This window comes from Nocardiopsis protaetiae (genome assembly GCF_045446735.1).
GTDB lineage: Bacteria > Actinomycetota > Actinomycetes > Streptosporangiales > Streptosporangiaceae > Nocardiopsis > Nocardiopsis protaetiae.
This window is the reverse complement of record NZ_JBJJBV010000029.1, coordinates 1-52698: the sequence shown is the minus strand read 5'-3', so window position 1 is coordinate 52698 and position 52698 is coordinate 1. Positions and strand designations below refer to the sequence as shown.

At 74.3% G+C, this 52698-nt stretch carries 48 protein-coding genes and 2 riboswitches; of the genes, 32 read left to right on the top strand and 16 right to left on the bottom strand.

The genetic code is table 11. From position 1 onward, the window contains the following. Positions 1-110 precede the first annotated feature (110 nt). The 3 genes from ACJOT3_RS07375 to ACJOT3_RS07365 are packed head-to-tail and all read right to left on the bottom strand — an operon-like array spanning position 111 to position 2996. Positions 111-1100 (bottom strand): hypothetical protein, encoded by a 990-nt coding sequence (locus ACJOT3_RS07375; RefSeq protein WP_406970161.1) that lies wholly within the window; start codon positions 1098-1100, stop codon positions 111-113. 28 nt (positions 1101-1128) lie between these two features. After that, complete coding sequence (locus tag ACJOT3_RS07370; protein ID WP_406970159.1) at positions 1129-2208, bottom strand: protein kinase family protein; 1080 nt, start codon at positions 2206-2208, stop codon at positions 1129-1131. Further along, positions 2205-2996 (bottom strand): NUDIX hydrolase, encoded by a 792-nt coding sequence (locus tag ACJOT3_RS07365; RefSeq protein WP_406970157.1) that lies wholly within the window; start codon positions 2994-2996, stop codon positions 2205-2207. Before ACJOT3_RS07365 ends, ACJOT3_RS07370 begins: the two co-directional genes overlap by 4 nt. A 133-nt stretch (positions 2997-3129) precedes the next feature. On the opposite strand from ACJOT3_RS07365, the gene ACJOT3_RS07360 reads away from it, so the two are divergent. From ACJOT3_RS07360 to ACJOT3_RS07330, 7 genes are all read left to right on the top strand, one after another. Next, positions 3130-4296 carry an acetyl-CoA hydrolase/transferase C-terminal domain-containing protein gene (locus tag ACJOT3_RS07360; protein WP_406970155.1) on the top strand — a complete coding sequence of 389 codons (1167 nt, stop codon included), beginning with the start codon at positions 3130-3132 and terminating at the stop codon, positions 4294-4296. Positions 4297-4444: 148 nt separating this feature from the next. After that, on the top strand, positions 4445-4999 hold the full coding sequence (gene ruvC / locus ACJOT3_RS07355; protein WP_406970153.1) for a crossover junction endodeoxyribonuclease RuvC: 555 nt from the start codon (positions 4445-4447) through the stop codon (positions 4997-4999). Between the two features lie 42 nt (positions 5000-5041). After that, complete coding sequence (ruvA, locus tag ACJOT3_RS07350; RefSeq protein WP_406970151.1) at positions 5042-5665, top strand: Holliday junction branch migration protein RuvA; 624 nt, start codon at positions 5042-5044, stop codon at positions 5663-5665. 9 nt (positions 5666-5674) lie between these two features. Continuing rightward, on the top strand, positions 5675-6805 hold the full coding sequence (ruvB, locus tag ACJOT3_RS07345; RefSeq protein WP_406970149.1) for a Holliday junction branch migration DNA helicase RuvB: 1131 nt from the start codon (positions 5675-5677) through the stop codon (positions 6803-6805). A 299-nt stretch (positions 6806-7104) separates the two neighbouring features. Further along, positions 7105-7476: a preprotein translocase subunit YajC gene (gene yajC, locus ACJOT3_RS07340; protein ID WP_406970147.1), complete on the top strand. Its 372-nt coding sequence runs from the start codon at positions 7105-7107 to the stop codon at positions 7474-7476. A 223-nt stretch (positions 7477-7699) separates the two neighbouring features. After that, complete coding sequence (locus ACJOT3_RS07335) at positions 7700-8251, top strand: adenine phosphoribosyltransferase (RefSeq protein ID WP_406970145.1); 552 nt, start codon at positions 7700-7702, stop codon at positions 8249-8251. Between the two features lie 487 nt (positions 8252-8738). Beyond that, the gene (locus ACJOT3_RS07330) at positions 8739-10916 is read left to right on the top strand and encodes a RelA/SpoT family protein (RefSeq protein ID WP_406970169.1); all 2178 of its coding nucleotides are present in this window, start codon (positions 8739-8741) and stop codon (positions 10914-10916) included. Positions 10917-13256: 2340 nt separating this feature from the next. Here ACJOT3_RS07330 and ACJOT3_RS07325 read toward each other — a convergent pair. The 7 genes from ACJOT3_RS07325 to ACJOT3_RS07295 form a co-directional block, all read right to left on the bottom strand. Continuing rightward, complete coding sequence (locus ACJOT3_RS07325) at positions 13257-14621, bottom strand: multicopper oxidase family protein (protein ID WP_406970143.1); 1365 nt, start codon at positions 14619-14621, stop codon at positions 13257-13259. Next, positions 14611-15456: a cupredoxin domain-containing protein gene (locus ACJOT3_RS07320; protein ID WP_406970141.1), complete on the bottom strand. Its 846-nt coding sequence runs from the start codon at positions 15454-15456 to the stop codon at positions 14611-14613. The genes ACJOT3_RS07325 and ACJOT3_RS07320 overlap by 11 nt, the downstream gene beginning before the upstream one ends. Before the next feature lie 92 nt (positions 15457-15548). Continuing rightward, positions 15549-16163, bottom strand: coding sequence for a TetR/AcrR family transcriptional regulator (locus ACJOT3_RS07315; RefSeq protein WP_406970139.1), 615 nt, complete (start codon positions 16161-16163; stop codon positions 15549-15551). 228 nt (positions 16164-16391) lie between these two features. Beyond that, positions 16392-16859: a nitroreductase family deazaflavin-dependent oxidoreductase gene (locus ACJOT3_RS07310; RefSeq protein WP_406970137.1), complete on the bottom strand. Its 468-nt coding sequence runs from the start codon at positions 16857-16859 to the stop codon at positions 16392-16394. Positions 16860-17057: 198 nt separating this feature from the next. After that, on the bottom strand, positions 17058-18260 hold the full coding sequence (locus tag ACJOT3_RS07305) for an acyl-CoA dehydrogenase family protein (RefSeq protein ID WP_406970135.1): 1203 nt from the start codon (positions 18258-18260) through the stop codon (positions 17058-17060). Continuing rightward, positions 18257-19513, bottom strand: coding sequence for a CaiB/BaiF CoA transferase family protein (locus ACJOT3_RS07300; protein ID WP_406970133.1), 1257 nt, complete (start codon positions 19511-19513; stop codon positions 18257-18259). Before ACJOT3_RS07300 ends, ACJOT3_RS07305 begins: the two co-directional genes overlap by 4 nt. Positions 19514-19517: 4 nt before the next feature. Further along, positions 19518-19874, bottom strand: coding sequence for a DUF3870 domain-containing protein (locus tag ACJOT3_RS07295; RefSeq protein WP_406970167.1), 357 nt, complete (start codon positions 19872-19874; stop codon positions 19518-19520). 250 nt (positions 19875-20124) lie between these two features. Further along, positions 20125-20240, top strand: a riboswitch (SAM riboswitch). A 57-nt stretch (positions 20241-20297) separates the two neighbouring features. Here ACJOT3_RS07295 and ACJOT3_RS07290 point away from each other — a divergent pair. Then, entirely contained in the window at positions 20298-21632 is a 1335-nt protein-coding gene (locus ACJOT3_RS07290) for an aminotransferase class V-fold PLP-dependent enzyme (protein WP_406970131.1), read from the top strand. Between the two features lie 315 nt (positions 21633-21947). Continuing rightward, positions 21948-22643, top strand: a complete 696-nt coding sequence (locus tag ACJOT3_RS07285) for an SAM-dependent methyltransferase (RefSeq protein ID WP_406970129.1) — start codon at positions 21948-21950, stop codon at positions 22641-22643. A gap of 38 nt (positions 22644-22681) precedes the next feature. Here ACJOT3_RS07285 and ACJOT3_RS07280 read toward each other — a convergent pair whose 3' ends face one another. Beyond that, positions 22682-24754 carry a primosomal protein N' gene (locus tag ACJOT3_RS07280; protein WP_406970127.1) on the bottom strand — a complete coding sequence of 691 codons (2073 nt, stop codon included), beginning with the start codon at positions 24752-24754 and terminating at the stop codon, positions 22682-22684. 114 nt (positions 24755-24868) lie between these two features. Here ACJOT3_RS07280 and fmt point away from each other — a divergent pair, with 114 nt between their 5' ends. From fmt to ACJOT3_RS07230, 10 genes are all read left to right on the top strand, one after another. Continuing rightward, positions 24869-25804 carry a methionyl-tRNA formyltransferase gene (gene fmt / locus ACJOT3_RS07275; RefSeq protein WP_406970125.1) on the top strand — a complete coding sequence of 312 codons (936 nt, stop codon included), beginning with the start codon at positions 24869-24871 and terminating at the stop codon, positions 25802-25804. Between the two features lie 74 nt (positions 25805-25878). Continuing rightward, positions 25879-27351, top strand: a complete 1473-nt coding sequence (locus tag ACJOT3_RS07270; RefSeq protein WP_406970123.1) for an RsmB/NOP family class I SAM-dependent RNA methyltransferase — start codon at positions 25879-25881, stop codon at positions 27349-27351. A gap of 166 nt (positions 27352-27517) precedes the next feature. Continuing rightward, positions 27518-28186: a ribulose-phosphate 3-epimerase gene (rpe, locus tag ACJOT3_RS07265; protein WP_406970121.1), complete on the top strand. Its 669-nt coding sequence runs from the start codon at positions 27518-27520 to the stop codon at positions 28184-28186. A 169-nt stretch (positions 28187-28355) separates the two neighbouring features. Continuing rightward, entirely contained in the window at positions 28356-29414 is a 1059-nt protein-coding gene (locus tag ACJOT3_RS07260) for a phosphatase PAP2 family protein (protein ID WP_406970119.1), read from the top strand. Between the two features lie 73 nt (positions 29415-29487). Further along, positions 29488-29618: riboswitch (FMN riboswitch) on the top strand. 113 nt (positions 29619-29731) lie between these two features. Next, entirely contained in the window at positions 29732-30364 is a 633-nt protein-coding gene (locus ACJOT3_RS07255) for a riboflavin synthase (protein ID WP_406970117.1), read from the top strand. A 67-nt stretch (positions 30365-30431) separates the two neighbouring features. Further along, complete coding sequence (locus tag ACJOT3_RS07250) at positions 30432-31721, top strand: bifunctional 3,4-dihydroxy-2-butanone-4-phosphate synthase/GTP cyclohydrolase II (protein WP_406970115.1); 1290 nt, start codon at positions 30432-30434, stop codon at positions 31719-31721. A 32-nt stretch (positions 31722-31753) separates the two neighbouring features. Beyond that, a complete protein-coding gene (ribH, locus tag ACJOT3_RS07245; protein ID WP_406970113.1) occupies positions 31754-32227 on the top strand; it encodes a 6,7-dimethyl-8-ribityllumazine synthase in 474 nt (157 codons plus the stop codon). Between the two features lie 36 nt (positions 32228-32263). Next, entirely contained in the window at positions 32264-32725 is a 462-nt protein-coding gene (locus tag ACJOT3_RS07240; RefSeq protein ID WP_406970165.1) for a PH domain-containing protein, read from the top strand. Positions 32726-32879: 154 nt separating this feature from the next. Further along, positions 32880-34040 (top strand): XdhC family protein, encoded by a 1161-nt coding sequence (locus ACJOT3_RS07235; RefSeq protein ID WP_406970111.1) that lies wholly within the window; start codon positions 32880-32882, stop codon positions 34038-34040. A 155-nt stretch (positions 34041-34195) separates the two neighbouring features. Beyond that, positions 34196-34765 (top strand): nucleotidyltransferase family protein, encoded by a 570-nt coding sequence (locus ACJOT3_RS07230; protein WP_406970163.1) that lies wholly within the window; start codon positions 34196-34198, stop codon positions 34763-34765. Between the two features lie 4 nt (positions 34766-34769). Here ACJOT3_RS07230 and ACJOT3_RS07225 read toward each other — a convergent pair whose 3' ends face one another. Further along, positions 34770-35687, bottom strand: coding sequence for an aldose 1-epimerase family protein (locus tag ACJOT3_RS07225; RefSeq protein ID WP_406970109.1), 918 nt, complete (start codon positions 35685-35687; stop codon positions 34770-34772). A gap of 150 nt (positions 35688-35837) precedes the next feature. After that, the gene (locus ACJOT3_RS07220; protein WP_406970107.1) at positions 35838-36524 is read right to left on the bottom strand and encodes a DUF998 domain-containing protein; all 687 of its coding nucleotides are present in this window, start codon (positions 36522-36524) and stop codon (positions 35838-35840) included. Positions 36525-36672: 148 nt separating this feature from the next. On the opposite strand from ACJOT3_RS07220, the gene ACJOT3_RS07215 reads away from it, so the two are divergent. Beyond that, the gene (locus ACJOT3_RS07215; RefSeq protein WP_406970105.1) at positions 36673-36996 is read left to right on the top strand and encodes a YciI family protein; all 324 of its coding nucleotides are present in this window, start codon (positions 36673-36675) and stop codon (positions 36994-36996) included. A gap of 67 nt (positions 36997-37063) precedes the next feature. Beyond that, positions 37064-39061 (top strand): DUF6596 domain-containing protein, encoded by a 1998-nt coding sequence (locus ACJOT3_RS07210; protein ID WP_406970103.1) that lies wholly within the window; start codon positions 37064-37066, stop codon positions 39059-39061. Here the strand turns inward: ACJOT3_RS07210 and ACJOT3_RS07205 are convergent. The 3 genes from ACJOT3_RS07205 to ACJOT3_RS07195 form a co-directional block, all read right to left on the bottom strand. Next, positions 39033-41795: a protein kinase domain-containing protein gene (locus tag ACJOT3_RS07205; RefSeq protein WP_406970101.1), complete on the bottom strand. Its 2763-nt coding sequence runs from the start codon at positions 41793-41795 to the stop codon at positions 39033-39035. The genes ACJOT3_RS07210 and ACJOT3_RS07205 overlap by 29 nt on opposite strands. Positions 41796-42005: 210 nt before the next feature. After that, the gene (locus ACJOT3_RS07200; protein ID WP_406970099.1) at positions 42006-42308 is read right to left on the bottom strand and encodes a DUF2470 domain-containing protein; all 303 of its coding nucleotides are present in this window, start codon (positions 42306-42308) and stop codon (positions 42006-42008) included. Between the two features lie 334 nt (positions 42309-42642). Then, the gene (locus ACJOT3_RS07195) at positions 42643-43185 is read right to left on the bottom strand and encodes a YceI family protein (RefSeq protein WP_406970097.1); all 543 of its coding nucleotides are present in this window, start codon (positions 43183-43185) and stop codon (positions 42643-42645) included. Between the two features lie 149 nt (positions 43186-43334). On the opposite strand from ACJOT3_RS07195, the gene ACJOT3_RS07190 reads away from it, so the two are divergent. The 11 genes from ACJOT3_RS07190 (at position 43335) to ACJOT3_RS07140 (ending at position 52640) form a co-directional block, all read left to right on the top strand. Further along, positions 43335-43844, top strand: coding sequence for a MarR family winged helix-turn-helix transcriptional regulator (locus ACJOT3_RS07190; protein WP_406970095.1), 510 nt, complete (start codon positions 43335-43337; stop codon positions 43842-43844). A 48-nt stretch (positions 43845-43892) separates the two neighbouring features. Beyond that, positions 43893-44600 (top strand): SseB family protein, encoded by a 708-nt coding sequence (locus ACJOT3_RS07185; protein WP_406970093.1) that lies wholly within the window; start codon positions 43893-43895, stop codon positions 44598-44600. Between the two features lie 261 nt (positions 44601-44861). Next, on the top strand, positions 44862-45797 hold the full coding sequence (locus ACJOT3_RS07180; RefSeq protein ID WP_406970091.1) for a prepilin peptidase: 936 nt from the start codon (positions 44862-44864) through the stop codon (positions 45795-45797). Positions 45798-45842: 45 nt separating this feature from the next. Next, a complete protein-coding gene (gene aroC, locus ACJOT3_RS07175; RefSeq protein ID WP_406970089.1) occupies positions 45843-47024 on the top strand; it encodes a chorismate synthase in 1182 nt (393 codons plus the stop codon). 58 nt (positions 47025-47082) lie between these two features. Next, positions 47083-47616, top strand: coding sequence for a shikimate kinase (locus tag ACJOT3_RS07170; RefSeq protein WP_406970087.1), 534 nt, complete (start codon positions 47083-47085; stop codon positions 47614-47616). Next, on the top strand, positions 47613-48713 hold the full coding sequence (aroB, locus tag ACJOT3_RS07165; RefSeq protein ID WP_406970085.1) for a 3-dehydroquinate synthase: 1101 nt from the start codon (positions 47613-47615) through the stop codon (positions 48711-48713). The genes ACJOT3_RS07170 and aroB overlap by 4 nt, the downstream gene beginning before the upstream one ends. A 141-nt stretch (positions 48714-48854) precedes the next feature. Then, a complete protein-coding gene (gene efp, locus ACJOT3_RS07160) occupies positions 48855-49415 on the top strand; it encodes an elongation factor P (RefSeq protein WP_406970083.1) in 561 nt (186 codons plus the stop codon). Beyond that, entirely contained in the window at positions 49415-49828 is a 414-nt protein-coding gene (gene nusB, locus ACJOT3_RS07155; RefSeq protein ID WP_406970081.1) for a transcription antitermination factor NusB, read from the top strand. The genes efp and nusB overlap by 1 nt, the downstream gene beginning before the upstream one ends. Before the next feature lie 52 nt (positions 49829-49880). Further along, positions 49881-50669, top strand: a complete 789-nt coding sequence (locus ACJOT3_RS07150) for a methyltransferase domain-containing protein (RefSeq protein WP_406970079.1) — start codon at positions 49881-49883, stop codon at positions 50667-50669. A 32-nt stretch (positions 50670-50701) separates the two neighbouring features. Continuing rightward, positions 50702-51988, top strand: a complete 1287-nt coding sequence (dinB, locus tag ACJOT3_RS07145; RefSeq protein ID WP_406970077.1) for a DNA polymerase IV — start codon at positions 50702-50704, stop codon at positions 51986-51988. Between the two features lie 244 nt (positions 51989-52232). After that, positions 52233-52640: an SCO2097 family morphological protein gene (locus tag ACJOT3_RS07140; protein ID WP_406970075.1), complete on the top strand. Its 408-nt coding sequence runs from the start codon at positions 52233-52235 to the stop codon at positions 52638-52640. Positions 52641-52698 lie beyond the last annotated feature (58 nt).

The window sequence follows — 52698 nt, the reverse complement described above, 5'->3', positions numbered from 1 at the left end:
GGCGCCGTAGCGCCGCCGTGCGCACAGCAGGTCGACCGTCACGCCCTTGCCCGCGTCGCCGAACCCCAGGTCGACGACGACGGCCGAGGTGTCGGCCCACTCCTGGGTGTTCACAGCCGGTCCGTCCCCGGGGCCGAGGCGTCGCCGCCGGGCAGGCCGGCCGAGCGCACGATCGAGCCGCGCGGCCCGGCCAGCGGCGCCAGCGCCCGGCCCACCACGTCACCGGCGTCGGACCCGGCGTCGGCGAGGTCGGACAGGCCCTCCTCCAGGTCGACGGCCTCCTCGGACAGGCCGATCGTCACCGCGATGGTCTCCGAGACGGCGCCCAGGTCCTCCAGGTGGATGACGTTCTGGCCCATGTGGGTGTCCCAGAAGGACCGCACGGCGTCGTTGGTGAAGTGGCTGCTGCCGCTCGGCATGATGAAGTACACCTCGAACTTGCGCCGCAGCTCGGCGAGGATCTGCGGGAACGGGATGTCCTCGGCCAGGTCGTCCCCGATGACGTCGCGCACCTCGCGGGCCTTGACCTTGCCGTAGGCCTTCTCGTCGCCGATCAGGAACAGGTAGCCCTTGCGGCCGCGCTTGTCCAGGCAGTCCATGGCGGTGTGCCGGGCCATGAAGTACATGGCCAGCTCGTAGGACTCGGTGACCTGGCCGCCGCCCCCGCCCTCCAGCAGGATGTTGTTGAGGTCCTCCTCCAGCTCGTTGCCGGACTCGAACTGGCCGACCTGGAGCGGGGCCCGGTCGCAGGTGGCGTCGCCGATCCCGCCGAACAGGATCTGCGGGTGCTCCACGTAGCCCTTGCGCAGCAGCAGGCCGAACAGCGCGGGCAGCTTGGTCTGGAGCACGCGGGGGACGCGGCCCATCGAACCGGTGACGTCGAACAGCACCGAGATGGCCAGCGACTCGGGGTGCTCGTCGGAGTCGCGGCTCTCGCGGGCGGTGACGCCCTTGGGGTCGAGCGTCTCGTGGACCTTCCACTTGCCGCGGGGGACGGACGACAGGACGTCGTCGGTGTAGCCGAAGTCGCTGCGTCCGGCGGAGGCGTTGTAGGCCTTGCGGGCGTGGTAGGCGTCGGTGGACCAGTGGCTGCTTCCCATGGTGTTCTCCTTGTGTCGGTGGGGGTGGTCAGGCGGGCATGGTGAAGGGGCGGAACCGGCGCGGCCCGTAGAGCCGCTCCAGGACCTCGTCGAGCTCGATCAGCAGGGCGAACGCGTCGGAGGGCCGCTGGTTCGCGGCCGGCAGGGCGCAGCCGCGGGCGAACGAGCGCAGCTCCCGGGGCAGGCGCCCGGCGGTGACGTACTCGACGCACCGGGTCGCCATGTAGATGTCGGTCCGCACCGAGGCGGGCCGCCGCTGCGCCACCTCGGGCGGGTACAGCTCCTTGCGGTGGGGGACCATCGCGGGGATGTGCGGGGCGGTGCGCGAGGCGTGCGCGGTGACCGAGTAGCACCAGTCGACCAGGATCAGGCCGTGCTCCTCGGGGTGGATCAGCACGTGTTCGGGCACCACCGCCCCGTGCACCACCCCGGCCCGGGAGGCCGCGTCGAGCGCCACCAGCAGGCGGCGCCACATCCACGCGGCGTCGCGCGGGTCGATGCCGTCGGGGTGGGCGCGGCGCACGTCGGCCAGGCTGTGGAAGCCGTCCAGCCGGGCCAGCACGTTGGCCCTGCGCTCGACCCCGGTGGCGGCGTCGCGGTGGCGGATCGACTCCAGCAGCCGGGGGAAGAACGCCCGCGCCTCGCGCGGCCCCTTCTCCCGGATCCGCTCCAGGGCGGTGGCCTCGGCCTCCATGAGGTCGTTGTCGCGCGGGGCCCGCGGCACCTTGAGCACCGCGCCGCGCCAGTGGCCGTCCCGGTAGCGGACGGGGTACAGGTCGGCGACGTCGCCCGAGGCCAGCGGGGAGGACCCCACGTGGTAGCTCCGGGTGGCGGTGACGACCACATGGTCGTCGAACCCGATCCGGCCCTGGACGGCCTCCCGGTAGCGCGTCCACAGCTCGGTGAGCCGGGTGAACAGCGCGGCGTCGCCGGCGGGGGTGTCGGGGTGCAGCAGCCGGGCCAGGCGCCGGTGGGCCGAGGCGGCCGCCGCGGGCACGGCGGTCGTGCCGTCGGCGGGGAGGGGGCCGAACAGGTCGGCGGGGTCATGGGCGGTGAGGACGGCGCGGGCCGCCTCCTCGACGGTCATCGTGACCTCCACGGGAGTCATGGGGCGCTCCTGAGCAGCGGCGGGTGCAGGGCGGCGGTGCCGCCCGCCCGGTACAGGCGGGGGCGGCGGCCGCCGCCGGAGCCGCCGCGGCCGGCCACCTCGCCGGTGTCCTCGACGAACCCGGGGGCGGCCAGGATCTTGCGGTGGAAGTTGGCCGCGTGCAGGGTGCGGTCCCACACGGCCTCGTACACCTCGCGCAGGTCGGTGATGGTGAACACCGGCGGCAGGAAGGCCGTGGCCAGGGAGGTGTACTCCAGCTTGGCGCGGGCCCGCTCGACGGCATCGGCGACGATGCGCGCGTGGTCGAAGGCGAGCTCGTGCCGGGCGTCGCCGCCGTGGCCCAGGTCGCGCCAGGGCACCCAGGCGGCCTCCGCGGTGTCGCGGCCCTGCTCGGGGTCGGGCAGGTCGGGGGCGAGCAGCATGTACGCCACCGAGAACACCCGCATGCGGGGGTCGCGGCCGCGGGCGCCGTAGGTGCCCAGCTGCTCCAGGTGCAGGCTGGTGGGCAGGGCGGTCTTCTCGGCCAGGACCCGCAGCGCCGCGTCGGGCAGGTCGGGGTCGGCGGGTCCGGCGGGGCCGTCCTCGGCCCGGACGAAGCCGCCGGGCAGCGCCCACCGGCCCCGCTGCGGGCTGGCGCCCCGGCGGACCAGCAGCACCAGGGGCTCCCCGGCGCGGACGGTCATCGCCACGACGTCGACGGTCACCGCGGCGGGGGCGTAGGCGTGCGGGTCGTAGGCGGCCAGGAACTCCCGCTCGTCCGCGTCCCGCCGCATCCCGTCGTCCACCATGGTCGGTCCAGTTCTTCTCAGAGTGAGTTTTTCTCGGTTCGAGTAGAACTTAACACGGTCCCGCGCCGGAGTCCACCCCTTTTCCGGCTTGATCCCGCCGTCCGATACGGTCGGTCCGGTGAAAGGGGAGGCCGTGGAGAGCCTGAAGGACCTGGTGAGGCCGGGTGCGACCGTGGCGCTGGGCGACGGGTTCGGCGCGCCGACGAGCGTCACCGCCGACCTGTGCGCGGCCGCCGCCCGCGCCGGCGACGTCCGCCTCATCCTGGGCTGGGTCCCCGAGGCCGACCCCGGACTCGACCCCGCCGCGTTCGCCGACGCCCGCACCGTCATGCCCGGCTGGGGCCTGCGCGAGCACGTCGACCGCGGCCTCATCGCCCACCCGCCGGTGCGCATGTCCGCCGTCCCCGCCCTGCTGCACGGGCTGTGGCGCCCCGACCTGCTCGTCGCCTCCGTCGTCCCGGTGCCCGGCGGGTACACCTTCGCCAGCGAGGTCGGCTGGCTGCGCACCGCCGTCGCGGCCGGCGCCCTGGTCGCCGGGGTGGTCTCCCCGAACCTGCCCCGCGCCGACGCCGGTCCGCCGCTGCCCGCCGACCGCGTGGTCGTCATCGGGGAGAGCGACCGCACCGCCGGGACCCTGCGCCCCTCGCCCACCGGCCCCGACCAGGTCGCCATCGCCCGCCACCTGGCGCCCCTCATCCCCGAGGGCGCCCGCCTCCAGCTCGGCTTCGGCCCCGTGCCCGCCGCCCTGGCCGCCGAGCTGCGGGTCCCGGTGCGCATCGACTCCGGCCCGCTGCCCGAGGCCGTCGTCGACCTGGACGAACGCGGCCTGCTGCTGGGCGACCCCGTCGGCATGTACCTCGTCGGCGGCCCCCGCCTGCACGCCTGGGCCGACGGCCGCCCCCTGCTCCACCCCGTCGAACACGTCCTGGACCCCGGCCGCCTGTCCGCCGACCCCTTCGTCGCCGTCAACACCGCCGTGGAGATCGACCACGACGGCCAGGTCAACGTCGAGGGCACCGCCCAGGGCGTGCTCGGCGGCATCGGCGGCCACTCCGACTACGCCGCGGCCGCCACCCGCTCCATCGGCGGGCTCAGCGTCATCGCGATCCCCACCCACCACCGCGACCGCCCCACCCTGGTCGAACGCCTCTCCCGGCCGGTCACCACCCCCTCCCAGGACGTGGAGGTCGTGGTCACCGAGCGCGGCGTCGCCGACCTGCGCGGCCTGTCCCGCGCCGAGCGCCGCGCCGCCCTGGCCGACCTGTGGGACATCGCGCCCCCGGACACCGCGCGCGGCTGAACGGCCCCGCGCCGTTCCCGGGCCCCGATACGCTCGACACGCCCGACCGGCACGGCCCCGGCGACACGCCGACGGCCGTGTGCGGGACTCCTGTCGTCCCGCGGCACTAGCATGGTGCGAACGAACGTTCGAGAAAGGTGTGGGACGCGTGCGCGTGCTGGGAATCGACCCGGGGCTCACCCGGTGCGGCGTGGGCGCCGTCGAGGGCGCCATCGGCCGCCCCCTGCGCCTCATCGGCGCCGACGCCATCCGCACCAGCCCCGACGAGGACCTGCCCCAGCGCCTGCTGGGCGTCGAACGCGGCATCGAGCGGTGGCTCGACGAGATCCGCCCCGACGCCGTCGCCGTCGAGCGGGTCTTCGCCCAGCACAACCTCAGCACCGTCATGGGCACTGCCCAGGCCAGCGGCATCGCCCTGGTCTGCGCCGCCCGCCGCGGCCTGCCCGTCGCCCTGCACACCCCCAGCGAGGCCAAGGCCGCCATCACCGGCAGCGGCCGCGCCGACAAGGCGCAGGTCGGCACCATGGTCGCGCGTATCCTCGGACTCGACGGCCCGCCCCGTCCCGCCGACGCGGCCGACGCGGTCGCGCTGGCCATCTGCCACATCTGGCGCGGCGGCGCCCAGGCCCGGGTGGCCCAGGCGCAGCAGGACTTCGCCCGCAAGGTCGAACTGGCCCGCCGCGCCCGCGGCACCCGCCCCTAGGGAAGGAGAAGGGCACCCGGCGCACCCGGGGCCCGCCTGGACATGATCGCGTTCCTCACCGGCCGGGTGGCCGCACGCGGCGCGGGCAGCGCCGTCATCGACGTCGGCGGGGTCGGCATGTTCGTGCAGTGCACCCCCAGCGCCCTGTCCCACCTGCACGTGGGGGAGACCGGCACCGTCGCCACCAGCCTCGTCGTGCGCGAGGACTCCCTCACGCTGTTCGGGTTCGCCGACGACGACGAGAAGCACCTGTTCGAGCAGCTCCAGACCGCCTCCGGGGTCGGGCCCCGGCTGGCCCTGGCCATGCTGTCGGTGCTCAGCCCCGACGCCCTGCGCCAGGCCGTGGCCGCCGAGGACACCGACGCCCTGACCCGGGTCCCCGGCATCGGCAAGAAGGGCGCCCAGCGCATCGTCCTGGAACTGCGCGGCAAGCTCGACCCGCCGGTCTTCACCGACGGCACCCTGCCGCCCGCCCAGGGCGCCGGCGCGGGAGGGGCCGGGCCCAACGGCGCCTGGCGCACCCAGGTGGTGTCCGGCCTGGTCAACCTGGGCTGGTCCGCCAAGGACGCCGAGGCCGCGGCCGCCGCCGTCGCGCCCCAGGCCGAGGAGACCACCGACGTCGCCGTCCTGCTGCGCAGCGCCCTGCGCACCCTCAGCCGCGCCTAGGAGTATCCCGTGTACGACGATCACGACCGGCCGACAGGTCCCGCGGACCCGTACGCCCGCGAGGCGGTGTCCTCCGAGGCCGGGGCCGACGAGCGCCAGCTCGAAGGCGCCCTGCGGCCGCGCGCCCTCGACGAGTTCGTCGGCCAGGAACGGGTGCGCGAACAGCTCTCCCTGGTCCTGGACAGCGCCCGCAAGCGCAACCGCGCCCCCGACCACGTCCTGATGTCCGGCGGTCCCGGCCTGGGCAAGACCACCCTGGCCATGATCATCGCCGCCGAACTGGGCGCGCCCCTGCGCATCACCTCCGGTCCCGCCATCGAACGCTCCGGCGACCTGGCCGCGGTGCTGTCCACCCTCCAGGAGGGCGAGGTGCTGTTCCTGGACGAGATCCACCGGATGGCCCGCCCCGCTGAGGAGATGCTCTACGTCGCCATGGAGGACTTCCGGGTCGACGTGGTCGTCGGCAAGGGCCCCGGCGCCACCGCCATCCCGCTGGACATCGCCCCGTTCACCCTGGTCGGCGCCACCACCCGGGCCGGGATGCTGCCCGCCCCGCTGCGCGACCGGTTCGGGTTCACCGCCCACATGGACTTCTACTCGGCCGACGAGCTGGAGCGCATCCTGCACCGCTCGGCCGGGCTGCTCGGCGTCCCGCTGGCCGAGGACGCCGCCCGCGAGATCGCCGGGCGCTCGCGCGGCACACCCCGCATCGCCAACCGGCTGCTGCGCCGGGTCCGCGACTACGCCGAGGTGCGCGGCGACGGGGTCATGTCCCTGGACACCGCCCGCGCCACCCTGGAGCTGTACGAGGTGGACGCCCTGGGCCTGGACCGGCTCGACCGCGCCATCCTCGACGTGCTGCTCCACCGCTTCCGCGGCGGACCGGTGGGCCTGTCCACCCTGGCCGTGTCGGTGGGGGAGGAGGCCGAGACCGTCGAGGTGGTCGCCGAGCCGTTCCTGGTCCGCTCCGGGTTCCTGGCCCGCACCCCGCGCGGCCGGGTCGCCACCCCGCTGGCCTGGGCCCACCTGGGGCTCACACCCCCGCCGGACGCTGCCTTCGGCGCCGCGGCCGCGGCCTCCCAGAGCGGCACCACGGGTCCCACCGGCACCAACGGCAACGGGGCCTCCGGCACCCCCTGAACCGCCCCGGCGCAGGCCACGGCCCGCGCCGGAGCCGAGGCACAACCGTTAACACTCCGATCTCCACCGGTGGGAGAACGGTGACCGGCGCCACGTAAGCTGTGACGAACCGACCGAGACCGGGGTGACAACCCGCCCCGGGAGTGTCGTCCGACACCGAAGGAACGCATCGGCCTCCCCAGGCGTTGTAGCCAACGGGTGCCGTGCGGGCCGACCACGTCCGGACCGGCACGAACAAGGTGGTCGTCGCGTTGACCGCGCCGTCGGCCACACGACGAAGACTTCAGGAAGGACGCCCCGTGCAGGGCCTTTACCAACTCGCCGACGGAGCCGCGCCCGCAGGCGGAGGAATCCTCTCCTCGCTCCCCATGATCGCCCTCATCCTCCTGGTGTTCTGGCTGCTCATCTGGCGGCCCAACCAGAAGCGGCGCCAGCAGGAGACGCAGATGCAGAGCGCCCTCGTCCCCGGGGTCGAGGTCATGACCAAGGCGGGCATCTACGGCACCGTCGTCGAGATCCAGGAGAACGACGTGATCCTGGAGATCTCGCCGGGCACCCGGATCCGCATGCTCAAGCCGGGCATCGGCGAGTTCCTCACCCCGCAGACCGACGACACGCCGGTCGAGGACCGCCCCGACTTCGGCGACGACGACCCCAAGCCCAACAACTGACGGCGACCGCCGCCCGAACCCCGAGATGAGAACGCCCCGGGGTGAGCGGCCCGGCGCGCCACGCACGGACCCGCAGGTACCGGCCCCCACCGGGGCCGGTACCGTCGTGTCCGGCCCGTCCCGGCCGACCCCGGCCGTCGGACGGGACGCCCCGTCCGCCCCGGCACCCCCGGGCGCCCACGGCACCGCCACCACGGAACACCAGTAAGGTCCACACCGCACCATGGCCCACGACAACGCACCCGCGGACACCGCCACCCCGGAACTCCTCCTGGGCCGCATCCGCGACATCCCGGACTTCCCCCGGCAGGGCATCCTGTTCAAGGACATCACCCCACTGCTCAACGACCCCGCGGCGCTGGCCGCCACCGTCGCCGGGCTCGCCGCCCCCTTCCGGGACGCCGGCGTGGACCACGTGGTCGGCCTGGAGGCCCGCGGCTTCATCTTCGGCGCCCCGGTGGCGATGGAACTGGGGGCAGGGTTCGTCCCCGCGCGCAAAGCCGGGAAACTGCCCTCGTCCGTGATCGAGCAGCCCTATGATCTGGAGTACGGGACCGCGACCGTGGAGATCCACGCCGACGCGATCACCGAGGGCTCCCGCGTGCTCATCGTCGACGACGTGCTGGCCACCGGGGGAACCGGCCGGGCCGCGGTGGACCTGGTCCGCAAGGCGGGTGGTACGGTCGTGGGATTCTCCGTCCTGATGGAGCTCACGGCTCTCCACGGGCGCGAGAAGCTGTCCGACGTGGAGCCGCACGCCCTCCTCTCGGTCTGAGCGACCCGCCCACACCCTGCGCCACCGCGGCGTTCGGCGTACCGGGAATCCCCGCGGCGCCACGGCCGCCGACCACGCGTCGGCGCCGGTGGGAGGCCCACGGGGGACACTAGACTGAACACCTGAGGAGCGGCACCGCGGCCGCGATCGGCGACCGGCCCAGAAGAAACACACGTGCACCGGAGACCGCCGGGCGACGCCGACCGCCCGCACGATCCGGGCGGAACCGCGGGAGGTAGGCATGCCAGGCGACATTGTCTCGACCGGGACGGTACCCGGGAACGGGACGCGACCGGACGCCGCCCGCCCCCAGGCCGAGGGCGCCGCCCCCGCGGCCGGCGAGCGCTCCCCCGCGGACCGCGACCGCCCCACGACCGACGACCGCCCGGAGGGCGCCGCCACGGCGGCGCCCTCCGCCGCATCCACGCCCTCCACCGTGCGAGTCCGCAGAAGACTCGCCCGACTCGGCGCCCAGCGGGGAGTGACGATGAACCCGGTGCTGGAACCACTGATCAAGACCGTGCGCGCCACCCACCCCAAGGTGGACGTGCGGCTCATCGAGCGTGCCTACGAAGTGGCCGCCCACCACCACCGGGACCAGAAACGCAAGAGCGGCGACCCCTACATCACCCACCCGCTCGCCGTCGCCACCATCCTCGCCGAGCTCGGCATGCAGGAGGCCACCCTGGCCGCCGCCCTGCTGCACGACACCGTCGAGGACACCGAGTACACGCTCGCGGAGCTGCGCGCCGACTTCGGCGACGAGATCGCCGAGCTCGTCGACGGGGTCACCAAGCTCGACAAGGTCAAGTACGGCGAGGCCACCCAGGCCGAGACCGTCCGCAAGATGGTCGTCGCCATGGCCCGCGACATCCGCGTCCTGGTCATCAAGCTCTGCGACCGGCTGCACAACATGCGCACCCTGCGCTACCTGCCCTCGGTCGCCAAACGGGAGAAGAAGGCCCGCGAGACCCTGGAGATCTTCGCCCCGCTCGCCCACCGCCTGGGCATGAACACCATCAAGTGGGAGCTGGAGGACCTGGCCTTCGCCACCCTCTACCCCAAGCGGTTCGACGAGATCGCCCGCCTGGTGTCCGAGCGCGCCCCCCGCCGCGACGTGTACCTCCAGGAGGTCATCGAGGCGGTCTCCGGCGACCTGCGCGAGTCCAAGATCAAGGCCACCGTCAAGGGCCGGCCCAAGCACTACTACTCGATCTACCAGAAGATGATCGCCCGCAACGTCGGCTTCGACGAGATCTACGACCTCATCGCCGTGCGGGTCCTGGTGGACAGCGTCCGCGACTGCTACGCGGCCCTGGGGACCATCCACGCCAGGTGGAACCCCGTGCCCGGGCGGTTCAAGGACTACATCGCCATGCCCAAGTTCAACATGTACCAGTCGCTGCACACGACGGTCATCGGACCCTCGGGCAACCCGGTCGAGCTCCAGATCCGCACCCGCGCCATGCACCGGCGCGCCGAGTACGGCATCGCCGCCCACTGGAAGTACAAGGAGGACCGCAACAGCGGCGGGGCCCCGGCCACGCCCAAGGGCGGCTCCGACATGGCGTGGCTGCGCCAGCTCATCGACTGGCAGCAGGAGACCAAGGACCCGGGCGAGTTCCTGGAGTCGCTGCGCTTCGACCTGTCGGTGCAGGAGGTGTTCGTCTTCACCCCGCAGGGCGACGTCATCTCGCTGCCGCAGGGCGCCACCGCCGTCGACTTCGCCTACGCCGTGCACACCGAGGTCGGCCACCGCACCGTCGGCGCCCGGGTCAACGGCCGCTTGGTGTCCCTGGAGACCGAGCTGCACAACGGCGAGACCGTCGAGATCATCACCTCCAAGGACCCCGACGCCGGACCCAACCGCGACTGGCTCGACTTCGTCAAGAGCGCCCGCGCCCGCAACAAGATCCGGCACTGGTTCACCAAGGAGCGCCGCGAGGCCGCCATCGAGCTGGGCAAGGAGGAGATCGCGAAGGTCATGCGCAAGCAGGAGCTCCCGGTCAAGCGCCTGTTCAGCGGAGAGGCCATCATCGCCCTGGCCGACGAGCTGCGCTACCCCGACGTGGACGCCCTGTACGCGGCCGTGGGGGAACGGCAGGTCAGCGCCCAGAACGTCGTCACCAAACTGGTCGACTCCATGGGCGTCGTCGACGACCACACCGAGGACATCGCCGAACCCGCCCTCCCCACCAAGGCGCCCCGCCAGCGCCAGCCCGGCAACCCGGGCGTGGTCGTGGAGGGCGACGCCGACGTGTGGGCGCGCCTGTCCAAGTGTTGTACGCCGGTGCCCGGCGACGACATCGTGGGCTTCGTGACCCGCGGCAACGGGGTGTCGGTGCACCGCGCCGACTGCGTGAACATCGCCACCCTGGACCCCGAGCGCAAGGTACGGGTGGACTGGTCGCCGACGGAGGACTCGCTGTTCCTGGTGGCCTTGCAGGTGGAGGCCTTGGACCGGGCGAGGTTGTTGTCGGACATCACGCGGGTGCTGTCGGACCAGCACGTCAACATCCTGTCGGCGACGGTCCAGACGAGTCGGGACCGGGTGGCGCAGAGCCGGTTCACCTTCGAGATGGCGGACCCGGCGCACTTGGGGAGTGTGCTGCGGGCGGTACGGAACGTGGACGGGGTTTACGACGTGTACCGGGTTCGGAACTGAGATGGGGGTTGGGGCCGGGGTGGGGATGGGGCCGGGGGTGCTTGGTCCCGGTCTTGGTCCCGGTCCCGGTCCGTTCCCTTCCTGGAGGCCTTGGCCACAGCCGGAGGGTTTTGCGCCTCCCTCGCCCTAGGGGGTGAGGGGAGGAAGGAGTGCTTCCTTTGCCTTCCTCGCCGCGGGGGGGGGGGCTGGAGAGAGGGTTTCTGTGGCTGTCATCCCTTGGGGCGCAGGTCCCGGTTCTTCCTCCGGTCTGGGGCTGGGGCTGTGGGTATCTGCGGCCGTCACCCCCTGGGGCGCGGGTTGTGGTTCTTCCTCCCGACACCCCCTTGGGTTGGGGAGGGCGATCGGGGCGGGGGTTACCCCGTCTGTGGTCGGGCTTTCAAGCGAGGTCTGCGCAACAGCCTGTTTCCAGTCGGAGCGTTCTTTCCGTGGACCTGTGTGGCTGAGCGTGCCGCCGGGCCCCGACCCGTCCCCGGAACAAACCCCCATCGCCCGGGGCGTGCAGGAGACGCGTACGCCTTTTGGTCTGCCGCCCCTTCTACGTGGGGACGGCTCCGCGCCCGGCACGGGTCTGTACGTTCCCAGGGGGTGACCCGTGGAGACCAACGCGACCGTGTGCGGCCCCCTACACCGCCGTCCGCAGATGGCGGGGGTTTGGGAAACCTGCTCTTGCTGTCTCACCCCCTGGGGCCGGGGTCCCGTCCCGCTCTACCGACACCCCCTGGGGCCGGGGCGGGAGGCCTCCTACTGCCGTCACCCCCTGCGGCGGGGGTGGTCAGGGATGTGGCCGGGCTGTGGCCAAGGACCCCAGGCAAGTGGGTGACCCCCTGGGGTTGGGGCGTGAGGCCTCGTGCGGCCCTCACCCCCTGCGGCGGGGGAGGCACAACGCACTCCGGCTGTGGCTAAGGCCCCGGGTAGGTGACCGGGCTGGGGCTGAGGCCCCGGGTTAGGTGGGAAACCCCCTGTGGCGGGGGAGGCGCGATGCCTTCCGGTTGTGGCTGGGGGCTCCAGGCCGGGGGCAACCCCCTGCGACTGGGGCGGGAAGCCTCTTGCCGCCCTTACCCCCTGGGGCGGGGGTGGCCGGGTTGGGGTTGAGGGCTCCGGGTCGGGTGGGAAACCCTCTGGGGCGGAGGTCGCGCTGGTGTGACCGGAATCCTCAGTCACAGCCGGAGGGCGTCGCACCTTCCTTCGCCCCAGGGGGTGAAGGCCGCAGTGGCGTTCCCCGCCCGGCCCCAGGGGGTTGCCCGCCCGACCGGGACCTCCATTCCAGGGGGTTTCCCACTTACCCGGGGCCTCAGCCATAGCCCTATCCCCCTCTTGGAGTCCTCAGCCTCAGCCCGGCCACCTTCCTGACCACCCCCGCCGCAGGGGGTGACGGCCGCACAAGGCCTCCCGCCCCGACCCCGGGGGTTGCCCACCTTTCCTGAGGCCTCAGCCCCAGCCCGGTCACTTTCCTGGCCTCCCCCGCCGCAGGGGGTGAGGGCCGCACGAGGCCTCCCGTCCTGGCCCCGGGGGGTTTCCCACCTGACCTGGGGCCTCAGCCCCAGCCCGGTCACTTTCCTGGCCTCCCCCGCCGCAGGGGGTGACGGCTGCACGAGGCCTCCGGCCCCGGCCGAAGGGGGTTTCGGTAGAGCGGGACTGGACCCCGGCCCCAGGGGGTGAGACAGCAAGAGCAGGTTTCCAGGACAGCAACCATCTGCGGAGGGCGGTGTAGGGGGCCGGTCTCGGTCGCGTTGGTCTCCACGGGTCACCCCCTGGGAACGTACAGACCCGGGCTGGGCGCGGAGCCGTCCCCACGGTACGACGCCCGGCAGACCAAAAAGACGTACGCGTTGGACTCACGTCCCGGGTGGTGGGGGTGTTTTCAGGGGACGGGTCGGGGCACAGCGCACATCCCCGGCCACACAGGTCCACGGAAAGACGCTCCGACTGTGAAGCCGCGGTTGCACAGACCTCGCTTGAAAGCCCAGACACCTGGCGTAGTAACCCCCGCCCCGATCGCCCTCCCCGCCGCAGGGGGTGTCGGGAGGAAGAACCACAACCTGCACTCCAGGGGGTGACGGCCGCGGGTGCCTACAGCATCAGCCCCAGACCGGAGGAAGAACCGGGACCTGCGCCCCAGGGGGTGACGGCCGCAGATACCCACAGCCCCAACCCCAGACCGGAGGAAAAACCGGGACCTGCGCCCCAAGGGGTGACGGCCACAGAGACCCCCTCAGCCCCGGCCCCAGCCCGGGGGAAGACCCACGACCCCGACCCCAAAAGGTGACCGCCGCCGGAACCCACCCACCCCCAAGGATCCAGGCGCCGCGGTGGCTCCGAGCCCGATCACTTCCAATCCGGTCACCCCGCCACCTCCAGAACACCCATCATGCCCAGGTCCTCGTGGTTCAGGATGTGGCAGTGGTAAACAGTCCGCCCGCCGCCGTGGCGGAAGGGCACCAGGAGGCGGACCGTCGACCCCGCGGGCACGTTCACCGTGTCGCGCCAGGCCCGGAAGGGCTCGGGGACGCCATCGCGGTCGAGTACCTGGACCGGGTAGCTGTGCAGGTGGAAGGGGTGGTCGGCGGCGTGGTCGTTGGCCACCTCCCAGATCTCCAGGGTGTCGAGGTCGGCGCGGGCGTCCACCCGGTCCATGTCGAAGACGCGCCCGTCAACGGTGAATGCGCCGTCCGGGGCGGCGTCGAAGACCACCCGCCGGGTGCGGACGGCGGTGGCGGGGTCGAGTTCCTCGACCGGGGCCAAATGGTCGGGGAGGGGCACCGGCGCCAGTCCCTCGGGGACGTCCAGGACGAGGAGGGTCTCTTCGTCGTTGGCGGCCTCCCCGCCCGGGCCGTGGACCGAGTAGGGGAGGCGGACCAGGCCGAGGGGACCGGCCTCGGTGGTCTCCACCAGCACCTCGGCGCGCTCGCCCGGGGCGAGCAGGATCTCCTGGACCCGGTGGGGGCGCTCGATGAGTCCGGCGTCGGTGGCGATGAGGTGCAGCGGCGGGCGGCTCCGGTCGCGGCGGACGCAGCCCAGGAGGAGGTGGTCGCCCGCGGTGGCGTTGAGCAGCCGCAGCCGGGTGAGCCCGCTGCGGACGGTGGTCCCGGGCCGCCGGACCCCGTTGGCCAGGATCTCGCGGCCGGAGACGGTGAACATGACCAGCCGGTCGTCGGCCTCGACCAGCCCCGGCCGCTCGTCGGCGGGGCCGGTGACGACGACCGGCCCGGCCAGTCCGGCGAGCAGCTGGCGTTCCACGTCGCCGTGGGCGTGCGGGTGGTACCAGTAGGTGCCCGCGCAGCCCGGGGTCACCGTGAACTCCTGGGAGGAGGACCCGCCCGGCATCACGTGCTCCAGCGGCCGGTCGACGTCCGGGGTGAGCGGCAGCCCGTGCAGGTGCAGGCTGCTGGGGGCGTCGGTGGTGTTGGTGAAGTCGACCCGCACCCGGTCGCCCTCGCGTAGGCGCAGCAGCGGTCCGGGGCTGGAGCCGTTGTAGACCAGGCCGGGCCCGGCGGAGGCGGCGACCAGTTCGGCGACCCGCAGGCCGTCGGTGTCGGTGGTCGCCAGTTCGGGGAGGCCGGGCAGCTCGGGGCGGTCGGTGGGCAGGTCCGGCCCGGTGAGGGCGCGGACGGCGGGGACGGCGGCCGCGGCGGCGACCGCGGTACCGGCCGCCGCCAGGAAGGCGCGCCGGCCCAGCGGCGACCGGCGTGAGGTCTCAGTGGTCATGGCCGGTGCCCTCGCCCTCGGCCGCGCCCTCGGCCGCGCCCTCGACCCCGGTGTGGCCCTCGTGCCCGGCCGCGTCGCCTTCGCCCGTCACGGTCAGGCGGCCCACCATGCCGTTCTCCTCGTGGCTGCCCACGGAGCAGACGAACGGGTACACACCCGGCTCCAGGTCCACGACCACCGTGCGGGTCCGGCCGGCCGGGACGGTGACGTCGATGCCCAGGGACTCGATGGCGAAGCTGTGCGAGCCGTCGGTGTCGTTGGTGAACCGGAACGCCACCGGCCGCCCCTCGGCGACGGTGAGCTGCCCGGGCTCGAACTTGAAGTCCACCATGGCGACCGTCGGCAGGGCGGCGACCTGCTCCGGCGTCAGCGCGCCGGTGTCGTCGAGCTGCGGGGAGACCAGCACCAGGCCCAGGCCCAGCACCGCCCCCAGGGGGAGTCCGACCACCAGGGACCGGGCGCCCGCGAGCAGGCCGGGCACGGCGGCGACGAGGACGACGCCCGAGGCCAGGACGGTGGCCGCGGCGACCAGGAACGGCCCGACCTCGCCCGGCCGGGCCAGGTCGTGTGACAGGTCGGCGGTGCGCATCACCAGCAGGGTGACGACGGTGAGGACGGCGGGGACCGCGGCCCAGCGGGCCGAGCGCAGGTACCCGAACGCGGCGAGCAGCGGCAGCACCGCGATCGACGCCATGGCCGGGTTCGGGGCCCCGCCGGTGACGAGGTAGGAGAGCAGGGTGGTGGCGGCCAACGCCACCGTGGCGGCGACCGCGAACGCGGCGGGCGGCGGCTGCCGCCGGTCGGTCGCGGTGGGGGTCTCACGGATCTCGGTCATGGTCGTGCCTTCCCGTGTCGGGGGGTTGTTATTGAGTGGTCACTCACTTGCCGGGGCCGAAAAAACGCCCACCCCGCGGTGGGCGTGTTCTCTTAGTTCGCTGCCTTCGCTGCCTTCGCTGCCTTCTCGGTCTTCTCCTCGCGCCGCCCGTGGACGGTCATGCCGTTCATCAGGGTCAGCGCCCAGGGGGCGTCCACCTCGTCCAGGTCCAGGGCGGTGATCAGGTGGCACATCAGGCCCATGGCCATGAAGTACTGCACCTGGTCCCGGGTGCCCCCGGACAGCTCGTGCACCAGGGTCACCGCCGAGGCGTAGCCGCGCCGCATGGCCTCCCGGATCTCGGGGACGTCGGTCGCGCTCTGGGCGTGCACCTGGAGCATGAGCAGGTCGCGGTCGGCGATCAGGTCCGCGTAGGAGTCGCCCATCGCCGCCAGCACCTGGGGTGCGGGGGCGTCGAGCGCCTTCTCCGCGCCCTCGCGCAGCGCCTGCTCGATGAGCCCGAAGCAGCGTTCCAGCGTGGCCGTGAACAGGCCCAGCTTGTTGCCGAACAGCCGGAACACGTAGGCCTGCGAGATCCCGGCCGCGTCGGCGATCTCCGTCACCGGGGTGGCGTGGTAGCCGCTCCGGGCGAAGACGGGCACGGCGTGCCGCAGGATCGCGGCCTTGCGCGCCTCGGCCGTGGAACGGCCTGCTTCGGTGGTGTTCATGTAAGTGAGTACACACTCATAACCGGATCCTGTCAACCCCACTCGGATCGACCCCGCCCGCATCGACCCCGCCCGGATCAAACCCACCCAGGGATCGACCCCACCCGGGGACCGCACGGCGACGGCCCCGGTCCGTGGGGGACCGGGGCCGCTCGCTCGGCCGTCCGCTCGGCCGTCCGCTCGGCCGTCCGCTCGGCCGTCCGCTCGGCCGTCCGTTCGGGCGCCCGCTCAGATGCGGATCGTCGTCGAGCGCACGATCTCGAACACCGGGTGCCGGTGCGCCTCCGCCTCGAAGGCCTCGGCCGGGGCGTCCGGCGGGGCCTCGAAGTACGGCGCCACCACCAGCCCGCGCGGGTGGTCCAGGTACTCGCGCAGCACCGGGGCCGCCTCCGCGGCGTCCAGCTCGCGCACGCTGACCAGTTCGATCCAGCCGCCCTTGCGCAGCGTCGCGAACCCGTCCGCGCGGATGTTGCGGACCCAGTCGACCTCCCCGTAGGGGGCGACCAGGAACCGGCCCTCGTTGTTGTCCACGAGGTTGATCGGGACGGTGCGCAGGAAGCCCGTCTTACGTCCCCGCGTCGTGAGCAGGTACGTGTCGGGCGGGCACACCCCGTACTTGACGAAGCCGCCGAGCGCCGCGTTGAGCACCCGTCGCGCCCGCGTCATCTCGAACCGCTTCGCCGGTTCGTCCACCATCTGACAACTCCCTCGATCGCTTGTCCCCCATTGTGGTGGTTGTGGGCTGGGAACGTCAGGCCGGAGGTCCTCCGAACGCGGAGACGCCGGTCACCGGAGTGCGGAGGTGCCGGCCACCGGAGTACGAAGACCCCGGTCACCGGAACGCCGAGACACCGGTCACCGGAGTGCGGAAGTGCCGGTCATCCGAGATCCCGTTCACCGGAACGCCGAGATCCCGGTCACCGCCTGTCCGATGCTCAGCGCGTGGATCTCCTCGGTGCCCTCGTAGGTCGCCACCGTCTCCAGGTTCACCATGTGCCGCATCACCGGGTACTCCAGCGTGATCCCGTTGGCCCCGTGCACCGACCGGGCCGCGGCGGCCACCCGCTGGGCGGCGGCGACGTTGGCGAACTTGCCGAAGCTGACGTGGTTGTGGTGGGCCAGCCCTTGGTCCTTGAGCCGCCCGATCTGCAACGCGGTCATCCCGGCGTGGTTGACGTCCACGACCATGTCGGCGAGCTTGCGCTGGGTCAGCTGGAACCCGGCGATCGGCCGCCCGAACTGCTCGCGGGTGCCCGCGTACTCCAGCGCCGCCTCGTAGCAGGCCCGGGCCGCACCGGCCACGCCCCACACGATCCCGTAGCGGGCCTCGTTGAGGCAGGACAGCGGCGAGCCCAGCCCGCGCGAGCCCGGCAGGACCGCGTCGGCGGGCAGCCGGACCCCCTCCAGCACCAGCTCGGAGGTGATGGAGGCGCGCAGCGACAGCTTCCTGTGGATGACGTTGGCGGTGAACCCGGGGGTGTCGGTGGGCACGACGAACCCGCGGATGCCCTCGTCGGTGGCGGCCCACACCACGGCGACGTCGGCGACGGACCCGTTGGTGATCCACATCTTGGTGCCGTCGAGCACCCAGTCCGCCGTGTCGCCGCCGGAGCCGTCCCGGCGGGCGCGGGTGCGCATCGAGCCGGGGTCGGAGCCGGAGTCGGGCTCGGTGAGGCCGAAGCAGCCGATGGCCTCGCCCGCGGCCATCGCGGGCAGCCACCGCTCCTTCTGCTCCTCGGAGCCGTACTTGTGGATCGCGGCCATGGCGAGGGAGCCCTGCACGGACACGAAGCTGCGCAGCCCCGAGTCCACCGCCTCCAGCTCGCGGCAGGCCACCCCGTAGGCGACGGCGCTGGAGCCGCCGCAGCCGTACCCCTCCAGGTGCATGCCGAGCACGCCCAGGTCGCCGAACGCCTTGGCCAGCCCGCGCGGGTCGGGCAGCGTGCCCGCCTCGAACCAGTCCGCCACGTTGGGCAACAGCTCACGGGTGGCGAACGCCCGGACCGCGTCGCGCACGTCGCGTTCGGTGTCGTCCAGGCCGGCGTCCACGGCCAGGAAGTCGCGGGGGTCCGGGGCGGGTGCCTTGCGGTCGCTCATGAGTTTCCTTTCGGGTGCTGCTGGACGGCGCCGCGTTCGACCATCGCGTCGATCCGGTCGGCGGCCAGGCCCAGTTCGGTGAGGATCTCCCGGGAGTGCTGCCCCAGCAGGGGCGGCGCGGTCAGCGGGGGAGGCGTGTTCTCCAGCCGGAACCCGGCGCGGACCTGCTCCAGGAGACCGGCGGTGGGGTGGTCGACGGTGCGCAGCACGTCGTCGCCGTGGGCGTCGGCGGTGCGCAGCGCGTCCAGGACCCCGCGGACCCGGCCCACGGGCACGCCCGCCTGGAGCAGGCGCTCGGCCCAGTGGTCGGCGGGCCGGGTGCGCAGGGTCGCGGTGATCTCGGCGACCAGTTCCCCGCGGTGCGCCACCCGGTCCGGGTTGGTGGCGTAACGGGGGTCCTTTGCGAGGTCGGGGCGCTCCAGCGCCTCGCACATGCGCAGGTACAGCGCGTCGTTGCCGGCGGCGATGACGAGGTCGGCGTCGGCGGTGGGGAACGCCTGGTAGGGGACGATCGTGGTGTGGGCGTTGCCGACCCGGGCGGGCTCGACCCCGGTGACCAGCGCCTGCTGGGTGAGGTTGACCAGCCCGGACAGGGTGGAGTTGATCAGCGAGGCGCTGATCTCCTCGCCCCGCCCGGTGGCGCGGGCGCGCATCAGGGCGCCGAGGACGCCCACCGCGGCGTTGAGCCCGGTGAGCACGTCGGTGAGCGCGACCCCCACTTTGCTGGCCGGGCCCTCGGCGGGGCCGGTGGTGCCCATCAGGCCGCTCTCGGCCTGCACCACGATGTCGAACCCGGGGCGGCCCGCGGGTTCGTGCTCGGGCCCGAACCCGCTCACCGAGCAGTACACGACGGCCGGGTTGCGGGCGCTGACGTCGGCGTAGCCCAGGCCCAGCCGGTCGATGACGCCGGGCCGGAAGTTCTGCACGACCACGTCGGAACCCGCGCACAGCTCCTGCACGGCGGCCAGTCCGTCGGGGTCCTTGAGGTCCACGGCCAGGCTGCGCTTGTTGCGGTTGACCGACAGGAAGTAGGCGGCCTCCCCGCCCGCCCAGGGCGGGCCCCAGGCGCGGGTGTCGTCGCCTTTACCTGGCTGTTCGACTTTGACCACCTCGGCCCCCATGTCCGCCAGGAGCATGGTGGCGTAGGGCCCGGCCAGGACCCGGGACAGGTCGGCGACGCGCACCCCGGCCAGGGGCAGAGGCGGGGGCGGGGCCAGGGGCGGGGACGCGGGTACGGACGGAGGCACGGACAACGGGCTACTCCTCGCCGGTCGGCAACTGGTGGTCGTCCTTGAGCTGGTAGTAGCTCTCCAGGCAGCGGCGCAGCGCGGTGGTGAGGGCGGCCCCCGACTGGCCCGCGTAGCGGGTCTGCACCCGGCGCACCAGTTCGGCGATGTCCTCGGTGACCGACGCGCCCTCGACCAGGGCGCGGAAGAAGTCCTTGGCCAGGTCGGTGAGGAGCGTGGTGTCGGCGGCGACGATCCGGCCGTCGGCGGTGTCCACCGCCAGGACGACGCCCAGGCGCTGGTACTGGGAGTGGCTGGCCACGGAGTCGGGCAGGCGGGCGTAGCCGGAGATCAGGACGACCCGGGGATTGCGGAAGACCTGCTGCATACGGTCGTGCACGTACGTCACCTCTTCGATCGCGGGCATGCGAAAACTCCAGTGCTCTGGAGTCTCGCGCCTGGGAGGCGTCCGGGGGGAACCGGACACCCGCGACGTGAGGGCAGATGCGGACCAGTATGGCGCCCCCGTTCCCCGGCTGTCGAGTCCCGGCCGTCGAGCGGGTCCCCGAAAGCGTGTCCCGGACCACACCCGGATCGCCCTGTTGCTCCCGGCGGGCGCTGTGTTAATCTGCGTCGCAGGTCACGAGTACCAGCGCGAAGCCCCGGCTTGCTGGTCGGCAACCCTCCATCCGCGGTGGGGTGCCCCGGGTGAGGACCAGGTCCCGACACGACCGTGTCGGAGCAAGCGCGGACCCTTGGCGCTGCCTGATCGGCACCCCGTGGGTCCCATGACCCACTGAAGAGGTGTGCCATGACCGTCGTCACTCCCATCGGCTCCGCTCCGTCCGCCCGGCCCGACCTGAGCCGGTGCACGATCGTCACCGCCGAGGAGGGCGTCCCCCTGGTCACCGGCGGGCGCGTCGACTACGCCAACCTGGACTACGCGGCCAGCGCCCCGTGTCTGACCCCGGTCGCCGAGGCCCTGGCGGCGGCCCTGCCCTACTACGCCAGCGTGCACCGCGGCGCCGGGCACCACTCCCAGGTCAGCACCGACGCCTACGAGCGGGCCCGCCGCTCGGTGGCCCGCTTCCTGGGGGTGCGCACCGAGCCCGCCGACGCGGTGGTGTTCGTGCGCGGCACCACCGACGCCCTCAACCTGCTGGCCCGCGCGGTGCCGCAGGGCTGCACGGTGGTCGTGTTCGAGTCCGAGCACCACGCCAGCCTGCTGCCCTGGGAGCACCCGGCCTCCCGCGCCGGATCGGTGGTGCGCCTGCCGCTGCCGGAGTCCCCGCGGGCCGCGATCGACGCCGCCCGCGCCGCCCTGGCCGCCGCCCCGGAAGGCCCGCGCCTGCTCTGCGTCACCGCGGCCTCCAACGTCACCGGCGAGATCTGGCCGGTGGAGGAGCTGGTGGCGGCCGCCCACGCCGAGGGCGCCCGCGTGGTGGTGGACGCCGCCCAGTACGCCCCGCACCTGCCGTTCAGCCTCAAGGGCACCGGCGCCGACTACGTCGCCCTGTCCGCCCACAAGCTCTACGCCCCGTTCGGCTCGGGTGTGCTGGCCGGGCGCGCCGACTGGCTGCGCGAGGCCGCGCCGTACCTGTCCGGCGGCGGCGCCACGCAGCTGGTCACCGAGCACGACGTGGTGTGGAACGACCTGCCGGCCCGGCACGAGGCGGGCAGCCCCAACGTGCTGGGCGCGGTCGCCCTGGCCGCGGCCTGCGACACCCTCACCCCCAAGGTGCAGGAGCTGCTGCACATCCGCGAGACCGCCCTGGTGGAGCGGCTGCGCGCGGGCCTGGCCGAGATCGACGGAGTGCACGAGCTGTCCCTGTGGGACGAGGACCACCCGCGGGTGGGCATCGTGTCGTTCGTCGTGGACGGGATCCCCGCCGACCTGCTGGCGGCGGCGCTGTCGGCGGAGTACGGGATCGGGGTGCGGGACGGCCTGTTCTGCGCCCACCCGCTCACCCGCCACCTGCTGCCGCGGGGGCACGGCCAGGCGGTGCGGGCCAGCCTGGGCATCGGCACCACCTGGGAGCACGTGGACCGGCTCGTCGGCGCGGTCGCCGACCTGGTGGAGCGCGGCCCGCGCTGGGAGTACGCGGACGCCGACGGGCGCCTGGCCCCGGTGCCCGACCCCCGCTGAACGTCACCCCGCCGGGCCCCCTGCGGCGGGGCGGCCCTCCCGCCGTCCCCCGGGCCGGGAGATCCCCGAATCGGGGGCGTCGCCTGCGGGCGGCGTCCCCGATGTGTGTTTCGGGACCTTCGCCCGAGAAACCTTGGGGACACAAGGCATGACAAAAGCTGACATAGGGCGCATAACACACAGGTGTGTGCTGGGAATCACTTTTCCAAGGGGTAGCATCAGGCCCTGATGGCAAGGCGCGGTGCCGCGGACCCGACCGGTCCTGTCGACGGCGCGCCTGCCTCCCACGAGCGGACCGGCTGGGGGAGCGTGATCGTGACGGACGTCCGAGGCAACGAGGCGGGACCGCTCACGGGCGCCCATCGCGAACCGGTGCGCCGCCCCCGGCGCGGTTCCGGCGTCGTCGACCTGCGCGGCCGGCCCCCGCGGCCGAGCCCCGAACCCGACGAGGCCCTGCGCCGCCACACCGCCTTCCTGAACCGGGTCACCGCCTACCTGTGCGCCGACGCCCGCACCGCCCAGTTCGTCGACTGGGGCTGCCCGGTGCCGGGCCTGGCCGACATCGTCCGCGCCCACCGCCCCGACGCCCGCGTCGTCCACATCGCCCCGTCCGGGGTCGCCGGGACCCTCGCCTCCGACGGCGCCGTCGTCTCCGGCGACGGCGGCCCCGCCGCCGCCCTGCACCGCCTCGCCACCTCCGGGCTCGTCGACCTCGACGAGCCCGTCGCCGTTCTCATGACCCGGCCCTTCACCGCCGACGCCCCGCCCGAGGGCATCGCCGACCTGCACGCCCTGCTGCGCGGCGGCGGCCACCTCGCCCTGGCCTGCACCGCGCCCCACCCGGTGCTGCTGCGCGCCCTGGCGCCCTTCCACCCCGTCGAACCCGGCGCCGCCGACCTCGTGTGGTGGCCCTACCCGGACGAGGACGTCGCCGCCCCCGGCAGCGGCGTCCTGGGCGCCCTCGGTCGCGCGCCCGCCCAGGGCGGGGCCGGGCGCCGATGGCGCCGCTGAGCCACCCCCGGTGACCCCGCGGCCTACGGCTCCCCGCCCTAGATGACCTGGAGCGGGTCGACGCGGATCTGGGCCTGGTGCTCCTCGCGGCGGGCACTGCGGGCCGCCGCGGCCACCTTGAGCGCCCGGGCCAGCGCGCCCACCCCCGAACGCGGTACCCGGAGCAGGGCCCGCTCGGTGGTGTTCGTCCCGCCCGGCCCGGTCGGGCCCTCGCGGTCCGCACCCACCGGCACCGGCCCCAGGAGTTCCACGCCCTCGGGCAGCTCCACCTGGTCCAGCAGCTCGCGCACGTGCTCGGGGCCGCCGGTCACCGACGCCATCGACACCGCCGGGGGGAACCCCAGCTCGCGGCGGTCGGCCAGCTCGCGTTCGGCGAACCCCGCCGGGTCCCAGCGCACCAGCGACTGCACCACCGGCGAGGACGCCTCGGCGCACACCACCACCGTGCCGCCCGGGCGCACCAGCGCCGCGGCGCTCAGCCAGCGCCGCAGCGTCTCCTCGGTCGCCCGCAGGTCCAGCCGGTTGAGCAGTGCCCAGCCGTCCAGCAGCACCGCCGCCGCGTACCCGCCCTCGGCCACCGGCTCGGCCCCCGGGGTGGCCACCACCAGCGACGGCGTCCCCGGCACCTGCGGCAGCACCTCGTCGCGGCCGGAGGTGCGCACCGCCACCGACGGGAACGCCCGGCCCAGCTCCTCGGCGGTGCGCCGGTCGCCCACCACCACCGCGCGCATCCGGTTCACCCCGCACTCCGGGCAGGTCCACGCGCCCGCCACCCGGCCGCACCAGCCGCAGGAGGGCAGGGCGTGCGAGCCGCGCACCGCCAGCGGTCCGTGGCAGGCGTCGCAGCGCGCGGGCTCGCGGCAGCCCGCGCAGGCCAGCGTCGCCAGGTAGCCGCGCCGCGGCACCTGGAACAGCACCGCGCCCTCCCGGGAGGCCTGCCGGGCCACCCGCAGGGCCAGCCCGGGCAGCCGCGCCGAGCGCGCCGCCCCGTCCCGCTCCAGCTCGCGGTCGTCCCCGGCGGCCCGCACCACCGGGGCGCGCCGCCGCAGCACCGCCCGGTCGGCGACCAGCTGCCCGGCCCACCCCGAGTCCACCAGCATCTGAGCGTCGGTGGTCCGGGTGTGCCCGCCGATCAGGGCCGCCGCGTCCGCCCGGTGGGCGCGCATCGACAGCACCGTGCGCGCGTGCGGGTAGGGGGCGTGCGGGTCGGCGTGCACGTCGTCGCCGTCGTCCCACAGCACCACCAGGCCCACGTCGCGCACCGGGGCGAAGGCCGCGGCACGCGTGCCGACCACCACCCGCACCCGGTCGCGCAGCACCGCCAGCCACCGCCGGTAGCGCTCGGCCGGGCCCAGCCCGGCGGTCAGCGCCACGTGCCGGTCCGGGCCCAGCACCGCGGTCAGCGCCGCGTCCACCCGCTCCACGTCCCGGCCGTCGGGCACCACGACCACGGTGCCCCGCCCGGCGGCCAGCGCGGTGCCCGCCGCCACGGCGATCGCCTCGGGCCACTCCGGGCCCGGCAGCGCGTTCCACACGGCCCGGGGCGCCTTGCCCGCGGCCAGCTCCGCCAGGAACGCCGGCCCGTCCGGGTAGTCCTCCCACGGCCCCGCCTCCGGCGCACCGAAGTCCCCTTCGGCGCCCTCGGCCGGCTCCTCCTTCTCGGCCCGGGCGTGCCGGGGCGGCACCGCCAGCCGCAGCACGTCGCTCAACGTGCCCGCGTACCGGTCCGCGACCGCCCGGGACAGCCCCAGGACCTCGGGGGTGAGCACCGGCTCGGGGGAGACCACCGAGTCCAGGTAGGCCAGCCGCCCGGCGAACTCCGACGCCTCCACCCGCTCCGCCAGGAACCCGGTCAGCCTGCGGTTGTTGAACCGCACCCGCACCCGGCAGCCCGGCACCGCCGCCCCGTCCATGTCGGCGGGCACCCGGTAGTCGAAGTACCGGTCCAGGTGCGGCAGCGGGGTGTCCACCACCACGCGCGCGACCGGCAGCCGCTCGGCGGGCGTGCGGGGGGCCGGGCGGCCGGAGCGTTTCTTCTGCTTCTTCTCCGCCGGGGGCGCGGCGGCGATCTCGAAGAGGACCTCTTCGGGTCCGGCGGGCTGGGATGTCATCCCCTCTGGTGTACCAGAACCCGGCGACACCGGCCGTGGGACGCCCGGTGCGGCTGGTAGAACTGGGAACCCGCGGCGGTGGGCCGCGAACCGCGCACAGCCAGGGGGACCCGTATGAAACTCGTCTTCGCCGGAACACCGCAGGTGGCGGTTCCGTCCCTACAGGCCCTGATCGACTCCGACCACGAGGTCGCCGCCGTCGTCACCCGCCCCGACGCCCGCTCCGGCCGCGGCCGCAAGGTGGCGCCCAGCCCGGTCGCCGAACTCGCCGAGAAGGCCGGCATCGAGGTCCTCAAGCCCGCCAAGGCGGGCGACCCCGACTTCCTGGCCCGGCTGGCCGAGATCGCCCCCGACTGCTGCCCGGTGGTCGCCTACGGCGCGCTGCTGCCCCAGGCCGCCCTGGACATCCCCCGCCACGGCTGGGTCAACCTGCACTTCTCCCTGCTGCCCGCCTGGCGCGGCGCCGCCCCCGTCCAGCACGCCGTCCTGCACGGCGACGACGTCACCGGGGCCTCCACCTTCCGGATCGTCAAGGAGCTGGACGCCGGACCCGTCTACGGCACCTTCACCGAGGCGATCCGCCCCACCGACACCAGCGGCGAACTCCTGGAGCGGCTGGCCGACACGGGCGCCGGGCTACTGGTCCGCACGATCGACGGCATCGCCTCGGGCGAGCTCTCCCCGGTCGAGCAGCCCGACGCCGAGGTCTCCTACGCCTCCAAGCTGGAGCCCGCCGACGCCGAGGCCGACTTCACCGCCCCGGCCCAGCGCGTCGACCGGCTGGTGCGCGCCTGCACGCCCGCCCCCGGCGCCTGGACGACCTTCCGCGGCGCCCGGCTCAAGCTCGGCCCGGTCGTCCCCGTCCCCGACGCCGACACCCCGGCCCTGGACCCGGGCCGCCTGCACGCCGACAAGAAGCAGGTCCTGGTCGGCACCGCCACCCACCCGGTGCGGCTGGGCGAGGTGCAGCCCCAGGGCAAGCGCGCGATGAACGCCGTGGACTGGGCCCGTGGCGTGCGTCCCACCGCGGATGACCGCCTGGGCGACTGAGCTGCCGTAGGCTCGGGACCGGGTGGGGCCGCGTCCCGCCCGGTCACGTCCTTCAGGTCCAGGAGCAGCACACGTTGAGCGAGCAGTCCCGATCCCCGTACCGCCGTCCCCGCCGCGGGCCCCACTCCGGCGGGGCACGGTCCGGCGGGACCCAGGGCGGTGCCGCCAAGGCCGGCGCGCCCCGCGACCCGGCCCGCCGGGTCGCCTACGACGTCCTGCGCGCGGTCCAGGACCGCGACGCCTACGCCAACCTGCTGCTGCCCTCCCTGCTCAACGAACGCGGCATCGCCGGGCGCGACGCGGCCCTGGCCACCGAGCTGACCTACGGCACCCTGCGCCGCCAGGGCACCTACGACGCGATCATGGAGACCTGCGTGGACCGCACGCTCGCCTCCGTGGACGCCGAGGTGCTGCCGCTGCTGCGGCTGGGCGCCCACCAGCTGCTGTCGACCAAGATCCCGCCGCACGCCGCGGTCAGCGCCACCGTCGACCTGGCCCGCCGGGTGGTCGGCCAGCACCGGGCCCGGTTCGCCAACGCGATCCTGCGCAAGGTGTCGGCCCGCGACCTGGACGAGTGGACCGGGGTCATCGCCCCGGACCGCGCCGTCGACCCCAGCGGCTACCTGTCGGTGGTGCACAGCCACCCGCGCTGGATCGTCAAGGAGCTGGCCCGCGCCCTGGGGGAGCGGTCCAAGACCGGCCTGGTGGAGACCGAGCGCCTGCTCGTCGCGCACAACGAGCGCCCCAAGGTGACCCTGGTGGCCAAGCCGGGCCGCGCCACGGTCGAGGACCTGGTGGCCGCCGGTGCCGAGCCCACGCCGTACTCGCCGTTCGGCGCGCGCCTGCCCGAGGGCGACCCGGCGGCGATCCGCGAGGTCCGCCAGGGCCGCGCCGCCGTCCAGGACGAGGCCAGCCAGCTGGTGGCGCTGGCCCTGACCCGGGTCGACGTGCAGGGCCGCGACGAGCTGTGGCTGGACATGTGCGCGGGCCCGGGCGGCAAGGCGGGGCTGCTCGCCTCGCTGGCCGGGCGGAGCGAGGCGCGCCTGGTGGCCTCGGAGGTGCAGCCGGCCCGCGCCGGGCTGGTCGCCCGCGCGGTGCGCCGCGCCCCGCGCGACGCCGGCCGGGCGATCGCCGCCGACGGCACCCGGCCCGCCTGGCGCCCGGGGACGTTCGACCGGGTCCTGGTGGACGCGCCCTGCACGGGCCTGGGCGCGCTGCGCCGCCGCCCCGAGGCGCGCTGGCGGCGCACCGAGGACTCCGCGGCCGAGCTCGCCCCGCTCCAGCACGACCTGCTGCTGAACGCGGTGGAGTCGGTGCGGCCGGGCGGTGTGGTGGCGTACGTGACGTGCTCGCCGCACCTGGACGAGACCGATGTGATCGTGCGCCGGGTGCTGGACGAACGCGACGACCTCACCCTGCTGCGCGCCGCCGACCTGCTGGACGAGGTGCCCGGCCTGGCCGCCGGGGAGGACGGGAGGTACGTGCAGTTCTGGCCGCACCGGCACGGCACCGACGCCATGTTCCTGGCCCTGCTGCGCCGCGACTGAGCCTGCCCACCCGTGGCGCCCCCGAGCGGGGCGCCACGGTCATCTCCGGCAAAACCGGACAAACCATGATCTACATCGTCAAGTCGGGGCGCTTGGCGAGGACTCCCCAGGTCCGACCGCACGCCCCGCCCCGGGGCCCGCGGTCGGCCTGGCTACACTGCCAGGCGTGGCAATCCAGATCTCACCCAGCATCCTCAGCGCCGACTTCGCGCGCCTGGCCGACGAGGCCGCCGCCGTCCCCAACGCCGACTGGCTGCACGTCGACGTGATGGACGGGCACTTCGTCCCCAACCTCACGCTCGGCCTGCCCATCGTCGAGTCCCTGCTCAAGGCGACCGACACCCCGGTGGACTGCCACCTCATGATCGAGGACCCCGACCGCTGGGCCCCCGCCTACGCCGAGGCCGGGGCGGGCAGCGTCACCATCCACGCCAAGGCCGCCAACGCCCCCGTGCGCACCCTGCGCGAGATCCGCCGCCTGGGCGCCCGCGCCGGACTGGCCCTCAACCCCGCCGAGCCGATCGAGCCCTACGCCGACCTCGTCGGCGAGATGGACATGCTCCTGCTCATGACCGTCGAGCCCGGCTTCGGCGGCCAGAGGTTCCTCGACCTGGTCCTGCCCAAGATCCGCCGCGCCCGCGAGATCCTCGACAGCCGCGAGGCCTCCGTCTGGCTCCAGGTCGACGGCGGCGTCGGCGATGAGACCATCGAGCGCGCCGCCGAGGCCGGCGCCGACGTGTTCGTCGCCGGGTCCGCCGTCTACGGAGCCCAGGACCCCGCCAAGGCCATCGACTCCCTGCGCGCCCAGGCCGTCGAGGCCGCGGGACGCCGGTAACGATCCCGGCGCGGCGCCGGTGTGCGGCTGGTCACACCGGCGCGGAACCCCCTAAGCTTGCGCCCCGTAGTCGTCGATTCAGCTTGGTCGCGGCTCCGTCTTCCCCCCGCGCGGCGCGGACCGGGGGAGCGGCGCGGCGTGAGCGCGTTGCCAGGCCCGGACATCCGGAGTGCTCGTTTTGAACCTGGACGTGCTGTGGGACGCCGAGACCATCCCCATCCGCTGGCTCCAAGGAGTGGGGGACTGGGCCGTCCTCCCCCTGACGGCGGTCACCGGACTCGGCTCCCAGGTCTTCGTCATCGTCCTGCTCGCCCTGATCCTGTGGTCGGTGAACCCCGGGCTCGGCGCCCGGCTGTTCATCGCCTGCGTCGGCAGCGGGGTGGTCAACCACCTGCTCAAGGGCCTGGTGTTCGGCTCCCGCCCCTCCTGGTACGACGCGCGGATCGCCGCGCACGCCTCCCAGGGCAGCTTCGGCATGCCCTCCGGGCACGCCCAGAACGCCACCGTCCTGTGGGGCTACCTGGGGATCAGGTCCGGGCGGCGCGGCCTGCCGTGGGCGGCGGCCGGGATCATCGCCCTGGTCTGCCTGTCCCGCGTGTACCTGGGCGCCCACTTCATCAGCGACGTCGTGGTGGGGGTGCTGCTCGGCGCCGCCGTCCTGTGGGCGTTCCTGCGCTGGGAGGACCGGGTGCTGGCCTGGTGGCGCGGGCTGGACGCCCGGCGCTGGGTGCCCGTGGCCCTGGCCGTGTCCCTGGTGCCCTGCGTGATCGGCGCGGTGTGGCGGTACACGGCGGGCGCCGGCTGGGAGGTCCCGGCGGAATGGATCGGCGCGACCCCGATCGACCCGGCCGGGCACACGCTCGACAACCTGTTCATGCTCTCCGGCGGGCTGCTCGGCGGCCTGGTCGGCCTCACCCTGCTGGACCGGCGCGGCTGGTACAGCGCGGAGGGGACCGTCCCGGCCCGGGTGGCCCGGTTCGTGCTGGGCATCTCCGTGGTGGTCGCGGTGCTGGCCTTCGACGAGGTGGTGTTCGGGGGCCTGGCCGGGCTCGCCGGAGCGGTCTCGTCCTACCTCGTCTACGGGGCGATCTCGTTCTGGGCGGCCTTCGGCGCGCCGGAGCTGTTCCTGCGCAGCGGTCTGGCGCGGCGCCCCGCCACCCCCGGTGAACAGGGGGAACGCAGCGGCGACAACGCGGGGGAACCGGCCGACGACGCGTCCGATGCATGATCCCCATCACACGGACTAGGCGTCCCTGCTACCGCGGCGTTAAGATCGTGGTCGTCTCAGACATCAGTTGAGAATGCGTGCTCCGGGGTCGGTGAAAGTCCGAACCGGCGGTGACAGTCCGCGACCCGGCCGAGTCCATCGGCCGGTTGAACCGGTGGAATTCCGGTACCGACGGTGAAAGTCCGGATGGGAGGCAGCACGCGTCGGGACGGTCTGTGCGCCGTGGTGCCCCCGTGCCCGCGGCCCTTCGCCGACCCGCCGTGGACGCACGTTCCACACACGCCCCGGAGCCCCACCAGGCGAAGGAAGGCAAGGGCGTGTTCACAGGAATCGTGGAAGAGCTCGGCGAGGTCGTCTCCCTCACCCCCGCGGGCCCCGCGGGCGAGGCCGTGCTGCTCACCGTGCGCGGCCCCCGGGTCTCCTCCGACGCCGGCCACGGCGACTCCATCTCCGTCAACGGCGTGTGCCTGACCGTCGTCGACCGCGGCGAGGGCACCTTCACCGCCGACGTCATGAAGGAGTCCCTGGACCGCTCCTCCCTGGGCTCCCTGGCCGCCGGCTCCCCGGTCAACCTCGAACGCGCCGCCCGCGTCGACTCGCGCCTGGGCGGGCACATCGTGCAGGGCCACGTGGACGGCACCGCCCGCCTGCTCTCCCGGAATCCGGGTGACAACTGGGACGTTCTACGGTTCGAGCTGCCCGCCGGGCTGTCCCGGTACGTGGTCGAGAAGGGGTCGATCACGGTCGACGGCACCAGCCTGACCGTGTCGGCCGTCAGCGACCCGGGCGCCGCCGAGGAGTTCTTCGAGGTCAGCCTCATCCCGGAGACCCTGCGCGCCACCACCCTGGGCTCCCTGGCCGTCGGCGCCACCGTGAACATCGAGGTCGACGTCGTCGCCAAGTACGTCGAGCGCATCACCGCCGTGGCCGCGGCCGAAGACCGCGCCTGATCCCTTCCGGGGCGGACCCGTGCGGCCGCCACCGATCCCACACCACCCACCGACACCTGGAGCGGGAATGACCGTCACCGACACCACCCCGGCCGCGACCGACGCCGAGCGACCCGTGGTCCTCGACCCGATCGAGGACGCCATCGCCGAATTCGCCGCCGGCCGCGCCATCGTGGTGGTGGACGACGAGGACCGTGAGAACGAGGGCGACATCATCTTCGCGGCCGAGCTCGCCACCCCCGAGCTGCTGGCGTTCATGATCCGCTACACCTCCGGCGTGGTCTGCGTGCCCATGGAGGGCCCGGACCTGGACCGCCTCGACCTGCCGCTGATGACGGCGCGCAACGAGGAGAGCCTGCGCACCGCCTACACCGTCACGGTGGACGCCCGCGAGGGTGTCAGCACCGGCATCTCCGCCGCCGACCGGGCGCACACGATCCGCCTGCTGGCCGCCGGGGGCAGCCGCCCCACCGACTTCGTGCGCCCCGGCCACATCCTGCCGCTGCGCGCCCGCCCGGGCGGCGTGCTGGCCCGGCGCGGCCACACCGAGGCGTCGGTGGACTTCGCCCGGCTGGCCGGGCTGCGCCCCGCCGGGGTGCTGGCCGAGGTGGTCAACGACGACGGCACCATGGCCCGGCTGCCGCGGCTGCGCGAGTTCGCCGACGAGCACGGCCTGAAGCTGGTGTCGGTGGAGCAGCTGGCCGCCCACCGGCTGGCGCTGGGCGAGTCCCTCACCGAGGACGAGGCGCACCCGCCGCTGGTGACCCGCCTGGTGGAGACCCGCATGCCCAACCGGCACGGCGAGTGGCGCGCGGTCGGGTTCAAGGGGGCGACCGACGGCGCCGAGCACGTGGCCCTGGTCATGGGCGACCTGGGCGAGGGCACGGACGTGCTGGTGCGGCTGCACTCGGAGTGCCTGACCGGCGACGCGTTCGGGTCGCACCGCTGCGACTGCGGCCCCCAGCTGGACGCGGCCATGGCCGACATCGCCCGCGAGGGCCGCGGGGTGCTCGTCTACCTGGGCGGCCACGAGGGCCGCGGCATCGGGCTGCTGCACAAGCTGCGCGCCTACGCCCTCCAGGACGAGGGTGTGGACACCGTCGACGCCAACCTGCGGCTGGGGCTGCCGGCGGACGCCCGGGAGTTCGGCGCGGGGGCGCAGATCCTCACCGACCTGGGGGTCTCCTCGGTGCGGCTGCTGTCCAACAACCCGGACAAGGCCCAGGGCCTGGAGCGGCACGGGGTGCGCGTCAAGGAGCGGGTGCTCATGCCCGCGTTCCTCACCCCCGACAACGCCGCCTACCTGCGGACCAAGCGCGACCGGATGGGGCACGACCTGTCCGTCGCCACCGACTGATCGAGCACGAGACGACTGGGAGACAAGAAGCGATGAGCGGTGAAGGACGCCCGCAGGGGCAGCGGATCGACGCCCCCGGCATGTCGGTGGGCATCGTGGTGACCCGGTGGAACGCGCCGATCGTGGAGCCGATGCTGGCCAACGCGCTGGCGGTGGTCAAGGAGTCGGGCGCCGCCGAGCCGGTGGTGGTCACGGTGGCCGGGGCGGTCGAGATCCCGGTGGTGGCCCAGGAGCTGGCCCGCCGCCACGACGCGGTGATCGCGCTGGGCGCGGTCATCCGCGGCGGCACCCCGCACTTCGAGTACGTGTGCCAGTCGGTGACGCAGGGGCTCACCGACGTGGCGCTGCGCCAGTCCACCCCCGTGGGCAACGGCGTGCTGACCTGTGACACCCTGGAGCAGGCGCGGGACCGCGCCGGGCTGCCGGGCAGCGTGGAGGACAAGGGCGCCGAGGCGGCCCTGGCCGCGCTGGAGGCGGCCGTGGTCCTGCGCGGACTGCGGAGCTAGGCGGGGGTAGTACGGGTGCGGACGAGGGAACAGACCGTGGACGAGGCGGCGCGGCGGCCGGAGGGGCCCCGGGTGTGGCGTCCCCGGGCGGTGCGGGCGGTCGCCTACGGGCTGGGGCTGCTGATCGTGGCCACGATGGTCGTCCTGGCGTCGATGCTGCCGGCCGACTGGCGGTTCATGGACCGGGTGCTGCTGGTGGGCGTGGGCCTGGCGATCGCCGCGACCCTGCACCTGCTGGCCCGGCCCCGGCTGGTGGCTGGCCCGGACACCGTGACGGTGGTCAACAGCATCCGCACGCACGTGCTGTCGTGGGCGGAGATCGTGGACGTGCGGATGCCCGAGGGCGAGCCGTGGCCGTCGGTGGACCTGTCCGACGGGACGACGCTGGCGGTGATGGGCATCCAGAGCGCCGACGGCGACCGGGCCCGGGCCGCGCTGGAGGAGTTCCGGGAGCTGCTGCACCAGCGCGGCGAGGCCGCGGAGCCGGACCGGGACTGACCCCCGTTCGCGCCGCTCCCCGGGGTTTGTGCGAACGTCTAACAGGAGCCTTCGTTTCTTGACGGAACGGAGGCTCCCGCCATGCCGGGGGCAGCGCATAGTTTGGTGGTGAAGGCCACAGAACGTGGAGAGCCGACCGGGAGCGGGGTGCCGCGTGCGCGATATCCGAGAGGCCGTGGCGGAGATGTACGCCTCGGGGGAGAGGTTCGCCGTCGCGACGGTGATCGACACCTTCAAGAGCGCTCCGCGTCCGGCCGGGGCGGCGATGGCGGTGAGCGCCTCGGGCGAGGTCGTCGGAAGCCTGTCGGGGGGCTGCGTGGAGGGCGCGGTCTACGAGGAGGCGATGGAGGCGATCCGCACCGGGGTCCCGGTGCGCCGCACCTACGGGGTCGCCGACGAGGACGCCTTCAGCGTGGGCCTGACCTGCGGCGGCACCCTGCACGTGTTCGTGGAGCCGGTGGACCGAGAGCGGTACCCCTCGCTGGGTTCGGTGCTGGGCGCCATCGACGAGCACCAGCCGGTGGCGGTGGCCACCGTGGTGGCCGACCCCTCCGGGCGGGACCGGGTGGGGCGGCGCCGCATCGTGTGGCCCGGGCACGCCGAGGGCGAGGTGGGCGGCGACCGGCTGACCGCCGCCCTGGACGACGACGTGCGCGGCCTGCTGGCCCAGGGCACCACCGGCCTGCTGCACTACGGGGCGGACGGGCAGCGGCGCGGCGACGAGCTGGAGGTGTTCGTGCAGGCGTTCGCGCCGCCGCCGCTGATGCTGGTGTTCGGCGCGATCGACTTCGCGGCGGCCGTCGCCCGGATGGGCGCGTTCCTGGGCTACCGGGTGACGGTGTGCGACGCCCGCCCGGTGTTCGCCACCGCCAAGCGGTTCCCCGCCGCCGAGGAGGTGGTGGTCAAGTGGCCGCACGTGTACCTGGACGAGGTGGCCGACCGCATCGACGAGCGTACGGCGATCTGCGTGCTCACCCACGACCCCAAGTTCGACGTGCCGGTGCTGACGGCGGCGCTGCGCACCCGCGCCGGGTACATCGGCGCGATGGGGTCGCGGCGCACCCACGACGACCGGATGGAGCGGCTGCGCGAGGCGGGCCTGTCCGAGGAGGAGCTGGCCCGGCTGCACTCGCCGATCGGCCTGGACCTGGGGGCGCGGACCCCGGAGGAGACGGCGGTGTCGATCGCCGCCGAGCTGGTGGGCTCCCGGTGGGGCGGCAGCGGCCGCGCGCTGAGCGAGACCACCGGCCGGATCCACCGGGACATGGCCGTGGAGCCCTTTGTTCCGGCCGGATTCGGTCACGTCGACAGGTGAACCGAAAACCGGGGGCGGGGGAAACCGCAGGTTGTGTCCGGGCGCCGGACCGGTTCTGGAAAAGTGTCGGGACCGGGTTCCGCGGGCGGCCGGTGCGCGGAGCCCGCGCGTGGCATCATCGCGTCATGGGAAGCGGCGAGGGGGAACACGGCCGGGTGGCGGGTCTGCTGCTGGCGGCCGGATCCGGGAGCAGGCTGGGGCGGCCCAAGGCACTGGTCGAGGTCGGCGGCGAACGCCTGGTCGACCGGGGGGTGCGCACCCTGCGCGCCGGCGGCTGCGCACCCGTCGTGGTGGTGCTGGGCGCCGCGGACACCGCGGTCCCCGACGCCTGGACGGTGCTCAACCCGGAGTGGGCCTCGGGGATGGGCTCGTCGCTGCGGGCCGGGATCGACGCCCTGCCCGACGGGGTCGACGCGGTCCTGATCTCCCTGGCCGACCAGCCGCTGGTCACCCCCGAGGCGGTGGCGCGCCTGGTGGCGGCGCACGCCGAGGGCGCCCGCGCGGCGGTGGCCACCTACCGCGGCAACCAGCGCAACCCGGTGCTCATCGGCCGCGAGCACTGGTCCACGGTGCACGCCATGGCGGTCGACGACGTGGGGGCGCGCCCGTTCCTGCGCGCCTACTCCCACGTGGTCACCCCGGTGGCCTGCGACGACGTCGCCAGCCCCGAGGACATCGACACCGAAGAGGACCTGTCGCGGCTGCGCGACCTGCTGCGCAGCTGAGCCGTCAGGAGGCCGCCGAGGCGGTGATCCCGAAGACGTGCCGGGTGGTCGCGCCGGGCTCCAGGACGATGAGGCCGGTGCCGGTGGCGAACGCGTTGGGCGGGCAGGTCATGGGCTCCACGGCCAGGTGGGCGCGGTGGTCGGCGCCGGTGAGGGTGTCGGAGCTGAACAGTTGGAGGTAGCCGAAGGTCTCGTCGCACCACACCGAGATCCGGTGGTGCGGGCCGTCCACGTGGGTCCAGGCCCGGCCGTCGGCGTCGCGCCCGCCGATGACGAACGCGGTGTCCAGGACGGTGTCGCCGAGCCCGCGGCCGGGGGGACGCAGGTCCAGGTCGGTGCCCTGGACGGGGACGGGGTCGCCGACCGGCAGCAGGTCGGCGTCGGCGGGCAGGTGGGCGGCCACCGGCGCGCTCACGGTGAGCTCGCCGCGTTCGGCCAGGTCGCGCACGGGTTCGCCCAGGTCGAGGTAGGGGTGGAAGCCCAGCCCGAACGGGGCGGGGGAGTCCCCGGCGTTGCGGGCGGCGGTGGTGACGGTGAGGCCGTCCCCGTCGAGCCGGTAGGTCACGTCCAGCGCCAGCGGGAAGGGGTAGCCCGCCTCGGCGCGCAGGTCCAGGTGCAGTTCCGCCACCTGTTCGGACACGCGCACGGGCGTCCAGTCCCGGTCGTGGACCAGGCCGTGGATGGCCGACCCGGTGGCGGGGTCGTTGACGTCCAGCCGGTAGTCGTTCCCCTCGAACCGGTAGCGGCCGCCGCCGATCCGGTTGGGCCAGGGGGCGAGCACCTGCCCCTGGAACGCGGTGGGCGCGCCGGTGTAGGGCCACACCAGGTCCTTCCCCCGCCACGTCAGCGCCTGGAGCGCGGCGCCCTCGGTCGCGACGCGCGCCGCGAACTCCCCCGAGCGCAGTTCGATGGTCTCTCCCACGTGCGGCCCTTCCCTCGTACCCGGTTCCCCGCCACCGTCCGGTGCTTTGCCGAACCGGGCGATCCTAGCCGACCGGCCCCGCCCGCACGGTGCGGACGGGGCCGGTGGGGGACTTCCGGTCCCCGGGGCGGTTCCGGCGGTTCCAGCGGTTCAGAGGGTGCGCAGGAGGCGCACGGCGACGGCGGAGACCCACAGCATCGCGGTGATCGCCCCGGCGGCCAGGGTCAGCGAGCCGAGGGCGCCGCCGGTCATCGCCCAGCCGTCGCCCAGGAGCAGGGCGGTGCCGGCGGCCACGGAGAGCGCGGCGCGGGTGCGGTCGCCGGTGCGGGCGAAGTGTCGGGCCAGGACGTAGCAGGCGGCGATCAGCGCGGCGAAGGAGAGCGAACCGGCGGCCATGTGCGCGAAGGACGTCCATCCCAGCGCGGCGGGCATCCCCGCGGGGGTGCCGACCGGGAACCCGTCGGCCGGTTCCATGACGAACACTCCTGCCGCGACCATCCCCACGCCGTAGGCGGCGACGAGCCGGGGCGTCCAGACGCCGCCGGGCGTCCCGGCCAGGGCGCGGCGCAGGCCCACGGCCCCGGCGACGGCCAGCAGGCCCGCGACGACGAAGTTCGCGATCTGGAGCCAGCCGAGGTCGCCGTTGCTCAGGGCGCTCAGCGGGTGGCGGGTGAGGTCGAACCCCTCCCGGCCCAGGGCCTGGGCCAGGGAGAGGGCGCTCCACAGCGGTCCGGCGACGGCGGCGCTCAGGAGCAGGGGGCGGGTGCCCTGCCGCGTGGCCGCGGTGCGGGCGGCGGAGGCGGCGCGGGCGGCGGTGGGGTGCGGGGCGGCGGTCATGATCGGTGTCCTTCCGGTGCGGTGGTGTTCTCACCTCCACGTCGCGCCACCGATGTGACAGGGAACGCTGGCATTCCCTGTCACATCGCCCGAACGATGTAGAAGTGTTCACAGCCGACGCAAGAGATCACGAGACGAGGAGCACCCCGTGCGATTCCTGATGCTGAGCCACCCCTCGGAGAACGCCCGCACCGACGAGGGCCTGTACGTGGAGATGGCGGCGTTCATCGAGGAGCTGACCGCCTCCGGGGCCCTGGTGGCCACCGGTGGCCTGGAGCCCGGCGGGATCCGGATGGCCTCCCGGGGGGACGAGATCACCGTCACCGACGGCCCCTTCACCGAGAGCAAGGAGGCCGTGGCCGGGTTCGCGCTGGTCGACGTCGCCACCAGGGAGGAAGCGCTGGAGCTGACCCGCCGGTTCCGCCGGATCGTCGGCGACGGCGAGAGCGTCATCCGGCAGGTCTTCTCCTGACCGCCCCGGACCCCGCGGCACCGCCCCGGCTTGCGCCCGCACCCGGGGCGGTGCTGTCATCGACGGTGTGAGCGAGGTGCACGACGTCGTCGACGCCGTCTGGAAGGCCGAGTCGGCGCGGGTCATCGCCGTGCTCACCCGGATCGTGCGCGACGTCGGCACCGCCGAGGAGTGCGCCCAGGACGCGCTGGTCGCCGCGCTGCGCCAGTGGCCGCACGAGGGGGTGCCCGACAACCCCGCCGCCTGGATCACCACCGCCGCCAAGCGCCGGGCCCTGGACCGGATCCGCCGCGACCAGCGCCTGGAACGCGAACACGAGCGCATCGCCCGCGACCTCGAACACGCCCCGGAACCCCTGGAGCCCCCCGGCGACCCGGACACCGACCCCGGGGACGTGCTGCGGCTGCTCCTGCTCACCTGCCACCCGGCCCTGTCGGTCGGCGAACGCGTCGCCCTCACCCTGCGCCTGGTCACCGGCCTCACCGACAACGAGATCGGCCGCGCCCTGCTCACCCCCGAGCACGAGATCACCCGCCGGGTCGCCGCCGCCAAGCGCACCCTCGCCGAACACGGCGCCGCCCTGGAGCCGCCCGGACCGCAGGAGGCCGCCGAGCGGCTGCCCGCCGTCCTGGACGTGGTCTCCCTGGTCTTCAACGAGGGCTACACGGCCACCGCCGGACCCGGGCTGATGCGGCCGCGCCTGTGCGAGGAGGCGCTGCGCACCGGCCGGATGCTCGCCGAACTCGTCCCCGACCGGGCCGAGGCGCACGCCCTGGTCGCCCTCATGGAACTCCAGCGGTCGCGCACGGCCGCCCGCACCGGCCCCTCGGGCGAACTCCTGCGCCTGCACGAACAGGACCGGCGCCGGTGGGACGCCGCGGCGATCCGGCGCGGGTTCACCGCGATGCTGCGCGCCCGCGACGCGGGCGGCCCGCCCGGCCCCTACATGCTCCAGGCCGCCATCGCGGTCTGCCACGCGCAGGCGCCCGACGCCGAGGCCACCGACTGGGCGCGGATCGCGGCCCTGTACGACCGGCTGGCGGACCTGGCTCCCACCCCGGTGGTGCTGCTCAACCGGGCGGTCGCGGTGGGCCGGGCGCACGGCCCCGAACGGGGCCTGGAGCTGGTGGACGCCGTGGCGGCCGAGCCCGCGCTGCGCGACTACCACCTGCTGCCCAGCGTGCGCGGCGACCTGCTGGTGCGCTCGGGGCGCCCCGCCGAGGCCCGGGTGGAGTTCGAGCGCGCCGCCGCCCTCACCGGCAACCGGGCCGAACGCGACTTCCTGCTGGGCCTGGCCGCCGGCCTGCCCTCCGCCCCGGCCGGGCCGCTGCTGGGCGATGCCGTGCGCGCCTTCCTGACCCGCGGGGACCTGGGGGAGCAGGCCGCCCGCTCCTACGGCCGGACCCTGGACCGCCTGTGCCGCTCCCTGGGTGCGGGGCTGCCGGTGTCCGAGCTCACCGCCGAACGCGTGGCAGGGGTGTTCGCGACGGCCTGGGGCGGGTCCGCCGCCCGCACCTGGAACCGGCACCGGTCGGCGGTGCGCACGTTCGCCGCCCGGACGGGCCTGGACGGGATCGACGCGGCGCTGGAGCGGCGGCCCGAGCCCGCGTTCGCGCCGCCGGAAGTGGACCCGGGCGCGGTGCGCGCCCTGTGGGAGGGGCCGGACGTCCCGGTGCGCGAACGCACCCTGTGGTGCCTGCTGGCCGAGTCCGGGGTCCCGGCGCGCACCGCCCTGGCCCTGAACGTCGAGGACCTGGACCTGGACGACCGGTCGGCACCGGTCGGCGCGGCCCGGGTGGTCTGGCGCTCGGGCACCGCCCGGCTGCTGCCGGAACTGCTGGGCGGGCGCACCCGCGGCCCCGTGTTCCTGTCCGACCGCCGACCCGGCCCGGCCCGCACCCCCGGGGAGCGGGACCTGTGCCCGCAGACGGGACGGCGGCGGCTGTCCTACGAGCGGGCCGAGCGCCTGTTCGCGCTGGCCTCCCGCGCGGTGGACCCGGGCGGGAGGGGCTGGACGCTGGGCCGCCTGTCCGGGATCAGCCGAGCAGGCCGTCCAGCGGGATGAGCACCCCCGAGCCCAGGGCCAGCAGCCCGGTGGACAGCAGCACCACCAGCATGAGCACCGACCCGACCACGGCCAGCCGGAACGCGGCCAGGCGGCGGCGCGCCCGCGAGGAGTCCTTCTTGCTCGCCGCGGTGCGGCCCATCGCGAAGAGCGCGACCGACAGCAGCACCGGCAGCCACCAGGCGGCGCCCATCTCCCCGGGCAGCAGTCCGGTGACGGCGCCGGTGACGTCGGCCAGCGTGCCCAGGACCGGCCCGCGGGCGGCGTCCAGCAGCCCGGTGTAGGCGTCGCCGACGAACGTGCTCTCGGGGTAGAAGCCGTCCTGCGGGCGCAGCGCCCGGCCCAGCCCGTCCACCAGGCCCAGCAGGGCGGCCGGGTAGGCGAAGCGGCGGCACTTGCCCGCCGTCATCGCCTTCTGGATCTGGTTCATGGTGCGCTGGACCCGCTTGGAGGCGCGCTCCTGCTGCTTGCGGGTCGCCTCCGGGTTCTGCCCCTCGGGGCCCTGGCCTCCGGGGCTCTGCGCCCAGGGGCCCTGCCCCCCGGCGTTCTGGTCCTGGCGCGCCCCCCACCGGTTCCAGCGCGGGCGGGCCGCGTCCCGCGGCGCGGTGCCGCCGACCACCGGGGTGTCGCCGGTGGCGGCCTCGGCCCGGCGGCGGCGCGCGTCGGAGACCCGGCCGCGCGCCTCGTCCCAGCGGGCCTGGGCCGAGCCGGTCAGCGCCGCCCAGCGGTCCTGGCGGCGGGCGCGGCCGTCGGCGCGTTCGCGGTCGGCGATGGAACCGCCGATGCGGACCGCCTCGGGCAGCAGCAGCACGGCGGTGAGCAGGGCGGCGCGCGGGGCGAGCGGGTCGCCGCCGCCGTCGCGCAGGCCGATGCGGCGCTGCTCGTTCCACCAGGGGGCGTGCGGTGCGGGGCTGCGCTGGGCCGGGTGCCAGGACTGGCGGCGCAGCAGGGCGCGGTGCCGGGACGCGGTGTCGGGCTCCAGCACCAGCTCCACGGCGCGCGCCCAGGTGGTGTCGATCTCGTGGGCGGCGGGCCGGTCCGGCCGGTCCGCGCCGGGGCCGGTGGTGCGGTCCAGGGTCTCGGCGACCCGCTTCATCAGCAGGGGCACCTCGTGCTGGACGCGTTCGAGCAGGACGCACCGGCCCGAGCCGTCGCTGCGGCAGCCCGGGTGGGGGCACCAGTGCTGGGCGGCCAGGCCCACCGCGCCCGACTCCAGGGCCTCACGCACCACGGCGTGCCTGCTGGCCTCGCCGGTGGACAGCTCCAGCAGGCCGTCGGCGCTGATCTCGTGGCCGCGGTAGCGCGGCGGCATGCCCGGCACGTAGCGGGCGGCCAGGGCGCTGATGGCGATGTGGGCGCGCTCGGGGTGGCCGTCCAGGCCGGTGAGGTAGGCGCGGTCGAAGGTGTGGTCCTTGACCTCGCGGTCCAGCCAGGTGCGCAGCTCCGACCAGTGGGTGCGCAGCCACAGCGCGCCGGTCTCGGAGCGGTCCAGCAGGTCGAAGGCCAGGCTCGGCGGGTCCTCGTGGGAGGCCCCGGCGAACACGATGGGGCGCAGCCGCCGGGCGGTGCGCAGGGCGGGCCGCTCCCCGGCCAGCCACTGGGCGACCTCGGCGTACCCCCAGCGGGCCGAGGGGGAGGGGGCGAGCAGGCCGCGCACCAGCAGCCGCCAGTGCTCGTCGGTGACGGCGGAGATGTCCACCTCGGTGTTGCGGGCGGTCAGCCAGTTGCCGCCGCGGTCGGGGCGGCGCCCGGCGACCAGCTCGTGCGCCATCACGCCCAGGGACCACCAGGCGGCCGGGGCCTCGCGGCGGCCCTCGACGACCTCGGGGGCGGCGTAGTCCTCGGTGATGGCCAGTCCGCCGTAGACGCGGCTCATGGTGGCGCGGACGGCGCCGCCGAAGTCGGTGAGCGCCAGCACCGGTGGGTCCAGCGAGCGGACCAGCAGGTTCTCGGGCTTGACGTCGGTGTGGTTGTGCTGGAGGTCGTCCTGCCAGTGGCGCAGGCACTCGGCGACGGCGGAGACGACGGCGCGGGCGCGGGCGTCGTCCAGTGGGGCCTGGTCGATGACGGAGCGCAGCGAGCCGTGCTCGAAGTACTCCTGGGCCTCCCAGGCCAGGTCCTCCTCCCAGGAGCTCTTGGCGTGGCCGTAGCCCTGGACGGCCGGGGTGTGCGGGGAGGCGGTGCCGCGTGCGCGCAGCCGGTCCAGCAGCTCGCGGTTGATGTCGTGGCCGGGCCGGTACACCTTGAGCGCCAGGCGGCGGCCGGGGGAGTCGGTGGGCTCGACCAGGTAGACGACGGCCTCGCCGCCGGCGCCGATGCGGTCCAGGACCTGGTAGCGGCGGCGCAGGTCGGCGGGGACGGCGTAGTCCAGGTCGCTGGCCGGGCCGACGACGACCCGGGAGACGAGGCGGGCCAGCCAGTCCAGGAAGGGGCCGAACAGGATGCGCCACCAGGGGGTGCGGCCGCCCTCGCCGCCGGGGGCCGCCGCGCCGCCGAACCGGGCGGTGGCCGGGGCGGGCCGCTCCACCCGGGTGGGCGGGGCAGCCGGGCCGGGGCCCTGGCCGCCGGGGTCCTGGACGCGGGTGGGCGGGGGCGCGTCGCGGGCGGAGCCCGGTCGCAGGACACGGGTGACCCACCGCGTGGCCCCCGTGGCGGGGTCCGCCTTGGCGGTGGGCGCGGTGGGTTCGATCCGTTGTGTCGGCGCGTTGTCGTCACCGGTGTGGGGCGTGACCATGGAGGTCGGTGCCGTCCTTCTCGGTTGCGTGGGTGTCGTGACCGGGATCGGCGGACCGTTTCCAGATTAGACGCCCCGCGGCGGCCGCTGTGGGCCGTGCGCCCGCGGACCCCCGTCGACGATGCGCGCCTCTCCCCGTCTTTCACCCTGTAGGACTCCGGTCACGCCCTCCGGGTTCCCGCGGGGCCGGTCCGTTCGCTCACGCCCTGGTCAGTGCCCGCGCGGGGTGATGCCCAGCTCGGCGCAGGACTCCTGGTACATGCGCACGACCTCGTGGCGGATCTGGGCGCGCTCGGTGAGCGGCCGCGCCCAGGGGATGCGCACGGTGTGCTCGGCGCCGTCGACGGTGACAGCGTACTCCCCGGCCTCGCCGTCCAGGCCGGTCATGCGGGCCGCGGTGGCGTCGGGGTGGCCGCCCAGGGCGCGGCAGATGATCAGGGTGTCCTCGGGGTGGTCGCCGTTCATGTGGGCGGTGACGGCGGTGACGACCTCGGGGGCGAAGGGGCCGGACATGGCGGTCCTCGTGTGTCGGGCGCGGGTGCGCGGAGTGGACGACGGCGGGGCCGGTGGTGCCCCGCACCCGCCGACGATAGCCGAGCGCCCTGACCGGTGGTGACACTGTGTCGCTAAAACCCGAGTCGTCAAAACCCGGGTCGCTGAAACCCTGGTCGTCGAAAAGGGGAAGGCGCCCGCGGGACGGACGGAGGTCCTGCGGGCGCCTTCTCGACGACCTCTCGCCCCACCCCCGGAGGGCGAGGGGCCGCACGGCACGCCCGCTCCCACCGGTGCCGGTGGGAGCGGGCGCGGGTCCCCGGGGTCAGGGGGGACGTGTGCGCCGCCGGGCCGGTCAGGCCTGGCGGGTGAACTCGGCGTCGATCGTGATGCTGATCTTGTCGCCGACGACCACGCCGCCGCCGTCCATCGGCATCTCGATGTCGACGCCGAACTCCTTGCGGCTGATCTGGGTGGTGGCGGAGAAGCCCGCGCGGTCCAGGCCGTAGGGGTCCAGGGTAGAGCCGTTGAACTCCAGCTTCAGCTCGACCGGGTTGGTGTTGCCCTTGATGGTCAGCTCGCCCGTGAGCACGAAGTCCTCGCCGTCGGCGGCCAGGCCGGTCGAGCGGAAGGAGAACTCGGGGTTGTCCTCCACGTGGAAGAAGTCCGCCGAGCGGATGTGGTTGTCGCGGTCGGCGTTGTCCGTGTTGATCGAGGACGCGTCGATCACGGCCTCGACGGAGGCCTGGGTCGGGTCCTCGGGCACGGTCAGGGTGGCGTCGAACTTCTCGAACCGGCCGCGGACCTTGCTCACCATCATGTGGCGGACGGAGAACCCGACGGTGCTGTGGGCGGCGTCGATCTTCCAGGTGCCGGCCTTCAGTTCCTGCGCTGCCATCTGACTTACTCCCTGTTGCGGGTCGGGGACCCGGGGACTCGGGCCCATCTACTTGCCTAGGAACAAAGTACCTTAGAAATATCTTCCTGGGAAGAAGCTTATGCGTTCGAGGCCCCACGCGCAACAGCCGACCCCACTAGAATCGGCGCATGGAGAACCCGGCATGGCTCGACGAGGACGAACAGCGGGTCTGGCGGGGCTTCCTGCGCGTCAACGCCTGGATCTACGACGAACTCGAACGCGACCTGCGCGACCGCGGCGGCCTGAGCCTCATCGAGTACGGCATCCTCGTGCACCTGTCCGAGGCCCCCGAGCGCCGCATGCGCATGCGCGCCCTGGCCGACAGCGTCATCGTCTCCAAGAGCCGCCTCTCCCACCAGATCGCCCGCCTCGAACGCGACGGCCTGGTCCGCAAGCAGGAGTGCACCGACGACCGGCGCGGCCTGTGGGCCGTCCTCACCGACGAGGGCGCCCGCCTGCTCGCCGCGGTCGCCCCCGGACACGCCGCCCGGGTCCGCGCCCTGATGTTCGACCGCCTCGGACCCGCGCGCACCGCCGCCCTGGAGGACGTCCTCGCCGTCCTGGAACCGGGCGGCGACACACCGGCGGCCGTCGGACGAATCCCCGGTGTCCACAGGGCGACCGTAGGTAACGACTGAGTGCGACGCCGACCCGGTCGGACCCCCGCCCGGGTAGAGTCGAGGGTCGTGAGCAGACCAACGATCATCGGCGCCCAGAACTTCCGGGACGACGACGGGAGCGCCGACCCCGAGGTCGAATCCCGCCTGCGCGCCCACGCCGCCGGCGAGATCGGCGACCGCCAGGTGCTGACCGCCCTGAGCACCTCCCGCGTCCTCATCCCCGTGGTCGCCGTGGCCACCGAGACCGAGGAGGGCGTCGGCGGGCTCACCAAGGACAAGAACAGCGAGGTCGCCGTCCCCGTCATGACCGGCAAGGACGGCCGCCGCGGCGTGCTGGCCTTCACCTCGGTCGACGCCGTCCGCCGCTGGCGCTCCGACGCCCGGCCCGTCCCCTTCTCCACCAAGGACGCCTGCCAGGCCGCCGTGGAGGAGGGCGCCGACGCCCTGGTCGTCGATGTGTCCGGGCCGGTGCCCTACACCGTCCAGGGCCGTTTCCTCACCATGCTCGCCGAACAGGGCACCGTCCCCGAGCCCAAGGACGACCCCCAGGTCCTCGCCCTGATCTACCGGGTCACCCACACCGAGTTCGGGATCGAACGCGTGCGCATCCACCCCTCCCAGCGGGCCGACATCGGCATCCGCCTGGAGCTGGAGGAACGCGACGACGAGTCCCTGCGCCGCGTCGCCGAGCGCCTGGCCGCCGAGCTCCGCCACGTCCTGCCCGGCGGGATCGAGCTCAGCGCGGTCGTGCGCGCCCAGCGCGACACCGACTGAGCGCACCGGGACCGCTCCGGCCCCAAGGCCTGGAACCCCTCCGGCCCCAAGGCCTGGAACCGCTCCGGCCGGACGGTCCGGGACAGCTCCGGCCGAGAGGCCTGGAACCGCTCCGGCCCGACCGCCCGGAACCGCGTCGGCCGAGGGCTCCGGAGCCCTACCGGCCGGACGGCCCGGGCCACACCGGCCGGGTACCCCGGAGTTGTCCACAGGCGCGGCCCGGGCCTGTCGGCGCGGCGCGCCGCGGGGTAGCTTCGCATCATGCCCACCCCCTCGGACCTCGCCGCCCTAGCCGACCCCCGGGCGGTCGCCCTCATCGCGGCCGCCGCCCTGGCCGGCCTGCTCGCCGGGCACCTCGGCGGCCGCCTGGTTCCCCTGTTCGGCCCGGCGGGACCGCACGTCACCGCCTCCGTCGACGCGGCCGCCGCCAGGGACGACGCCGCGCCCGGCCGGGCCTCGGGCGCGGCCGCGGCGGACCCGGAGACCCCGCCCGGCGAGGAGGGCCCACCACCGCCGCGCTGCCCGCACTGCCGGGCCGAGCTCCGGTTCTGGCGGTGGTTCCCCCTGGTGGCCGACCGCGCCTTCCGCGGCCGCGGCAGCTGCCCGCACTGCGAGCAGACCGTGCGCCCCCACCCCGGCGCCGTCCTGCTGGCGGTGCCCGCCGCCGCCCTGGCCGGGGCCGCCGCCGTCCTGCACCCGCACTGGACACCCCTGTGGCTGCCCGCGGTGCTCTGGCTGGTGGCGGTGGGCTCCGCCCTGTCCGTCGTCGACCTGCGGGTCCAGCGCCTGCCCGACGCCCTGGTCAGACCCGCCTACCCGGTGGCCGCCGCCCTCATCGCCCTGGCCGCCCTCACACCACCGGGCGGACCACAGCCCGGACGGCTCCTGGACGCCGTGGTGGGCATGGTCCTCGTCACGGTCCTGTACTGGCTGCTGTGGCGGATCCACCCGCGGGGGATGGGCCTGGGCGACGTCCGCCTGTCCGGACTGACCGGCCTGTACGCCGGGTGGGCGGCCGGTCCGCTGGGCGCGCTGACCGCCGTGTTCTGGGCGTTCGCGGCCTTCTCCGTGGTGGGCCTGGTCCTGATGGCGCTGCGCCGCGCCTCCCCGCGTTCGACCTTCCCGCTGGGGCCCTTCATGCTCGCCGCCACCCTGGCCACCGTCGTGGCCGCCAGGCCCCTGTTGCCCGAACTCTGAGACCGGATGCCACCCCTCGGACCGATCCGTGAAAAGATCGGTCCCATGTTGCGCTGGCTGACCGCAGGGGAATCCCACGGCCCGGCACTCGTCGCGATTCTGGAGGGCCTCCCGGCCGGTGTGTCCGTCACCTCTGACGACATCGCCGCCGCGCTGCTCCGCCGCCGCGCCGGGTACGGTCGTGGCGCCCGGATGAAGTTCGAACAGGACCAGGTCTCCGTCATCGGAGGCATCCGCCACGGCCGCACCCTCGGGGGTCCGGTCGCGGTCGAGGTGGGGAACACCGAGTGGCCCAAGTGGGAGCAGGTGATGTCCCCCGACCCGGTGCCCGCCGAGGTCCTGGACGGCATCGCCCGCAACGCCCCGCTCACCCGTCCCCGGCCCGGCCACGCCGACCTCGTCGGCATGCAGAAGTACGGGCACACCGAGGCGCGGCCCATCCTGGAGCGCGCCAGCGCCCGCGAGACCGCCGCCCGTGTCGCCATCGGCGAGGTCGCCCGCCGGTTCTGCCGCCAGGCGCTGGGCGTGGAGATCCTCAGCCACGTGGTGTCCATGGGCCCGGTCTCGGTCCCCGAGGACGCGCCCGAGCCGCGCCCGGAGGACCTGGCCGCGGTCGACGCCGACCCGCTGCGCTGCTTCGACCCGCAGACCAGCGCCCGCATGGTCGAGGAGGTCGACGACACCAAGAAGTCCGGGGACACCCTCGGCGGCGTCGTCGAGGTCCTCGCCTACGGGCTGCCGCCGGGCCTGGGCACCCACGTCCACTGGGACCGCCGCCTGGACGCCCGGCTGGCCGCCGCCCTCATGGGCATCCAGGCCATCAAGGGCGTCGAGGTCGGCGACGGGTTCCGCACCGCGGCCCGCCGCGGCTCGCAGGCCCACGACGAGATCGAGCCCGGACCCGACGGGGTGCGCCGCCGCACCAACCGCGCCGGCGGCGTCGAGGGCGGCATGAGCACCGGCGACCCGCTGCGGGTGCGCGCCGCCATGAAGCCCATCGCCACCGTGCCGCGGGCGCTGGACACCATCGACACCGAGACCGGTGAGCCCGCCCAGGCCCACCACCAGCGCAGCGACGTCACCGCGGTCCCGGCCGCCGGCGTGGTCGCCGAGTCGATGGTCGCCCTGGTCATCGCCGAGGCCGCCATCGAGAAGTTCGGCGGCGACTCCGTCGAGGAGACCACCCGCAACCTCCGGGGCTACCTGGACTCCCTGGACATCCGCTGACCCGCCCGGGGCCCGCCCCGCGGCGGGCCCCGGGACCGAGACGAAGGTGGGAAGTAGCGTGTCACGAGCGATCGCGGTCCTGATCGGATCGCCCGGCTCGGGCAAGTCCACGGTCGGAGAGGCCCTGGCCGCGCGCCTGGGCGCCGACCTGCTGTGCACCGACACCGAGATCGAGAAGCGGGCCGGCAAGCCCATCGGCGACATCTTCCTCGACGAGGGCGAGGAACACTTCCGGGCGCTGGAGCGCGAGGTCGTCGCCGAGGGGCTGCGCTCCTGGGAGGGCGTCATCGCCGTCGGCGGCGGCGCCGTCCTGAACGAGGACACCCGCCGCGACCTGGCCGACCACCACGTGGTCTACCTCCAGGTGGAGTTCGCCGAGGCCGCCAAGCGCGTGGGCATGGACACCGCCCGCCCGCTGCTGGTCGGCAACCCCCGGGCCCGGCTGCGCAAGCTGCTGGACGAGCGGCTGCCCGTCTACGAGTCCCTGGCCACGGTGACGGTGCCCACCACCGGGTTCCACCCCGAGGAGGTCGTCGACGCCATCGTGCCCACCCTCGACGCCGGGCCCGACACCGGGAAGGCCGCCCCGTGACCGCCACCCGCATCCGCGTCGGCGACGACGCAGGGCGCTACGACGTCGTCGTGGGCAGCGGCGTGCTCGCCGAGCTGCCCTCCCTGGTCGGGGACGCCGCCCGCGTCGCGGTGATCCACCCCGAGGGCCTGGAGGCCGTCGCCCGCCCGGTCGCCGGGGCCCTGGAGGCCGCCGGGTACACCGTCCACCCCATGCCCGTCCCCGACGGCGAGGCCGCCAAGAACGCCGCCGTCGCCGCCGACCTGTGGACCCGGCTGGGCCTGCACGGGTTCACCCGCAGCGACACCGTCGTGGGCGTGGGCGGGGGCGCCACCACCGACCTGGCCGGGTTCGTCGCCGCCACCTGGCTGCGCGGCGTGCGCGCCGTCCTGGTCCCCACCACCCTGCTCGGCATGGTGGACGCCGCCGTCGGCGGCAAGACCGGCATCAACACGCCCGAGGGCAAGAACCTCGTCGGCGCCTTCCACCCCCCGGCCGGGGTGCTGTGCGACCTGGCGACCCTGCCCACCCTGCCGCGGGCCGACTACATCGGCGGACTCGCCGAGATCATCAAGGCCGGGTTCATCGCCGACCCCGTCATCTGCGACCTGGTCGAGGACGACCCCGAGGGCGCCGCCCTGCCCGAGGGCCGCCACACCCGCGAGCTCATCGAACGCGCCATCCGGGTCAAGGCCGAGGTGGTCTCCGGCGACCTCAAGGAGAGCGGCCGCCGCGAGATCCTCAACTACGGCCACACCCTGGGACACGCCATCGAACGCGCCGAGAACTACACGTTCCGGCACGGGTACGCCGTCTCCATCGGCATGGTCTTCGCCGCCGAACTCGCCCGGCTCGACGGGCGCGTCGACGCCGACCTGGTGGCCCGCCACCGGGCGCTGCTCACCTCCGTGGGCCTGCCCGTGTCCTACGGGTCCGCCGTCTGGCCGCAGCTGCGCGCCACCATGAGCGTCGACAAGAAGGCCCGCGGCGCCACCCTGAGGTTCGTGGTCCTGGACGGCCTCGCGAAGCCGACCATCCTGGCCGGGCCCGCGCCGGAGCTGCTCGACGCGGCCTACGCCGCCGTCACGGGCGACGCCCCGGTTCCGGGAAGCCACTAGACTGGCAGCCAGGCGGCCTGCGCACAGGCGCGCCCGGGACGGGTCCCGGGGCGCCCGCGGCCGGCCCCACCGAACCACCCGACCGGGCCCTTGGGGGCTCCGGTCGCCCGACGTGTCAGACCCCTGGGAGAGACGACCGAAGTGGCCACGACGAACGACATCAAGAACGGCACGACCCTGCGGATCGACAACGTTCTCTGGAACGTCCTGGAGTTCCAGCACGTCAAGCCGGGCAAGGGCGGCGCGTTCGTCCGTACCAAGCTGAAGAACGTCCTCACCGGCAAGATCGTGGACCGGACCTTCAACGCCGGCGCCAAGGTCGAGTTCGCCAGCGTCGACCGCCGCGACATGGAGTACCTGTACCACGACGGCGACGCCTACGTCTTCATGGACAGCCAGACCTACGACCAGATCCAGGTCCCCGAGGCCGTGGTCGGCAAGGACAGCGACTTCCTGCTGGAGAACACCAAGGTCACGGTGGCCACCAACGAGGGCAACCCGCTCTACATCGAGCTGCCCGCCGCCGTCGAGCTGGAGATCACCCAGACCGACCCCGGCGTCCAGGGCGACCGCTCCACCGGCGGCACCAAGCCCGCCACCGTGCAGACCGGCGCCACCATCCAGGTGCCCCTGTTCATCTCCCAGGGCGAGCGCGTCAAGGTCGACACCCGCACGGGTGACTACCTCGGGCGAGTCAACTGATGAGCGGAGCACGGCGCAAGGCGCGGCGGCGCGCGGTCGAGGTCCTCTACGAGTCCGAGGTGCGCGGCATCTCGGTGGAAGAGGTCATCCGGCGCCGCCGGGCCCAGCCCGAACCGCCGATCAACGAGTTCACCGAGCAGCTGGCCCGGGCCGTCGACGGCCACCGGGACCGCATCGACGAACTCCTCGACACCTACGCGATCGGCTGGACCCTGGAGCGGATGCCGGTCGTGGACCGCAACATCCTGCGGATGGGCGCTTACGAACTGCTGTGGGCCCAGGACATCCCCGACGCCGTGGCGATCGCCGAGGCCGTGGGGGTCGCCAAGGAGCTGTCCACCGACGAGTCTCCCAACTTCGTCAACGGGCTGCTGTCCAGGCTGATGGAGAACAAGTCGACGCTCGCCCTGTAGGCGGGCACGGCCCGGCACGGGTACCGGGTCCGGACGAGCATGCGGGGGACCAGTGAGTGACAGGAGCGGCGCGGCAGTGAGCGGTCTGGGAGAGGGCGGGGCCACCGGCCCGGGCCGGGCGGCCAACGCCGCACGGACCGCCGTCGTGTGGGAGGCCCTGGCCGGACTGCTGGACCGCCTCGGCGGCGGCTCCCCCCTGGACATCGTCGACGCGGGTGGCGGCACCGGAGGGGCCGCCGTCCCGCTCGCCGAACTCGGCCACCGGGTCACCGTCGTCGAGCCCAGCCCCGACTCGCTGGCCGCGCTGGAGCGCCGCGCCGCCGAGCGCGGGGTGCGGGTGCGCGGCGTGCAGGGCGAGACCGACGACCTGGCCTCGCTGTTCCCCGAGGGGAGCACCGACCTGGTCCTGGTCCACAACGTGCTGGAGTACGTCGACGACCCCGTCGCCGCCCTGCGCGACGTGGTCGGCATCACCCGGCCCGGCGGCGCGGTCAGCCTCCTGGTCACCAACGCGGTCGCCGGGGCGCTGCACCGGGCCCTGGCCGGGCACCTCACCGACGCCCGCACCCTGCTGGAGGACGCCGAGGGCCGCTGGGGCCCGGGCGACCCCATCCCGCGGCGGTTCACCCGCCGCGGCGTCCTGGAGCTGGTCGGCGCCGCCGGGCTCACCGACGAGCGGGTCCGCGGCGTCCGCGTGTTCGCCGACCTGGTCCCCGGCCACGCCTGGGAGGGCGACGTCCACGCCGGCCGCCACCTGGTCGAGCTGGAGAAGGCCGCCGCCGAGCACCCCGAGCTGCTTGGCATCGCCACCCAGCTGCACGTCATCGCCCACCGGCCCTGAAACCTGTCCTTCGTGGCACGTAGCCTGGCCGTATGAGCCGACGTCAACTGGAGCGCGGGGCCGCGCTGCGCGGCATGGTCACCCCGCGGGGGATCGTCCCGCTGGGCGCGGACTTCCCGCGTGACGGGTCGGGGCCCGACGCCGACTGCAACGTCCTGCACCTGGACATGGACGCGTTCTTCGCGAGCGTGGAGCGGCTGCACAACCCCGGCCTGGAGGACACCCCGATCATCGTCGGCGGCACCGGCCCGCGCAGCGTCGTCTCCTCCGCCGACTACCTCGCCCGCGCCCGCGGCGTGCACTCCGCGATGCCGATGGCCCAGGCCCTGCGCCTGTGCCCCGGCGCCGCCGTGTTCCCGCCCGACGGGCGCGCCTACCGGGAGGTCTCCCGGGCGGTCATGGAGATCCTGCGGGCGGTCACCCCGCTGGTGCAGCCGCTGTCTTTGGACGAGGCGTTCCTGGACGTGTCCGGGGCGCGCCGCCGCCTGGGCGGGCCGGTGCATATCGCCGCGATGATCCGCGACCGGGTCCGCCGCGAGCAGGGCCTGACCTGCTCGGTGGGGGTGGCCGCCACCCGGTTCACCGCCAAGCTCGGCTCCACCCACTGCAAACCCGACGGCCTGCTCCTGGTACAGACCGCCGCGGTCCGCTCCTTCCTGGACCCGCTGCCGGTCGGCGCCCTGCCCGGGGTGGGCGACAAGACCGAGCAGACCCTGGCCCGGATGGGCGTGCGCACCGTCGGCGCCCTCGCCCGGTACGACCGCGACCTGCTGCGCATGCAGCTGGGCGACAAGCACGGCACCCGGCTGGCCGACCTCGCCCACGGCGTCGACGACAGCCCCGTGGAGCCCGAGAGCGAGGACAAGAGCATCGGCGCCGAGGAGACCTTCGACGTCGACGTGGCCGAACCCGGGGCGGTGAACCGGGAGCTGCTGCGGCTCTCCGAGAAAGTGGCGAGGCGCCTGCGCGCCTCGGGACAGATGGGGCGCACGGTGAGCGTCAAGCTCCGCCGGGACGATTTCTCGACCATCACCCGGGCCCGCACCCTGCCCGAGGCCACCGACGTGGGCCGGGAGATCAACGCCGTCGCCCGCGCCCTCTACGCCGAATCCGGGCTGATGGGAACCCCGATGCGCCTGGTGGGCGTTCGTATGGAGGGGATCGTTCCCGCCTCCGGGGTGCACCGCCAACTGGCCCTGGACGAGCAGGACACGGGGTGGCGCGACGTCGAACGCGTCATGGACCGGGTGGCGGAACGATTCGGACCGGGCGCGCTACAGTCGGCGGTATTGGCCAAGCGTGACGAAAACGACGTATGATGCCGCAACTTCCGGGCCGTTCCCAGCGTTATACGGGGTAGGTCCGGAGTCAGGGTAGACAGAGAGGCATGGAAGCCGGTGTTTCCGAGACAGCGCGGGGGTATCGTGGCCTTGGTCGGTCAGGTCCGCACGCAGCTTTTCCTTCCACGGTGCGCTAGCGCATCGTATTCTGGGCATACCACTGACCAAGAGACCGTTGATCAGTACCCGTCACCCCAACCGGGGACTGTTGTAGGGAGGCGCCGTGCCGCTCTCTGAACACGAGCAGCGCATGCTCGACCAGATCGAGCAGGCGCTGTATGCCGAGGACCCGAAGTTCGCGAACACCGTTCGGCAGACGAACCCCGTGGTCCATCACAAGCGCCGGATCATCAAGGCCGGACTCGGGTTCGTCCTCGGCCTCGTGCTGATGCTGACGGGCCTGCTGCTCGGCACCAGTGCCGGAATGGCCATCGGTGTCACCGTCAGCGTGGGCGGCTTCCTCGTGATGCTGACCTGTCTGCTGTGGGGGCTCAACGCCTGGCGCCGGGCCGCCCTGGGCGGACCGGCGGAGGTGGCACCCGACGAGCCCAGGCGCCGCAAGGGCGACCGCCCGGGCATGATGAACCGCTTCGAGGAACGCTGGCGCCGCCGCCAGCAGGGCGACGAGTGACCACGCCGCTCTGACTCCAACGGGCAACGACGAGGGCCCCGCACACCGTGCGGGGCCC

Excerpts from the sequence above, each read along its gene's own strand:
- ribH (WP_406970113.1), top strand. The coding sequence starts at position 31,754 with ATGAGCGGTGAAGGACGCCCGCAGGGGCAGCGGATCGACGCCCCCGGC.
- ACJOT3_RS07330 (WP_406970169.1), top strand. The coding sequence starts at position 8,739 with ATGAACCCGGTGCTGGAACCACTGATCAAGACCGTGCGCGCCACCCAC.
- ACJOT3_RS07200 (WP_406970099.1), bottom strand. The coding sequence starts at position 42,308 with ATGTCCGGCCCCTTCGCCCCCGAGGTCGTCACCGCCGTCACCGCCCAC.
- ACJOT3_RS07335 (WP_406970145.1), top strand. The coding sequence starts at position 7,700 with ATGGCCCACGACAACGCACCCGCGGACACCGCCACCCCGGAACTCCTC.
- ACJOT3_RS07250 (WP_406970115.1), top strand. The coding sequence starts at position 30,432 with ATGACCGTCACCGACACCACCCCGGCCGCGACCGACGCCGAGCGACCC.
- dinB (WP_406970077.1), top strand. The coding sequence starts at position 50,702 with ATGAGCCGACGTCAACTGGAGCGCGGGGCCGCGCTGCGCGGCATGGTC.
- ACJOT3_RS07365 (WP_406970157.1), bottom strand. The coding sequence starts at position 2,996 with ATGGTGGACGACGGGATGCGGCGGGACGCGGACGAGCGGGAGTTCCTG.
- ACJOT3_RS07305 (WP_406970135.1), bottom strand. The coding sequence starts at position 18,260 with ATGAGCGACCGCAAGGCACCCGCCCCGGACCCCCGCGACTTCCTGGCC.
- ACJOT3_RS07205 (WP_406970101.1), bottom strand. The coding sequence starts at position 41,795 with ATGGTCACGCCCCACACCGGTGACGACAACGCGCCGACACAACGGATC.
- ACJOT3_RS07295 (WP_406970167.1), bottom strand. The coding sequence starts at position 19,874 with ATGCAGCAGGTCTTCCGCAATCCCCGGGTCGTCCTGATCTCCGGCTAC.
- ACJOT3_RS07195 (WP_406970097.1), bottom strand. The coding sequence starts at position 43,185 with ATGGCAGCGCAGGAACTGAAGGCCGGCACCTGGAAGATCGACGCCGCC.
- fmt (WP_406970125.1), top strand. The coding sequence starts at position 24,869 with ATGAAACTCGTCTTCGCCGGAACACCGCAGGTGGCGGTTCCGTCCCTA.
- ACJOT3_RS07325 (WP_406970143.1), bottom strand. The coding sequence starts at position 14,621 with ATGACCACTGAGACCTCACGCCGGTCGCCGCTGGGCCGGCGCGCCTTC.
- ACJOT3_RS07190 (WP_406970095.1), top strand. The coding sequence starts at position 43,335 with ATGGAGAACCCGGCATGGCTCGACGAGGACGAACAGCGGGTCTGGCGG.
- ACJOT3_RS07310 (WP_406970137.1), bottom strand. The coding sequence starts at position 16,859 with ATGGTGGACGAACCGGCGAAGCGGTTCGAGATGACGCGGGCGCGACGG.
- ruvA (WP_406970151.1), top strand. The coding sequence starts at position 5,042 with ATGATCGCGTTCCTCACCGGCCGGGTGGCCGCACGCGGCGCGGGCAGC.
- ACJOT3_RS07370 (WP_406970159.1), bottom strand. The coding sequence starts at position 2,208 with ATGACTCCCGTGGAGGTCACGATGACCGTCGAGGAGGCGGCCCGCGCC.
- ACJOT3_RS07180 (WP_406970091.1), top strand. The coding sequence starts at position 44,862 with ATGCCCACCCCCTCGGACCTCGCCGCCCTAGCCGACCCCCGGGCGGTC.
- ACJOT3_RS07280 (WP_406970127.1), bottom strand. The coding sequence starts at position 24,754 with ATGACATCCCAGCCCGCCGGACCCGAAGAGGTCCTCTTCGAGATCGCC.
- aroC (WP_406970089.1), top strand. The coding sequence starts at position 45,843 with ATGTTGCGCTGGCTGACCGCAGGGGAATCCCACGGCCCGGCACTCGTC.
- ACJOT3_RS07220 (WP_406970107.1), bottom strand. The coding sequence starts at position 36,524 with ATGACCGCCGCCCCGCACCCCACCGCCGCCCGCGCCGCCTCCGCCGCC.
- ACJOT3_RS07320 (WP_406970141.1), bottom strand. The coding sequence starts at position 15,456 with ATGACCGAGATCCGTGAGACCCCCACCGCGACCGACCGGCGGCAGCCG.
- ACJOT3_RS07290 (WP_406970131.1), top strand. The coding sequence starts at position 20,298 with ATGACCGTCGTCACTCCCATCGGCTCCGCTCCGTCCGCCCGGCCCGAC.
- ACJOT3_RS07315 (WP_406970139.1), bottom strand. The coding sequence starts at position 16,163 with ATGAACACCACCGAAGCAGGCCGTTCCACGGCCGAGGCGCGCAAGGCC.
- nusB (WP_406970081.1), top strand. The coding sequence starts at position 49,415 with ATGAGCGGAGCACGGCGCAAGGCGCGGCGGCGCGCGGTCGAGGTCCTC.
- ACJOT3_RS07375 (WP_406970161.1), bottom strand. The coding sequence starts at position 1,100 with ATGGGAAGCAGCCACTGGTCCACCGACGCCTACCACGCCCGCAAGGCC.